The organism is Xanthobacter sp. NM-59, assembly GCF_021401125.1.
Classification (GTDB): Bacteria; Pseudomonadota; Alphaproteobacteria; order Rhizobiales; family Xanthobacteraceae; genus Xanthobacter.
On the sequence record NZ_JACBFQ010000002.1, the window covers coordinates 399,263 to 455,283 of the forward strand.

Here is a 56,021-nt window from a genome sequence, read left to right on the forward strand (position 1 = left end):
GCCTCCACCAAAATAAACCTAAAAGTGTATCAGCACGGCAGCGCCATTTACCAATCCGCGATGACGGATGGCTCTCCCCTTCCCCGCCGTGATTTGCGGCTCTTTCCGTCACAATTTTCGTGCTATCTCGCCGCCGCAAACACGGCCGTACAACCCGGCGGCCCATCGGGGCCCCATCAGCCGCGTGGAGAAGCGTCGCATGTTTCCCGTTCCCAAGCCCGTCTTGACGCCCAACACCTACGCCTACGAGTCCGAGCCCATGGTGAAGCCCACCGGCTTCCGGGAATATGACGCGCGCTGGCTGTTCCAGAAGGAAATCAACCTGATGGGCGTGCAGGCGCTGGGCCTCGGCCTCGGCACGCTGATGCACGAAATGGGTGTGCGCCCGGAGATCGTCACCGGCCACGACTTCCGCAGCTATTCCTCCTCCATCAAGCTGGCGCTGGTCAGCGGGCTGATGGCGGCGGGCATCAAGGTGCACGATATTGGCCTTGCCCTCTCGCCCATGGCCTATTTCGGCCAGTTCGCTCTCGACGTGCCGGCGGTGGCGATGGTGACCGCCTCCCACAACGACAATGGCTGGACGGGCGTGAAGATGGGCGTCAACCGGCCCCTCACCTTCGGGCCGGACGAGATGACGCGGCTCAAGGAGATCGTTCTTGCCGCCAAGTTCGACGCCCGCGGCGGCGGCGCCTATCATTTCGTGCAGAATTTCCCCGACACCTACATCAAGGACCTCACCGACCGGCCGAAGCTCTCGCGCAAGCTGAAGGTGGTGGTGGCCTGCGGCAACGGCACGGCCGGCGCCTTCGCACCCAAGGTGATCGAGGCGCTCGGGGCCGAGGTGATCCCGCTCGACTGCGAGCTCGACCACTCCTTCCCGAAGTACAATCCAAACCCGGAAGACATGGAGATGCTCCATGCCATGCGCGACGCCGTGCTGGAGCACAAAGCGGACCTCGCGCTCGGCTTCGACGGCGACGGTGACCGCTGCGGCGTGGTGGACAATACGGGCGAGGAGATCTTCGCCGATAAGATGGGCGTGCTGCTGGCCCGCGACCTCGCCAAGCTGCATCACGGCGCCACTTTCGTGGTGGACGTGAAGTCCACCGGACTGTTCGCCACCGATCCCGAGCTCATCAAGCTGGGCGTGAAGGCCGATTACTGGAAGACCGGTCACTCTTACATGAAGCGCCGGGTGAACGAGACCGGCGCCCTGGTCGGCTTCGAGAAGAGCGGCCACTATTTCTTCAACAAGCCGGTGGGCCGCGGCTATGACGATGGCCTCGTCTCCGCCATCGCCGTGCTCGACATGCTGGACCGCGCGCCGGGCAAGAGCCTTGCCGAGCTGCGCGAAGGCCTGCCCAAGACCTGGTCCTCCCCCACCATGTCGCCCCACTGCGCGGACGAGGCCAAGTATGGCATCGTCGACGCCGTGGTGAGGCACTATCAGGACCTCGCCGCCAAGGGCGCCCTGGTGACCGGCCAGAAGATCCGCGATCTGGTGACGGTGAACGGCGTGCGCGTCACCTGCGAGGACGGCTCCTGGGGCCTGGTGCGCGCCTCCTCCAACAAGCCCGAACTGGTGGTGGTGGTGGAAAGCCCCGTCTCCGAAGCCCGCATGCGCGAAATGTTCGCCGAGGTCGACGGCGTGCTGCGCACCCACCCGGAAGTGGGCGAGTACAACCAGAAGATCTGATCCCGCCACGAGCTGGAATACGCCACGGGGACCGGCACGCCGGTCCCCGTTTCATTTTAGGGCCCACTCCGACCGCAGCCCTTTTGCATGGTTACACCGCAGCGGTCTTTCCTGTGTCCTGACCCGGCGCCTTGAGGCGAACCGCGTGCCCCCTTCCGAACCGCTCAGGCGATGGTGTCCACCACGCCGCCATCCACGCGCAAGGCGGCGCCAGTGGTGGCGGAGGCCTGCTTCGAACAGGCGTAGACCACCATGTTCGCCACCTCCTCCGGCGTCGCCGCGCGCTGGATGATGGAGCTCGGGCGATGCGCCTTCACGAAGGCCACTGCTGCCGCCTCGACGCTGATGCCCGCCTTCTCCGCATCCGCCTTCAGCATCTCCGCCACCCCTTCGCTCAGCGTGGGGCCGGGCAGCACCGCATTCACCGTCACCCCCGTTCCTGCCATCCGCTTGGCAAGTCCGCGCGCCACCGCAAGATTGGCGGTCTTGGAGAAGCCGTAATGGATCATGTCGGCGGGAATGTTGAGAGCCGATTCCGAAGAGAGGAACACCACGCGCCCCCAGCCCTGCGCGGCCATCGCCGGCAGATAGGCGCGCGAAAGACGCACGCCGGACATGACATTCACATCGAAATAGGTCTGCCACACCTCGTCATCGGTCTCGAAGAAGTCGCCGGGGCCGTAAATGCCCACATTGTTCACCAGAATGTCCGCGTGCGGCACGGCCTTCACCAGCGCCGTGCAGCCCTCGGCCGTGCCGAGATCGGCCACGACACCGCTTACGGTTCCCGTGGCCTGCAGCGCCTTCACGGCAGCGTCCACCGCCGCGGCCTTACGGCCATTCACGATCACCTCGGCGCCCGCGGCCGCCAGCCCCTTGGCAATGGCGAAGCCGATGCCGAGCGTGGAGCCGGTGACGATGGCGCGCTTGCCCTGAAGGTCGATGTTCATGGGATCATCTCCTTGAAATACTCTTGACCTGGGAACCCGGCCATGGCGGCGGAGCTCCGCCCGCCCGGCTTATGACGGCCCGCGGGGCGGGAGGGCTCAGGCACCCTCCTCGGCGCATGCCAGGGTGCCGGCCTCTTCGCCTGCTGCGTCCGTGTTGCCGCGCCGCTCAGAAAGATAGGCCGTAAGGATGGCGCCAATCGGCACGAGACCGGCCACCAGCGGCACCGCCCACAGGCCCGGTCCGCCATCGATCACCCAGCCCCCCAGCGCCGCGCCGATAGCATTGCCCAGGTTGAAGGCGGCGATGTTGAAGGAGGAAGCCAGGCTCTGGCCCGCGCCCCTGGCCTTCTGCAGCACCCACATCTGCAGCGGCGCCACCGTGGCGAAGCCCGCCGCGCCTAGAAGCGCCACCGCCACCACCGCTGTCAGCTTGTCGTCGAGGGCGAGCGTCAGCCCCATTAGCACCAAAGCCAGCACGATGAGGCTGCCATAGACGGTCGCCACCAGCCGGCGGTCCGCTAGGCGCCCGCCCAGCAGATTGCCCACCACCAGCCCGCCGCCGAACACCAGCAGGATGGGCGACACCGCCGCGTCAGAGAAGCCGGTGATGCGGGTCAGCATGGGCGCGATATAGGTGAAGGCCGCGAACACGCCCACCCAGCTCAGCACCGTGGTCGCAAGGCCATAGAGCAGAGCCGGCCGGCGCAGCACCTTCAGATCATCCGCAAGGCGGGTGGTGGAGGGCGCGCCATGGTCCTTCGGCACCAGCAGCGCGATGATGGCGAAGGCCACCACGCCCACCCCCGTCACCGCCACGAAGGTGGAACGCCACCCCGCCAGCTGGCCGAGCCAGGTGCCGAACGGTACGCCCAGAATGTTCGCCACCGTGAGGCCGGTAAACATGATGGCAATGGCGGAGGCCTTCTTGTTGGCGGGCACGAGATCGGTCGCCACCACCGAACCGACACCGAAGAAGGTGGCGTGGGCGAAGGATGTGAGCACCCGCGCCGCCATCAGCCATCCATAATCGGGCGCCAGCGCACAGGCGAGATTGCCCACCGTGAACACGGCCATGAGGCCGAGCAGCACCTTCTTGCGCGGCCAGCGGGCGGTGAGCGCGGTCAGCAGCGGGGCACCCACCACCACTCCCAGCGCATAGCCGGAAATGAGCAGGCCGGCGGCGGAGATGGACACGCCGAGATCGGCGCTCACCTGCAGCAGCAGGCCCATGATGACGAATTCGGTGACGCCGATGCCGAAGGCTCCGGCCGCGAGCGCATAAAGTGCGACAGGCATGGTGCACGCCTTTTGGAAACAGGGGGGCTCCCGGCTCACCCGGAGCGGATGCAGCGCAACATGGACCCATGGCCGCTGGTGAACTAGCATGCGCCAGGTCACAACATTCATGACGTGGGTTCACAAATGGCCATGGAGGCGCCCCGCGACGCCAATCGGTTCGCCGAGATGGAGGTGTTTACCCGCGTGGTGGAGCAAGGCGGCTTTTCCGCCGCCGCCCGCGCCTCCAATCTCACGCCCTCAGCGGTGAGCAAGCTGGTGGCGCGTCTGGAGCGGCGGTTGGGCGTGCGGCTTCTGGTGCGCACCACCCGCAAGCTCCAGCTCACGCCAGAAGGGGCGGCCTTCTACGAGCGCTGCGCCCGCATCCTGGACGAGATCGCGACCGCGGAGCAGGAAGCGGCTGCCGGCGCCGCCCCGCGCGGACGGCTCCGGGTGAACGCGTCCGTGCACTTCGCCATGGTTCACCTGCTGCCGCTGGTGCCAGCCTTCCTCGCCATCCATCCGCAAATGAGCATCGAGGTGACCGTTACCGACCGGGTGGTGGACCTGCTGGAGGAGCGCGCGGATGTGGCGATCCGTGTCGGCCCCATGCGTGATTCGCGGCTTGTTGCCCGCAAGATCGCCAAAGGCGGCGCCATGGTGGTGGCGTCCCCCGCTTATATCGAGCGGGCCGGCACGCCACGAACACCCGAGGACCTCGCCCGCCACAACATGCTGGGCTTCACCTTCACCCGCATCGTCGAAGGCTGGCCGTTCCTGGACGGCAAGGGCGGCATCGTTTCGGTGCCCCCGCGTGGCAATGCGCAGGTGAGCGATGGCGAGGCCATGCACACGCTGGCATTGGCCGGCCTGGGCCTCGCCCGGCTGGCCGAGTTCCAGGTGCGGGCGGATGTGGCGGCCGGCCGGCTGGTGCCGGTGCTGGAGCATCTCAATCCCGGCGACGCCATCGATGTGCACGCCGTCTATGTGGGTGGTTCCGGGCCGCTTTCCGCCCGCATCCGCGCCTTCGTGGACTTCCTCGCCGCGCAGGTGCGCATCTGAAAGCCCCCCTTCCCTGGCGAGAGAGCATTAACCGTCTCCCCAGCCAGACGCGATGAGAGGTATTTTAGTAGACCGCCTTTACCTCCCCTCAAGGGGGGCCGCCTAGCTTTCCCCCTGCGGCCCACGGGCCGCGACCTGTCCGCCACCGGGATCGCCTGTGACCCGGGACCGTTTCGGAAAGCGCCCATGAAGCTCTTGATGTCCCGCTTCATCCACGAGGAGCATGGCTCCACGGCCCTGGAATACGGCCTCATCGCCGCCGGGCTGTCCATTGCCATCATCACGGTGCTGGCGCAGATCGCCACCACCTTCTCGCGCCTGAAGACCACCGCCGCGATCGCGGGCAACTGACGCGCGACACCGCGCCCAAGATGCCGACGGACCCCGCCGACGGGCCCCGCCGGGAAAGAAAAGCCGGAGGATGGCCATGGACCGGATGCACCTGTTGAACCTGCTGCTGCTGGGCCTCTACCCGGCCCTGCTGTGCCTGGCCATCGGCACCGACCTGTCCCGGCGCATCATTCCCAATGCCGTGGTGGTGACCCTGGCGGCCGCGTTCGCGGCGGTGGCCTTTCTCTCTCCGCTCGCCGATCTCTCGCTGCGGCTGATGGTGGCTGGGGCGGTGACGGCTGCCGGCTTCAGCCTGTTCGCCCAGGACATCATCGGCGCCGGCGATGCCAAGCTCGCGGGTGCCCTGGCCCTGTGGCTTGATCCGGCCCAGGTGCCGCTGTTCCTCATCGTCTGCGGCCTGATCGGCGCGGCGCTCACCCTGGCCGTCACCTGGGGCGCGCGCGCCCGTCGGCTGTCGGCGCCCCTGTCCCGCCCGGCGGCTCTCATCGCCCGCACCGGCGAAACCCTGCCCTATGGCGTCGCCCTGGCGGGGGCCGGCCTGCTGTTGCACCCCTATTCGAGCCTGATGGCGCTGACCTGAGCCGCACTGGAGCTGCTGTCCGACGCCCGCCGCAGTCCAGACCTGCGCTCGGCGGCTGCGGATCGCTCTTCTAGGATTGCGGCCGGGCGTGCTACCTCCTGAAGGGAGGAGTTCAACATGCTCGATTGCTTCGCCCCCTCTTCCGAACAGAGCCTGCCGGTGTGGTGCGTGCGCGCCACCGACCTCGATCCCGCTTCCGAAGCCAGCCCCCTGCCCGCCGCCGTGCGCGCCTTCGCCGCTTCCGCCGGCTTCAAGGCCGAGGCGGGCAAGCTTTTGCCCGTGCCCGGCGCCAGCGGCCTGCTGGCCGGCGCCCTCTTCGGCATGGCCGCGCCGGAGAAGGCCGATGCCTTTGCCTGCGGCGCGCTGGCCACCCTTCTGCCCCCCGGCATCTGGCACCTGGAGGGAGAGCCCGGCGACCGCGCGCTGGCCGCCCTCGCCTTCGCACTCGGCACCTACCGTTTCACGCGCTACCGCAAGGCGCCCGCGCGCGCCGTGCGCCTCGCTCTGCCCGAGGGCGTGGACGAGGCCGACCTCACGCGCAAGGTAGAGGCCATTACCCTCACCCGTGATCTGGTGAACACCCCCGCCAACGATCTCGGCCCGGCCGAGCTGGAGGACGCCGCCCGCGCGCTGGCCGCCCGCCATGGGGCGCAGTTCCGCTCCATCGTCGGCGAAGCCCTGCTGCAGGAAAATTTCCCCCTGGTCCATGCCGTGGGCCGTGCCGCCGCGCGGGCGCCCCGCCTCATCGAGATCACCGCCGGCGACCCCGATGCGCCCAAGGTGACGCTGGTGGGCAAGGGCGTGTGCTTCGACACCGGCGGGCTGGACCTGAAGCCCTCCGCCGCCATGCTGCTGATGAAGAAGGACATGGGCGGCGCCGCCAATGCGCTGGGCCTTGCCCATCTGCTGCTGGCGCGCGGCGCCAAGGTGCGGCTGAAGGTGCTCATTCCGGCGGTGGAGAATTCCGTTGCCGGCAACGCCTTCCGCCCCGGCGACATCTTCCCCAGCCGCAAGGGCCTTTCGGTGGAGATCGGCAATACCGATGCCGAAGGCCGGCTGGTGCTGGCCGACGCCTTGGCGCTGGCGGACGAAGAAGCCCCAGATGTGCTGATCGATTTCGCCACCCTCACCGGCGCCGCCCGCGTGGCCCTGGGCCCGCAGTTGCCGGCCGCCTTCACCGACGACGACACCTTCGCCACCGAACTGGCCGCGGCCGCCACCGCCGAATCGGATCCGCTGTGGCGCCTGCCCTTGTGGCGGCCCTATGCGGGCATGCTCGACTCAAAGGTGGCGGACACCAACAACGTCTCCTCCGGGCCCTTCGCCGGGGCGATCACGGCCGCCCTGTTCCTGGACAAGTTCGTGAGCGCGGCCAAGACCTGGCTGCATCTCGACCTGTTCGCCTGGAACCCGTCCACCCGCCCCGGCCGCCCGGAGGGTGGCGAGGCGCAGACCATCCGCGCCCTCGACGCGCTGCTCGCCGCCCGCTACGGCTGACGCCATGGCCCTGCCCCAAGGCTTTGACCCGCGCCTGACGCCCGCGCGCGAGGATCTCGCCGCCGCCCATCTGAAGGGCCTCATCGACGCCCCCCGCTATGTGGAGGGCGCCGAGCGCGAGGTGGCGGAGTCGGTGGCCCCCGTGCGCCGCCGCCCCTCGGGCGATGCCCCCCTCGACACCGAGGCGCTCCATGGCGAGCGCCTCACCGTCTATGCCGATGACGGCGAAGGCTGGGCCTTCGTCCAGCTCGCGCGTGACGGCTATGTGGGCTACGTGCCCTCGGATGCCCTGCGCCCTCCGGCCGCGGCGCCCACCCACAAGGTGGCGGCGCCGCGCACCTTCCTGTTCCCCGGCCCCGACATCAAGATGCCGCCCCGCGGCGCGCTCTGCTTCGGCAGCGAAGTGGTGGTGCGCGAGGAAAAGGGCGCTTTCGCCGCCACCCGCGACGGCTTCATCTTCATGCGCCATCTCGCGCCCCTCGCCGCGCGGGAGACGGATTTCGTGGAGGTGGCCACCCGCTTTCTCGGCGTGCCCTATCTGTGGGGCGGACGCTCGGCGCTGGGGCTCGACTGCTCCGGGCTGGTGCAGACCGCCCTTTCCGCCTGCGGCATTCAGGCCCCGCGCGACAGCGACATGCAGGAAAAAGCGCTCGGCCGCCCCGTTGCGCTCGACGCTCCGCTTCAGCGTGGCGACCTTCTGTTCTGGCCTGGCCATGTGGCCATGGTGGAGACGAGCGACCTGCTGCTGCATGCCAATGCCTTCCACATGATGGTGGCGCGCGAGCCCCTCGCCCCCGCATTGGCGCGCATCGCCGCCGGCGGCGCGGTGCTGCGCGCCGTGCGCCGCCTCGACCCTCCGGAGATTGCGTGATGACCGAAGCCACCCACCATCTTGCGGAGGTGCGCGCCGCCATCGCCAAGGCCTGCCGCGAATTCGACCGGCGCGCGGAGGACGTGACCCTGGTCGCGGTGTCCAAGACCTTTCCCGCCGAGGCCGTTCGCCCGGTCCTTGAGGCCGGGCAAAGGGTGTTCGGCGAGAACCGCGTGCAGGAAGCGCAGGGCAAGTGGCCGGCGCTGCGCGAGGCTTTCCCCGATGCGCGCCTCCACCTCATCGGCCCCCTGCAATCCAACAAGGCGCGGGAGGCTGTGGCCCTGTTCGACGCCATCCACACGGTGGACCGCCCCAAGATCGCTGCCGCGATCGCCGCCGAGCAGGCGCGCACCGGCAAGGCCCTTGAGCTGTTCGTCCAGGTGAACACCGGTGCCGAGCCGCAAAAGGCGGGTGTTCTGCCCGAAGCCGCAGACGCCTTCATCTCCGAGTGCCGGGACGTACACGGGCTCACCCTCGCCGGCCTCATGTGCATTCCCCCGGCCGATGCGGTGCCCGATCCGCATTTCGCCCTTCTGGCGGAGATCGCGGCCCGCAACGGGCTGAAGGGCCTCTCCATGGGCATGAGCGGCGATTTTCCCGCCGCCATCCGCCAGGGCGCGACCCATGTGCGCGTCGGCAGCGCCATCTTCGGCCACCGCCCACCGATCGCCTGACCCCACCCTGTGGAAAATTCCCCACCACCGCGAGGCAAGGCTTGCGGCCCTCCGGGAAGGCGGCTATAGAGACGGCCTTCCCGCGACGCTCCCATCGTCTAGCGGTCTAGGACGTCGCCCTCTCACGGCGAAAACAGGGGTTCGAGTCCCCTTGGGAGCGCCATTCTTTTCGAAGGCTTAGCCCCGCGCACAGCGAGACTTTTGTGTTCCCGGGAAAGAATTTGGGGAGTATGCGTCGGTGAACGTAGGCGGATTTCTGCGGGTTTGAGCGCACACCGCGCGGGCTGACGGAGCTTCGGACACATTGTCAACCGCACTTTGGCGACACGACACCAAACTAGGCTCCCAATCGCTGCTCAAGAGGTGATGCGGCGCCGAAGGTGCACCAACAGCAGGCCGCTACGGCGCTTTCCTTTTGTCTCCAGTTGACCCATCTCTGCCGCTCTGAAGAAGGGCTATTTCGCCTATGCCGAGCGGAATGTGGAGCGCTTGAACTCCCAGAGGGGCCGCGCAGCAAGCAGATGCTGGCTGCCGACCAGATCTTCGCGGCCGGCACCAGATCCAGCGATTCCGTGGCGCTAGAGCCTTTCCGTTCGCATTAGCTCACGTCAAATGCTCTAGCTTATTGTCTTGACGCGCTTTCTTCACGCGAGCCGGCATCCACTTCTCTCGAACATGCTCTCACCATGGCGGGCAAGGCCTCCTTTCTGGTCTACTCGCCCGAATGTCGGCCCTGCGCTTGCCAATATCGTGGCCAGCAAGGCCGCCTATGAGGCAGTGGTGCGCAGCATGAAGGACCTCGCCGGCCGCAAGATGGGTGTCACCCGATCCCAGTCGCTCACCTGGCTTCTGGGTGTCGCCATCACCGAGGCCGCAGGCCTTGAGGGCAAGGTGGAGTGCCGGCCCCCGGGCGATTGCACCACCATGCTCGGCGCGGTGAAGGCGGGCTCGGCGGAATGATTGCATCGCCTATTTTTCTATACTCAGGGCTACCGAGAGCGAGGGCCGGGGCGCGCCCATTTTTCGCCTCTTATGATGACGATGACTGGAATTCCGCCTTCAAGGGCGCCCTGCCCGGCATTGGCGTCGATGTGTTGAAGGAGAACCTGAACGCCAAGCGGGCCGAGTTGCAGATGCTGGTGGATGGCCTAGTGAAGGGCACCGACTTCATCAAGCACGTCTCCCTGGAAGAGATCGCCGAGCTGACGAAGGCGGACTTCCAGCCCTCGACACCGCTTCCGGCCTTGGTGAGCGCCGCCAAAAAGTTCAAGGCGACCTGAAACTTCGACAATCTCTACACACCCAAGGCCTATGCCGACCTTATCAGCGTGATGGGCGCGACGGACGCATGTATTCCACCGCTGAGCCCGCCGCCAAGGCCAAGTTCGAGGACATCGTGGACAATTCCTTCGCGCTCAAGGCACGCGGAAAAGCATGAGGCCAGCCATGATCCGGATCGAAGCGGCCAGCAAAACCCATAGCTCCAAGGCCACACGGCCATCGGCAATGTCTCCCTTACTATTGAGCAGGGTGAATTCGTCTGCATGGTGGGCCCGGGCGCGTGCGGCAAGAACACCCTGCTCAAGATGATTGTGGGCTTCCAGACGGTCTTGACCAGCGAGATCACCGTGGATGGCGCCATTGTGCGCCCACAAGGTATCGAAGCACCTCAGCCAACTGTTCCAGAGGGACACCGTGCTGCCCGGCACACGGTGGAGCGGAATGTGGGCCTCGGCCTGCGCCTTGCCGGGTGACGGCGGCGCGCATCACCATGGAGCCCCTCAGCACCATGGTGTTCGGCCTGGGCCTGCTGGCGAAGGTCGCCACGGCCTGTGTTCGTGCTCTTCTTCATAAGCCTATTCAATACATTGAATAACCCATCGCCGAGGGAGCGACACCCTCTGCAATTCTGCCAATCCCTGGGCGCCTCGCCGCGGCAGATCTTGTAGAAGGTGCGGGTGCCGACCGCGCTCGCCTGGACCTTCGCGGCCCTGCCCAATGCCATCTCCTTCTCGCTGGCGGCGATGGTCATCGCCGGGTTCGTCGGCACCACCACGGGCACGGGCTACCTGATCGTCTTCGCCCTCTCCAAGCTGAACGCCAACGAAATGCTCGCCGCCATCACGGTGCTGGCGTTCGCGGGCATCGCCCTCGTCGCGCTGGCCGAGCGAGTGTACCGCCGGCTGCTGCGCTGGCCCCCGCAATTCAACAAACGCTGCTGCATCGGGAGAGGGCCGCCATGAGCGACACCAAAACAGAAGCCATCGACTGCTTTTTCTGCACGAACTCCGACTGGGCCTATTTCGGCAATCCGCCCGTGAAAGCCATGGGCGAGCGCTACGGCCCTCCCGTTGATGATTACCCGGTCGATATCGGCTCGGTCTATGCCCGCACCGGGGGCATCAAGCTGCCGTTGCGATCGAAGGAGCGGCGCCACTATCGCTTCCTGGGGATGCGCCGCTTCCGCGGCATTCTCAGCAGGCCCATCAACCCTCCAGGCCAAAGACATGAGGCCGTCGGCGGAGATCCCGGCGTGCTTCGCCATCGCCGCCATCCAGCTCAGCCTTGATGGGGAGCCCGTCATCCACGTCATCATGACGGCGTTGTGGGTGGAAGGGCGCGATATCGAGAACACCGCCCCCCTCATCGCCACCGCCGCAGCCCTGGGGATGGATGGAGACGCGATCCTGGAAAATACGACAAGAATAGGGACAACACCGTGTCGCACGGTGTGTTCTGCGCACCATCCTACTTCTTTCGCGATGAAGGTTTCCGGGGCCAGGAGCGGCTCGACATGCTGGACGCCACCATCGCCCTGGCATTGAACAAGCCCGCCATTCTCCCCACCCTGAAGGTCGCATCATGATCCGCCGCACCGCCCCCGGCCCACGCCTTTCGGCCGCTACCGTCCATGGTGGGGCTCGTCCACCTGTCGGGCCAGGTGCCGGATGGTCGGTCCAACCCGGTGGAGGACCAGGGCACGGCAGGTTCTGGCGAGGATCGACGCCATCCAGGCTGAGGCCGGCACCGACAAAAGCCGGATCCTGACTGCCACCGTCTGGCTGCCGGCCATCGCCGATTTGGCGGCCTTCAACACGGTGCGGGATGCCTGGGTGCCGGCGGATGAGGCGCCGGCGAGGGCCGGCCTGGAAATCTGCCTCGCCGACCCCGCCATCAAGGTGAAGATCGGCTGCATCGCGGCCCTGCCCCGACGCCTGCGCGCGGGCCGCCCGAAGACCGCTCCCGCCTCCGGGAGCGGTGATGACCACGCTTTGCCCCACACAGGGCGCGGGAGACGGTGCTGCGCCCTCCCGCTCATTTGGAGACACATGGTGCGCCCTTGGGAGCGACCCTGCACATGACCGCCGACGCGCCCCTCGACACGCGCCTGAGCCCGATGGATCCGCGCGCAGCAGGAGCAGCCTCCATCGCCTTTCATGGCCTGGTGCGCCTTCCGCACATCACGCCGAGGGCCTTCCTGCCCATGCGCGCCATGCCGGAAATCACCCTGGTGGCGGGACGGGGCATAGAAGGCGACCGCGACACGATCGGCCGCGAGGAAGCCTTCTATTCCGACCCAGCCGAGTACGGCCGCCGGACCAGCCTGCTCGAGATCGAGACGCTGGAAGCGCTGCAGCGCGACGCCGGCATCATCCCGGGCTCCAAGGAGCACCGGCGCAATGTGAGGGTGGAGGGCGTGCTGCTCAACCATCTGGTGGGCCGCCGCTGCCTGCTCGGGGAAACATGGCCGGAGGCGACCCGCCTTTCCATTCCCTGCCGCCATATCGAAGAGATGACCGGCAAGGCGATTTTCGACCCGCCCATCAATCGCGTGGACGTCAATTGCCACATTCTGGAAGGAGGCGTGGTGCGCATGGGCGATGTGGTGAGGAGTCTCTGATGCCGCCCCCGCCGCATTCGCGCCGCCATCACCGCACGCGGCACCGAGTGCGATATGGTGCATCTGGTGCTGCAGGATCCGGATCACCGGCCCCTCCCGATTCCACCAGACCGGCGCCCACATCGACCTCTATCTGCACAACGGGATAACGCGCACCTATTGACCCTGAACGATCCCGTCTTTGGCGACCGCTACGAGATCGCCGTGAAGCGCGAGGCCGCCGAGCGCGGCGGCTTTACGATCACCTGCAGGTGGGGACGAAGTCGGCGTGGGTCTCCCCGGGGCGCCGCTCCGCTTGGCCCCGCGCCACAGCTCTTCACCGCTGGCGGCATCGGCGTCTCCCCATTCCTCTCCGCCTGCGCGGCCCTGCGGCGGGCGGCCCGCAGTGATTTTCACCTGCACATCATGGCACGCGGCGCGCCCCCGCTCGGTGCGGCCCTCAACGGGTTGATCTCGGCAGGCCCTGCCACCATGCGCGACACCGCCAGCGTGCCGCGCGCCCGACGTAGCGCCACGACGTAGCGCCACGACATGGCGAGGCGACTGGCCGCCCATGACGGGGACGCCGCCTGCCGCGGACCCGAGCCGATGCTCGAGGCCTTCGCAAACGCCACTGCGGGCTGGGCCTGCGCGCGGGTACACCTTGGGCGCTTCTGCGCGCCACCGCCGAAAATGCCGCCCGACGCCCAGCCCAACGCATGGGTGCTGGCGGGGGCCCGCATGCTTGAGGCACTGACCGGGAGCGGCATCGATGTGCCCCATTCCTGCTGCTGCGGCCTGTGCCGGGTGACGTGGACCGAGGGCGAGCCCATCCACCGTGACCGCGCGCTGAAACCGGCCGAGCGCGAACACACGCGGCCCGCCTACATCCCCCTTTCCGCCGGCCCGCGCCTGGTGGTAGATCTCTAGCCGCGCTCCACTGTGCCCCACAGATCCAGATGGCGCACAGACTCGACATCCGCCGCACCCTTTGGCGTGACCGCATAAGCTTGCGCATGGGGCCGAAAATCACGCGAACCGCGCGGTTATCTCGACAGTATTTTCATTTGCGCGCTGCGATGCCGCACGATTTCACAACCGCGACGCGGACATGACATATTATTATTTCACCACACCATCGCTGAAACGGACTGAAACACTGTCATCGGGACAATAGAGTCGTTTGCTAGATCAGCGCCTTAGGGGGCCGCGTGCCGCGGTCCTGCAAGGAAAGGCGGGGTCAGGGCAATGAACTCGTCGGATGTCACAGTTCGCAATGTGGCGGCGCGCGCGGGATGCTCCGCCGCCACCGTCAGCAGGGTCATCACTGGCAACGGGCCAGTCAGCGAGGATATGCGCGGCCGCGTGGTGCGGGCGGCTCTGGAACTTGGTTTTCCTATTGCCCGGGCGTTTCCGGAAACCCGGCCCATCATCAGCATCCTCATTCCCAGCCTCACCAATCCGGTGTTCGCCGCAGCCGTGGATGGCATCGAGCGCCGCGCGCGCGCCCATGGGCTCTCCACCATCCTGGGCCAGTCCAAGTACGACCCCGCCCAGGAAGAGGCGGTGGTCGCCGCGCTGATCGGCGAGAGGCCCATCGGCATGGTGATGACGGTGTGCGACCCCGTCACCAGCGTGGCGCTGCGGCGCGCCAGCAGCGCCGGGCTGCCGGTGGTCACCATCTATAATGAAGGCACGCCCAAGGGCATCGCCGCCGTCTGCGTGGATAATCGCGGCGCCGTGCATCGCATGACCGATGAGCTGATCGTCATGGGTCACCGGCGCATCGTGTTCGTGGGCGGCAACTTCTTCTCATCCGACCGCTCAGCCCGTCGCTATGAGGGATATCGCGACGCACTGAACCTTGCGGGGCTCACGCCCCTGCCACCGATCGAGGTGGATTTCATCGATGCGGCCAAGGATATCGACCTGACCGACGTGGTCGCGACCGTCCGCCCCACCGCCATCATCGCCTCCAACGACCTGTTGGCGGTCACCGTCATCGGCTCGCTCCGCCGCGCCGGCCTTTCGGTGCCGGAGGATATTTCCGTGGTGGGGTTCGATGGGATCGATTTTGCCCGCCACATCGCGCCGCGCCTGTCCACCATCATGCAGCCCTCGCAGGCCATGGGGGTGATGGCCGCGGCGCTGCTGCTCGACATGGCCGCCGGCCACAAGCCGCCCCAGCAGCTCCAGCCCGACGTGGTGATGCTACCGGGGGAGACCATCGCTCCCCCGCGCTCCCATGCCGTTCCCTCCTCCTCCCCCCGCCCGTCAGCCAGAAAGATTTCCCCATGAAAGCTAAACTCCTAGCCCTCGGCTTTGCCGCCGCCATCGGGCTCATGTCCGCCACCGTGCCCCAGGCGCGCGCGGCCGATGCCATCTGCTACAATTGCCCGCCGGAATGGGCCAATTGGGGTGAGATGCTGAAGAAGATCCATGCCAAGCTCGGCATCGAGATTCCCGGCGACAACAAGAATTCCGGCCAGGCCGTCGCCCAGATCATCGCGGAACGGCAGAGCCCGGTGGCCGATATCGCCTATCTGGGCATCAATGCCGGCATTTCCGCCGCCAAGCAGGATTTGGTGGAGGCCTGGAAGCCGGCGCGCTTCGCCGAGATCCCCGCCGGCCTGAAGGATCCCGAGGGGCGTTGGTGGGCGGTCCATCAGGGCACGCTCGGCTTCTTCGTGAATGTGGACGCGCTGAACGGCGCCCCGGTGCCCGCCTGCTGGGCGGACCTGAAGAAGCCGGAATATCGCGGCCTCGTGGGCTATCTGGACCCCACTTCCGCAGCCGTGGGCTATGTCTCCGCCGTGGCCATCAACACCGCGCTCGGCGGCAGCTTCGAGAACTTCACGCCGGCGGTGGAGTATCTCAAGGCCCTCTCGGCCAATGATGCGATCACCACCAAGCAGACTTCTTATGCCCGCGTGGTCTCCGGCGAGATCCCGATCCTGCTGGATTACGACTTCAACGCCTATCGGGCCAAATATACAGAAAAGGGCAAGTTCGCGTTCGTGCTGCCGTGCGAGGGCTCCGTCTCCTTTCCTTATGTGATGACCCTGGTGAAGGGCGCGCCGCACGCGGAAAACGCGAAGAAGGTGCTGGATTATCTGCTTTCCGACGAAGGGCAGCTGTTCTGGAGCACCGCGTATCTGCGCCCGGCTCTGCCGGTGGCGATGCCGGAGCAGATCGCCGAGAAGTTCCTGCCGGCGAGCGAGTATGAGCGCGCCAAGGCCGTGGACTGGGCCGCCGCGCAGGCCGCGCAGGCCGATTTCTCCAAGCGCTACCTCAACGAAGTGCGCTGAGCCCCAGGTGCATCCGCCTGCGGGGTGATGAACCACCCCGCAGGCCCCTTCCCCCCAAACGCAGGAGCTATCGGTGCGCAGCAGATCCTTCGATGTCCTGCTCATCCTGCCCGCGGCCATCTTCACTTTGGCCTTCCTCATTCTCCCCCTGGCACGGCTGACCGTGGAGGCCGGCACGGGACCAAGCGGCTTTGCCGGCTTCTTCGCCATTCTCACCGAGGCGCGCTATCGCAACAGCCTTCTGGTGACCCTGGCGCTGTCCATCGTCACCACCCTCGCCACCCTCGCGCTTGCCACCATCGCGGCGCAGACCCTGGCCCACCGGAAGTTCCCCGGGCGCGGCCTGCTGCTCTCGCTCATGACCTTTCCGCTGGCCTTTCCCGGCGTGGTGGTGGGCTTCATGATCATCCTGTTCGGCGGCCGGCTGGGCCTCGTGAACAGTCTCAGCATGGCGGCCTTCGGCACCCGCGCCATCTTCGCTTATTCTTTGTTCGGCCTGTTCCTGGGCTATGTCTACTTCTCGGTGCCGCGTGTGCTGCTGACGCTGTTAGCTGCGGCCGAAAAGCTCGACCCCTCGCTGGTGGAAGCCGCCCGGTCCCTGGGCGCGGGGCCGCTCGCCATTCAGCGTGATGTGGTGCTGCCCGCTTTGTTTCCGGCCATGTACACGGGCGGCGCGCTCTGCTTTGCCACCGCCATGGGCGCCTTCGGCACCGCCTTCACGCTCGCCACATCCATCGATGTGGTGCCCATGCTGATCTACACGGAATTCACCCTGGCCACCAATGCGGGCATGGCGGCCTCCATCTCCATCGCGCTCGGCGCCATCACCTGGGCCGCGCTCGCCTTGGCCCGCAGCCGCGCCATGCGCGACACCAAGGGAGGCTGACATGGGGTTGCGCTGGACCACCCTCGCCGGCTTTGCCATCACCGCCCTCATCGCCCTGTTCCTGGTGGTGCCGGTTCTGCTCTCCGTCTATGCGGGGCTGAGCGTGAATTATGCGCGCGGCATCTCCGCCGGCTTCACGCTGGATTGGGTGCGCCAGGTCTGGAGTTTGTATTCGGACACGGTGTGGCGCAGCCTGATCGTCGCGCTCATGACCTTGGCGCTGACGCTGCTGATCGGCGTGCCGGGAGCCTATGCCCTGGTGCGCCGGGGCGGTCGCTTCGCCCGCATCGTCGAGGAACTGGTGACGCTGCCGGTGGCCATTCCGGGGCTGGCGCTGGCGCTGGCGCTGATCCTGGCCTATGGCGGCTTCGGTGCCTTCCGCCAATCCACGTTGTTCGTGGTGGTGGGCCATGTGCTGTTCACCCTGCCGTTCATGATGCGAGCGGTGATCGCCATCCTGGAAACCATAGACTGGCGGACGCTGGATGAGGGCGCGGCGAGCCTCGGTTCGCCGGCCTGGCTGCGCTTCTTCGATGTGATCCTGCCCAATGTGCGGCCGGGCATCGTGGCCGGCGCGCTCACGGTCGTCACTCTCTCCATCGGCGAATTCAACCTGACCTGGATGCTGCACACGCCGATGACGAAGACGCTGCCCGTGGGCCTCGCCGATGCCTATGCCTCCATGCGCCTGGAAGTAGCCTCCGCCTACACGCTGGTCTTCCTTATCATGGTCATTCCGCTGCTCATCGGCCTGCAGCTGGCGGCGGACCTCACCGAGAAAAGGACGAAATCATGAATGCCCGCGCCGAGGCCTTCACCCGCTGCGGGTCGGCCATCACCACCAACGCCCTCACCAAGACCTTCCACGGCCATACCGTGCTTCAGCCGACCCATCTGGAGATCGCCTCGGGTGAGATCCTGGTTCTGCTCGGCCCCTCCGGCTGCGGCAAGACCACGCTGCTGCGCCTAATCGCCGGGCTGGAGCAGCCCGATGGCCCGAACATGATCCGCTTCGATGGCGAGGATGTCAGCGCCCTGCCCATCGAGAAGCGCAATGTGGGCATGGTGTTCCAGTCTTACGCCCTGTTTCCCAACATGACCGTGGCCGAGAATGTGGGTTATGGGCTGAAGGTAAAGGGCATCCGCCGCAAGCAACGGGAAAGTGAAACCAAGCGCCTTCTTGCTTTGGTGGGGCTTGAGGACTATGCCGATCGTCGCATCACCACGGTTAGCGGCGGCCAACGCCAGCGCACCGCGCTCGCGCGCGCGCTCGCTATCAAGCCCCGCGTGCTGCTCCTGGATGAGCCCCTCGCGGCGCTCGATGCGGTGCTGCGCGAACGGCTGCGGGTGGAAATCGGCCTGCTGCTGCGCGAGTTCGGCATCACCGCCGTCTATGTCACCCACGATCAGGCGGAAGCGATGGCCATTGGCGATCGCATCGCCGTGATGCAGCGCGGGCGGATCGAGCAAATCGGCGCGCCAAAAGCCATTTATCATCGCCCTGCCAATGATTTCGTGGCTGATTTCGTCGGCACCATGAACCGGCTTGAGGGCCGCGTCAGCGACGGCATCCTTGCGGTGGATGCCGAGCACACCCAGGCTCGACTGAGGGTCGGCGGCGGCGATCGCTCGGCCGTGGTCTGCTTCCGGCCCGAGGTCGCGCGCCTCACCGCCGGCCCCGGCGCCATTCGCGCCCGGGTGATCGCGACCACCTTCTTCGGCGCCACCCAGCGGCTGGTGGCCGAGGTGGCCCCTGGCCGCCAGCTGCAGCTGGATCTGGCCTCCAGCCTGCATTTCGCCCCCGGCCAAATCGTTGCCTTCGACGCCGACCCCCAAGCTATTATCGAATTTGAGAAAGACGCCTGAGCTATGCTCATCGCCCAGATTTCCGACCTGCACATCCGCCCCCGGGGTCAGCTGGCTTACGGGGTCTCCGAGACCAACCTGTTCGCGGAACACGCCATTCACGCGTTGCTGCGGCTCGATCCCCAGCCTGATTGCGTGCTCGTGACCGGCGATGTCACCGATTGCGGGCTGGAAGAGGAATATGCCATCGCCGCCGAGCTGTTCTCGCGGCTGCCCTTTCCCGCCTATGCCGTGCCCGGCAACCATGATCTGCGCGAGCCCTTCCGTCGCGCCTTCGCGAGCGGCGATTACCTGCCTGCGAGAGGCCCGCTGAACTATGCCGTGTGGTGCGGCCCCATGCGCATTATCGGCCTAGACAGCGTGGTGGCCGGCGCCAGCCATGGGGAGCTGCCGCCCGAAACCCTCGCCTGGCTCGACGCCACCCTCGCAACGGATCGCCATGACCCGACCCTGGTGATGCTGCACCACCCGCCCTTCGACACTGGCATCGGCCACATGGATGCCGCGCGGCTGTTCAAGGGCGCCGAGGGACTGGAACGCGTGGTGGCCGCCCACCCGCAGATTCAGCGCGTGCTCTGCGGCCACGTCCACCGCTCCATCCAGCAATTGTTCGGCAACACGTTGTGCCAGATCGCCCCCTCGGTCGGGCATCAGGTGGCCCTCGATCTGCATGCGGACGCCGCCTCCTGCTTCGTGCTGGAAGCACCGGAATTCCTGGTGCATCACATCAATCAGGGCCGGGTCGTCACCCACGTGGCGAAGGTGGATCGGGCTCCGGGCCCCTTCCCCTTTATCCTGCCGAAAGAATATCCCGGACGCGCCGGCGCTTCTGCCCGCGCGGCGACCGGCGAGCAGCTCGCCGTCCATTCCTGACTCCGCCGACAGACCTTTCCGCGCGCCCCTGCGGAAAGGTCGTTCCCGGAGCGCTTTTCTGCCGCTCAAAAGTAATAACGTCACTGGAACACGTTTCAGCTGGCGTCATTCGGCCGGCATCGAGACCAGAAATGATGATTCCGCCACACCATGGCACACCCATTTCGGGAAGGATGCGCGTCATGTCCAATGAACCCACGTCCATGGCCCGCCCTCAGGGGCGCTCATCGACTAAAAAACAGCCTATGAGCGGCCATTGAAAGATGTCAGTGCACTTGAACATGTCGTCGTGATCATGTTCGAGAACCGCTCTTTCGACAATATATTCGGATACCTGCACCCTCCAGCAACCTGCCGGAGGGACAGAAATTTGAAGGCCTCACGGGCGGCACATACTGGCCCCTGTGACCAGATGGCGAGACACTCTATGCCCACATCTACCAGGGCGACTATAATCAAGCGCTAAAAAGCCCCGACCCGGATGCGGGTGAGGAATATCAGCACGTCAATACCCAGCTGTTCGGCACCATCAACCCCACTGAAAACGCCGAATTGACAGCCCAGAAGATGCTTCCCCCCTACAATGTGCCGACCAACGGCACCATCGACATGAGTGGGTTCGTTCTCGATTATTTCTACAACATCAAAATCATCCTCAAGGATAAGGAACAGGCCCACGCCAAGTGCGGCCAGATCATGGGGTCATTTGACCCTGAGATGCTTCCGGTGCTCTCCACCCTTGCCCGCAATTTTGCGGTCTATGATCACTGGTTCAGCGCCATGCCGTCGCAGACCTTCTGCAACCGCGCCCTCTTCCATGCCTCCACCTCATCCGGCTTTGTCACCAATTCCGGTGCCCCCGGCTACAAGAAATGGTTCGAGCTCAATCCAGCGACCACGATTTTCAACCAGCTGGAAGAGGCAGGTCTGCCATGGGCCGTCTATTTTGATGAGAGCCAGCTTGTCTCCATCACCGGCCTCATCAATCTCCATGCCCTCGCGCCCTTCTGGCACACGCACTTTCGTTCCATGACCGACTTCTACAACGATGTGAAAGCCGGCACGCTTCCCGCATATTCTTTCATCGAACCTCGCCAATTTTTTTGCCACAACGACATGCACCCGCCCCTCACCTTCACCATAGCAGGCATCACCATCGATCCGATTTATGACACTCGGGCTGGCGAAGTGCTGTTGCATGATGTCTATTCAGCCATTCGCGACAGCGAGAGCCCGACAGGATCGAATGCCATGAACACCACGCTGCTGGTGACCTTCGACGAGCATGGCGGCACTTACGATCACGTGCCCCCGCCGGCCGCCGTGCCGCCCCAGAACCTTGGCGACACCGAATGCGGCTTCGCCTTCGATCGCCTGGGTGTGCGGGTGCCGACCATAGCCATTTCCGCCTATACGCGCGCCGGAACGGTCATCAATGAAGAAATGCACCACGGTGCCGTCATCGCCACCTTGTGCCGCAAGCACGGGCTGGCGCCGCTGACGGCCCGCGATGAAGGCGCCCGGGATATCGCCAACGCCTTCAATCTCAAAGACCCACGGCCCGCGTCCCAATGGCCGCAGACCCAGCCGGCGGCGGTGCCTGCCGAGCCGCAGGCCGGCCAGTTCACCGGCGCGCTCGCCCAAACTCCGCTGACACCCCCCGGGCGCTCGATGATGGGCCTGTTGGTGGAGGCCTATGGCGCCCCCGGCGAGCAACCGCCCGAGACCAATGGCGCCGCCTATGAAACGGTTCAACGCCTGGCCAAGGGGCTGTTCCGGATAGCCCGCAGCGGCAGTAGCCGGCACAATACGCGGCAAGAAGGGGAGCAAACACCTTTTCTTCCCGCACAAAATGCGGATACATCGCGCCACAGACGCCTCTTTATACCATATCAGGGAAAGCCGTCAGCTCAGATCGTCTTTCCATAGAAGGCGATTTTCGATCACGCAGGATGAATGATCCTGAGAGCGGCGGCGTTCACGGGGAACGTATCATATCCCTACATCAAGAACACGATCCCGCGCGCCAATGCCCACGCACTTTCGAGTGGGGTAAGGACTTGTCACGCATGGCGGAGGGGCATGAAGCTCTTGATCAAGGCCCAACTGCGGATCCTTCTCGGATTTTCACGCTGATCCTCCTCACCATCGCCATGTGGTGGGAATTGAACATGGCGCCCACCCGGCAAGATGATGGCGCTGCAGCCGCGCGGCGCGCGCAGGATGCGACGGGTGCAGCCAATATCGGCCCCACGCTCCATCGCATCGTCGCAGATGGCGAGACCAACCTGACCCTCGAAGAAACCCGCAACGATTGGGCTGAAACCCTCGCCAGGCAACGTGAGATCGCGCGGCGAGTGTACTAGCCCCCCCCAGCTCCGCAAGCCGACGAGTTTTGGAGCGGAACACGATGCCCAGCATTTCCCGAGGTCATGTACAGATGGCTGTCGCTTCCCGTTCCAACGCTTCGACCAGCAACGGCAGCGCATTAACCACCAGTGGCCAGCCCAATCTTCATAAAGCTCACCTTCCGCGACGAAGAGCGACAGGGTGCAGGAGGTCCTTGGGGTGACAGAGGCGGCGTGTGTGCCCGCCGCACGATGAAGCGTCGGCGACAGGGTGAGGCCGAGGGGCGAGTGCTCCTGGATGACATCATGGGGGCTACCGAGGATTACTGTCTTCCACGTTTCTGCAGTTCGGTTCGCTTGCGATCAGCGCTGAGGTCTCAGGAGGTTCCATATTCAGCTCAGACACGGATATGGAGCCTCTGTTTCGTTTTTATGTTGCGAACTGTCCAAGAAGTGAATGTTTACCAGCGTTTTATGGGGTATCGCAGTGGCTTAAGCGCGATTTTTGGGGTGAGCGGTCTTGCCGAGGGCCAATAGGCGCGCCAGCAGGGTGGTTAGGCCGCGATCGGTCTCGGCGGCGGGGGCCGCCATCCCGGATGGTCGTGCCCCGGCCAGGATAGAAATTCCATTCGTCGATCTTGAGTTGGTAGGCGGTCTTGCGCTCGAAGCAGATGCAGAGGGCATTCAGGCGATTGATGGCATGCACCATCCGGGGCGGGCCATTGGGCCACGGGCCGTCGCTGGGAAAAGCTTCTGCTCAACTTGGTTTTCTCCTCCCGCGGCCGCCGAGGTGGTGGCAGAGAGCACCAGCGCATGGGCAATCTGGGGGAGAGGGAGAAGACGGCAGGGGGATTGTCATCACAGGGGTGTATTGCGAATATGATGCGTGAGACCGCGTGTGAATATCGATGACCAGCGTCTCGCGTGCTTCAGACCTACCCCGCCTTCCGCGATTTCTATCGCGGCACCAAGGAGGGCAATGGGGAGAGCGAAGGCGCGGGATTTCGTCCGCCACCTCACCCAGCGCGTCATTCTCATCGACGGCCAGCAGCTCGGTGATCTGATGACCGGGCACAATGTGGGTGTCCGCCTCGCCCGCGCGGTGGAGTTCAAGCGCCTCGACGAGGACATCTTCGCCGACGAGGAGTGATGTCCGGCCGGGCGCGGGATGCGCGGCGTCATGCAGCTGGTGCAAGGGCGGCGCGCTCCATGGCCAACCACGGCCCTTTCGTTTATGGTGCCGCGCTTTCCAGCCGGATCGTCTCCCCGTGACCCCCGCCACCCGCCTGCAAGACACCCTCGATCTGTTGAATGAAATCGATAGCCTTCCGCGCCCCGCGGATGCTGTCGTTTCCGCGTGGTTTCGGGCGCACCGCTATATCGGCGATGCGGATCGCGGCGCCATTTCCGATCTGCTCTATGCGCTCCTGCGCCACCATGCGCGCCTGGGCTGGTGGCTCGCGCGGCATGGCCGGCCCGATGTGGCGCGCAACCGGCTTCTGGCCTGGCTCGCGCTCGACGGCGGCATGACGGTGAAGCAGGTGCAGGGCCTTTTCACGGGCGAAAAGTTCGCGCCGGCGGTGCTGACCGATCACGAGCGCGCGCTGCTCATCAAATTGCAGGGCAGCCCCCTCACCCATTCCGCCATGCCGGACGAAGTGCGCTTTGAATGCCCGCCTTGGGCGCTGGAGCCGTTGCGGCGCCGGTTCCAGGACACTCTGGCGCACGAGATGGCGGCGCTGCTGACGCCGGCCCCGCTCGACCTGCGCGTCAATCCCATCAAGTCCACCCGCCAAGACATGCTGCGCGCCTTGCAGGACCTCGGCCTGCGGGCCGAAGCCTCCGCCATGGCGCCCTATGGCATCCGCGTGCATGAGCGCCGCTCATTGGCCGGTCTGCCCATGCTGAAAAGCGGCGAGGTGGAGATTCAGGACGAAGGCTCCCAGCTGGTCGCCATGCTGGTGGACGCCCGGCCGGGCGAGCGCGTGGTGGACTTCTGCGCCGGCGCCGGCGGCAAGACATTGGCCATCGCCGCGCAGATGGCCAATAAGGGCCACGTCATCGCCTGCGATGTTCTGGAAGGGCGGCTGAAGCGCGCCGCCGAGCGTTTCCGGCGGGCGGGCCTGCACAATATCGAAACCCGCCCCCTCGCCAGCGAAACGGATCGCTGGGTGAAACGCCACAAGGGCATGTTCGATCGGGTGCTGGTGGATGCGCCCTGCAGCGGCACCGGCACATGGCGGCGCAATCCCGATGCCCGCTGGCGCGAGCTGGGGGCGGGCCTTGAAAACCTCCTGCCCCTCCAAGCCCGCATTCTCGCGAGCGCCGCGCGGCTGGTGAAGCCGGGCGGGCGGCTGGTCTATGCCACCTGCTCCATGCTGCCCGAGGAGAACGAGGCCCAGGTGGCCGCGTTCCTGGCGGCTTTTCCCGCCTTTCATGTGGTGCCGCTGTGCGAGGCCGCGCCGCAGCTGACCTGTTCGGCCCACCCCGACTATCTTTCGCTGACGCCCGCGCGCCACGATACCGACGGCTTTTTCGCCGCGGTCATGCAGCGCGAAGCCGCGCCCGCTGCCCCGCCGCCCGTGGCAGAGGCATAGAGCGCTGGCGAGCGAGGCGGATAACGGTTCGCGCGAACGACACGCTTGAGAACAAGACAGTCCAGGATCGATCGACATTCAAGCGAGACGATCCGCAAGTGACAGGATTTGCCGGGGCTCGCTCCCTCGCCCGCTTGCTGGGGAAGTGAGGGAGGGAGCCGGATCGCCTTCGCCTGGACCGCCACAGTGGCGCGGAAGGTGGAGATTCAAGACACTTTTGGGATTTTCGAGGCGTTGCCCTTCGCCCGGCGGCCAGGGCTCGCGTTTCCAACGTTTGCCCCCTCCTCGGCAAGCGGGAGAGGGCGGAGCGCCATGTGGAACAGGTTGGCGATGGAACATAAGCCCCGCCGCGTGCGCTGAATATCGATTGATCCCAGCGGAGCGCGGGTGGGCCCTCACTTGCTCGGCAGGCGAACGCCCTTGGTGGTGAAACGCTGTGTGCCGCTGGGGCGGCGCACCGGGCGCGGCGTGCCGGCCGCTTTGCCGGTGCCGGGCGGCTGGTGGGCCGGCACCAGCTGGTCGGGCCGCGAGCCGATGAGATCGGCGCGACCCATCCGCTTCAGCGCCTCCCGCAGCAGCGGCCAGTTTTCCGGATCGTGGTAGCGCAGGAACGCCTTGTGCAGGCGGCGCTGCCGGAGGCCCGTCACGGTCGCCACCTGCTCGCTGCCCCCATGCCGCACCGCCCGCAGCGGATTGACGCCGGTATGGTACATGGCGGTCGCCGTGGCCATGGGCGAGGGCAGGAAGGTCTGCACCTGATCGGCGCGATAACGGTTCTTCTTGAGCCAGAGCGCGAGGTTCATCATGTCCTCGTCGGTCGTGCCCGGATGCGCGGCGATGAAATAGGGGATGAGATAGTATTTCTTGCCGGCCTTCTTCACCGCCGCGTCGAACATCTCCTTGAAGCGGTCATAGGTGCCGATGCCCGGCTTCATCATCTTGTCGAGCGGGCCGCGCTCGGTGTGCTCGGGCGCGATCTTCAGGTAGCCGCCCACATGGTGGGTCACGAGCTCCTTGATATATTCCGGGCTCTTCACCGCCAGGTCATAGCGCACGCCGGAGGCCACCATCACCTTCTTGACGCCCTCGACCTCGCGCACCTTGCGATAGAGGCGGATCAGGTCGTCGTGGGAGGTGTTCAGGTTCGGGCAGATGTCGGGGAAGACGCAGGAGGGCCGCCGGCAGGCCGCCTCTATCTTCGGATCCTTGCAGGCCATGCGGTACATGTTGGCGGTGGGCCCGCCAATGTCCGAGATCACGCCGGTGAAACCCGGCGTCTTGTCCCGGATCAGCTCGATCTCGCGCAGGATCGAGCCTTCCGAACGGTTCTGAATGATGCGCCCCTCATGCTCCGTGATGGAACAGAAGGTGCAGCCGCCGAAGCAGCCGCGCATGATGGTCACCGAGAACTTGATCATGTCCCAGGCGGGGATCTTCGCATCGCCATAGGCGGGATGCGGCGCGCGGGCGTAGGGCAGATCGTAGACGGAATCCATCTCCGCGCTGGTCAGCGGAATGGGTGGCGGGTTCAGCCACAGGTCGCGGTCGCCGTGGCGCTGCACCAGCGGGCGCGCATTGCCGGGATTGCTTTCCCGGTGCAGTACCCGCGAGGCGCGGGCATAGGCCTCCCGGTCGTTCTCCACCTGCTCAAAGGAAGGCAGGCGGATCACGGTGTCGCCGGGGCGGCGCGCGGCGCCCTCATCGGCGCTGTCGAGGTCGTCGGCATGCAGCTCCGTATAGGTGTCCGGCACCCGGCGGAACAGGGCCACGCCCCGGATGGAGTCGAGATCGCGCGGCGCCTCGCCGGCGGCCATGCGGTTGGCCACCTCGATGATGGCGCGCTCCGCATTGCCGTAGACGAGCAGATCCGCCTTGGAGTCCGCCAGGATGGAGCGGCGCACCTTGTCGGACCAGTAGTCATAATGGGCGATGCGGCGCAGCGAGGATTCGATGCCGCCGAGCACAATCGGCACATCCTTGAACGCCTCGCGGCAACGCTGGGTGTAGACGATGACCGAGCGATCCGGCCGCCGGCCGCCTTCCCCGTTGGGGGTATAGGCATCGTCGTGGCGCAGCCGGCGGTCCGCCGTGTAGCGGTTGACCATGGAGTCCAGGTTGCCGCCGGTGACACCGAAGAACAGCCTGGGCTTGCCCAGCACCTTGAACGGCTCGGCCGACTGCCAATCGGGCTGCGAGATGATGCCGACCCGGAAGCCCTGGGCCTCCAGCAGCCGGCCGATAATGGCCATGCCGAAGCTGGGATGGTCCACATAGGCGTCGCCCGTCACCAGCACGATGTCGCAGGCGTCCCAGCCCAGCGCTTCCATCTCGGCGCGGCTCATGGGCAGGAACGGTGCCGCCTTGCCGTCATGCGGACGGAGGCACGGCAAGGACTTCGCGGGATTTTCGGGGGCTTGGGGATCCATGCGCCCACGCATAAGGCCCCACAGCGGCGAATTCAACTCACGCTATCGCGGCTCACAGCCAAGCTCCCGCAAGCGGCCGGAGGCTTGGCCGCGATCACCCCGCCGCGCGCGCCCTGTCCGCATCGTTCGCGAACAAAGCGATCAGCGTCGCCACATCCACCGCGTCCTGCTGCTCGTCCTTCAGGTAGCGCGCGGCGTATTCGGCCCACAGGCCGCTTTCCAGGAAATAACGGAAGGACTCCGGGTCGAGGTGCCCCTCCTTGCACATGAAGGCCATGATGCGCAGGGACTGGGACAGCGTCTTGGCGGGCTTGTAGGGGCGATCCGATGCGGTGAGCGCCTCGAAGACGTCCGCTAGCGCCATCACCCGCTCTTCCGTCGAAAGGTCGGCCGCCGACAGGCGCCGTGGATAGCCCTTGCCATCCATGCGCTCATGGTGGGTGGCGGCAATCTCCGGCACCCGGGACAGGTGCGCCGGCCAGGGCAGGCTTTTCAGCATCACATAGGTCTGCACCACATGGTCGTTGATGGCGAAGCGGTCCTCCGCGGTCAGCGTGCCGCGGCCGATGGAGAGGTTGTAGACCTCGCCCTTATTGGCGCGATGTTCGGGACAGGCCATGTCGAAGCCATAGGCGTTGGCCGGGTCGCCCTTCCCAAACGTCGGGCGACGGTGGCCCCAGGGCACCACATGCTCGGGGCGGTCCGCCAACAGCGTTTCCTGCGCCGGCAGCGGGCACGCGGCGGTGCCGTCGAGCTGCCGCAGCTCTTCCACCGAGAGGCCCAGGCGGTCGTCGAAATGGCGCAGCCAGATGCGCCCCGCAATGGTCCGGAGGCGCGCGATCGCCTCCTCGCTCATGAACTCGCCGCCCACATTGCTGGCGGCGACGAAGGCAAAGTCCTCCCGCAGCACGGCCTGGGCCGCATCCCGCATGGCTTTTGAGCCCTCAGGCGCGGCACCGGCAAGGAGGCGCTGGAGGTGGGCGATCTCCTCATCCCGCCAGAGCACTTCGAACCGGGTGCGGACTTCATGAATGCGGTTGTGGACGGCTTCGAGCTTGGTCGCCTTGTCGATGATGTGCTCCGGGCTCGTCACCTTTCCGCAATCGTGCAGCCACGCGCCAAGATGGAACTCGTAGCGCTGCGCCTCATTGAAATGAAAATCCCTGTAGGGCCCTTCCGTCTCGTCGGACATGCGGTCGACGATCATGGTTGCGAGCTCGGGCACGCGCCGGCAATGGCCGCCCGTATAGGGGCTCTTGGCGTCGATGGCGTCGGCGATGAGAAGCACGAACCCGTCCAGCAGGTTCTTCTGTGCCTCAAAAAGCTGCCGCATCTCGATCGCCGCCGACAACGCCCCCGAAAGCCGCTCCGCGAAAGCACGAAAATCCTCCCCAACGCGCACGTCCCCCGCTGGACGCTCAAGCAGCAGCAGGCCGACGGGCTCGTTCTGCCGGCTGCGCAGAGGCTGGGCGTATGGGCGCTGCTCAGCCGCCATCATGGGGGGGGCATCCCCCGCCTGGTCCGCGAGAATCGCCAGAGGCAGCTCTCGCGAAAAATGCCCTTGGGTCATTTCCATGTCGGGCCCCACCGCCACGGCAGCCCGCGCCAAGCTGTTGCCCGCCGCATTGACGAGATACACGGCGCCGGCGGTGGAGCCGGTCGCGGCGACCGTCTGCTCGAGCACCTTTTCGAGCATGCGATCAAGGCCCGGCTCGCTGCCCATCGTCTCCGCCGTGGCCAGGAACGTCTCGATGGTCCGGCAGGCCTTGCCCAGAGCCGCGTCCAGCTGACGGACTTCCGAAATCCAGCTGTCGGAAGCGGGCGATGCGCTGAAGTCGAAGCGCGTCAACCGCTCCGCCTGGTGCGTCAGGCCAGTCAGTGAGCGGCCGAGCCACCGCCCCACCAGCCAGCCGATCGCCAGCAAGGCAGCCATGAGGCCGAGCGCCACCCAAAGCTGGCGCGCGAGGGCGGAGCGGGCTGCGGCGAGCAGGTCGGTATCCGGCACCGCCACGAGAAGGGCTAGGCCCCGCCCCTCGAACAGCCCGAGGGGCACGCGCACCCCGAACCATGATGCGCCGTCAGCCTCGAAGCTCACCGTTTGCCGGGGCGCGGCACCGCTCGCGGCCAGCGCCGCCAGCGCCGGGGCGTCGAGATCCGCGACCGACGTGGGGGCCGCCCCCTCCCCCGACGGGCCAGGATTTCGGCCGTAATCCATATAGCCGTAAAGGCTGCCATCATCGCCCACCACCGCGAGTTCGGTGCGCGGGGTCAGGCGCAGGCTGGCGAGGGTGAGGGCCAGGTCCGAAAGACTCTGCTCCAGTGCCACCACCGCATCGTGCCCTGGCGTCGCGAGGCTCTGCGTAAGGCCGATTTCCCTCGTGGTGAAGAAGCGATACGGGCTGGTGAGATATTGCCCGCTGCTCTCCATCGCCCCCTTGTACCACGGGCGCGTGCGCGGATCGTAGCCGGACGGCGCCTGCGCGCGCGTCTCCACCAAGCGCAAATCCCCGTCGAAGAAGAGCCAGCTTTCCGTCGCCTCGCCCCCGGCCTCCCGCGTGATGCTCTGGACCAGATAGGCCGCGTTGGCGGGAGCTGCGAACGCCGACGCCTCCTGCGGCGAGCGAAAGGGCCGCACCAAGAAGAAATCGCCATCCGCATAACCGATGAGAACGGCGGCGGCAGCGGGCAAATTCGTCAACAGCTCCGCGAGCATCGGCAATCGCGCCAGCCGCTCCTCAAGGGAGGTTGCCGCCACGAGCGGGCCGCGCGCGAGGTGGCGCAGGCTGATGCGCCCCGGGTTGAGGCGGCGCTCGAGCCTCTCTTCAATGCGTTCGCCAATGGCCAGGGTCCTGTCGTGGGCGGCGTCAACCAGCGCCGTGCGGGCGGCGGACCACCCCTGCCACATGAGGGCGCCACCCAGCGTGCTCATGGAAACAACAACGACCGCCGCGACAAGAACCGGCAGGGAGAAGCTCACTCGCATCGGAAAAACCCTGGGAGGTTAAGAGAGCCGCGCACATCCAACATATGGTCGACCGGCGAATTTCCGATCCGCCGGGCTGGTGCAACGAGCGCACCCGCCACGGGAGATATAAACACGCCCCGCCCGGCGCCAAAAGTACCTTCGTTCAGCTGCCGCCCGGGGGCCGAGCCATCGCCGGCGATGGGAGGGCTGGCGCAGCATCAAAAATCAGATTACTTCCAATCGGGCTTCGATTTACTTTGGCTCCGAGGGAATAGCCATGGGTCTCGTTCTGGCGATCGCCGAGGTCAGCGTGGTGGGGTTCGGGCTTATTCTCCTCGTGGCCCAGATCATCGCCCACGGTATCGGCTTCTGGATCGGCAAGCGGGATGTGGCCCGGCAGACGAACCCGGAGACGGTGGGTGTCGTGGTGGGCGGCATGCTCGGCCTGCTGGCGTTCGTGCTGGCCCTTACCCTGTCCTTCGCCAACAACCGCTTCAGCGAGCACCGGCAGGGGAGCCTCGCGGAGGCCAACGCCATCGGCACGGCCTGGCTCCGGGCCGCGGCCATCGGAGGCCCGCGCGGAGAGGCGATTGCCCGCCTGATCGAAGACTATGCGCAGGTCCGCGCCGGCTTCGTCCGGGCCGGCCGCGATCAGGCGACCATAGACACTCTCAACCAGCGCACCGGCATGCTTCAGTCCCAGATATGGGGGCATGTCTCCGCCATTGTCCGCGAGCAGCCGAGCCCGGTGTCCAGCGCCGTGATGGTGGCAATGAACGAGATGTTCGATGCCGGAACAAAGGAGCGCTTCGCCTATCACATCACGTTGCCGGCACAGTTGTTCTGGCTCCTCATCGGCATGACGCTGCTGAGCATGGGCTGCCTTGGCTACCAGTTCGGCCTCAAGAAGCGCTCATCGCCTGTCCTTGTCCTCCTTCTCACCTTCATGTGGACGTGGGTGATCGTGGAAATCCTGGATCTCGCCTCCGCACGGCTCGGCACCATCCGCACCGACACCGCCGTCTATGAATGGACCATCCAGAGCTTCAAGAGCGGCGTCACGATCCCTGAGCTGCCGCAGTGATTGATGCTCCGGTCGGCCTCCGAAAGGGGACGCGCCCATGAGCTTGGCCTATCGTCCCATGGCGAGCGGGAAGGTCACGGCGGCAAATCCCGCCATTCCCTGCAGGCGCTTGACCACATCAATCTCGCGATAACCCCTGACGCGGGCGTTCCCGCGAGCTGGAAATTATAGGCCAGCACCCCACCCAAAGCTGTGACACGCCCCTCGAGATCACCCAGCCGCGCGCCGCTGCCCCCGTGATCTGATCGTAGTAATAGCCCACGACCCCCGGCAAGAACTCTTTGGTGATTGCCTTCATTACCGCCCACACCACATGACACTCGGTGCCAGTGGTGTAATCGGTCACGTCATCGGTGCCGTTGAAGGTGGCGCCCGCGGCCACGGCTGCCACCCGCTGGCAGGATCGAGCCGGGTCACCGCCGTCGAGAGGTCCGTCGCCACGCGATGAAACGCAAGCTTTGCGATCTCGCCCTCGTAGTAGTCGCCCGACGGAACCTTGAGAAGCGCGGCGACGTTCTAATGCCAGTTGCCGGAATGCCATCCCAGCGCCATGGAGGCGACGGGATTACCCGTGTCGAACGCGCTATCGCTCGCCCGGCGCCCGATGGGGCTCACCACGGTCGGGTGCGCGACCAGTTCCGCGTTCACCCGGGGCCGGCCGAGCGGCACGATCAGCCCTAACGCAAGGCTGCCACCAGCAACCTCCGCCGGTAGAACCCAGGTTCCCGTCACCAGATCCGCAACGATATCCGCGCGCACATCGGCGATGATACTCCCGCCCGGGCGGCGATTCCCAGCTGCGGCACGTAGGCCGCCTTGGGCTCGCGTCCGTTGAGTCATAGCTTTCGAAGGGATCCATGCGGATATTGAACACGAGAGGCGCCGTACGCGGAAAACGTTCGCGTAGTCGGTTTCCTTTGTCGCGAAGTTGAAACTCCACGGATCCATGCAGGTCGCCATGAGGCGCGATTCATAGTACCAAAAAATATGATCGCGCGCGGAGTGCCCGCTCTTCGCCGTCCAGTACGTCTGGTTATTTACCCCGTCGATATATTGCCTTTTCTGACCCATCAGCTTCTGCGCGACAGTGTCCACGCCCGCCGCCGCGAGGCTGGTGAACATGTCCTGGTGCCCCTGAATGCCATTGAGCGTCCGGCCCGGCTTGATCGCACCCGACCACTTGATCATGGAGATCACGCACACGCAGCGTTCATAGGTGGTCATCTTCTCACCGCGGATGCGCGTCGTGGCACCGTGAGGCCGGGAGGAACACTCCGCAGCGTTGTCGGTCGAGTACCAAACGATGGTATTGCCATCGAGGCCATTCTGCTTGAGAAACTCAAGGACCAAGCCGATGTCATGGTCGTGCTGAAGCATGCCCGCGCCATGAAGATCCGCTTTCGATGTGTATTTTTCCGCTGCGTACGGCCATTTAGGGTCGAGACTCGATCAGAGCCAGAAGGCGACGGCAGTGGCGAGCGCTACAGCGGAGAAGCAGTTGGCCGCGAGCTTATCGTAGCGGGTATGAACGCGCCGGAAGTCCTTGAGACGGCAGAAGGCGTTCTCGATGAGATGTCGGCTTCGGTAGCGCTGCTCGTCATAGCGGATGGTGCGTTTGCGATTTCGGCGACCCGGTATCACGGGGGTGCCCCCACGTCGCGTGCCAGGCGGCGTAGCCGCTCGGCATGGTAGCCCTTATCGCCCAGCAGGTAGCGCATGGTGCCGGCCCGTTCGGGAAGCTCGGGGGCGGCCTTCATGTCGCTGACGTTGCCGGGTGTCAGCATCAGCGCGTAGGGACGGCCGATGACGTCGGTGAGCGCGTGGACCTTGGTTGTCCAGCCGCCACGCGAGTAGCCGATTGCCTGCGCCGCGCGCCCCCTTTTGCCCCGAACGCCACCCGCTGCGCCTTGATATAGGTGCTGTCGATCGCTGTGCTCTTCGTAACCGCGCCGGCATCCACCAGCGCGTCGAGCAGCTTGAGCCAGAAGCTCCGGCGAGACCACCGGTTGAACCGATTGTAGATCGTCGTTGAAGGCCCGTAGTCGGCAGCGCAATCACACCAGCGACAGCCCACCTTGAGCACGTGTAGGATGCCGGAGATCACCCGCCGGTCATCAACACGACGAGCGCCGGGTTGGTTCTTCGGCAGATGCGCCTCAATCGCTGCCGATGCCCCATCCGACAACTAGAACAACGCCATATCCCATCCCCCGTGATCCACTCCTCCCGCGAATCACGAAAACCAACCCTGCTCAACCCGCTGATTGGCTTTTGACCCTAGAAGCCTCACCATCCACGAGTTCGCCAGCAAACTCGGAACAAGAAAACATGCTATTTTCACCTGAGATACAATCCATTAAACACAGATAAGGAAAGAGTGTTCGATGGACACACGATGACCCTTCCATCAGCACGCTAAGCTAAGCCGATATACTGATGACCACGCATTTTATTGCCGACGCGTGAAGATCGAGAATACGCCAGCCTACGCATCCCGCAGGGCCTCGGCCTCTTCAGCGGCGGACATGATGGCCGTGGCACATCACCAAAACATACCAGATAGACGGTATGTTTTTGGTCTGCTATGAGGGCACGCCATGTCACAGCTCCAGCATCTGAAGGTGATGAAGGTGCCCTTCCTTCCCTCCGCGGTCCGCCTGCCCCTGGCCGCCTCCGTTTTCGCCATGCTCGGGATCGCCGGCTGCGGCGAAAGCAATGACGCCATCGCCACGGCGGCTCCGCCGCCGGCGTCCGTCGCGGTGGTGACCGTCGTGCCGGAGACGCTGCCCATCACCAACGAGTTGCCCGGCCGCATCGCGCCGACGCGGATTGCCGAGGTGCGACCGCGCGTCTCCGGCATCCTCGTCGCGCGGGTGTTCGAGCAGGGCAGCGTGGTGAAGGAGGGGGACGTGCTCTACCGGATCGATCCGGCCCCGTTCCGGGTGAAGGTGGACAGTGCCAAGGCCACGCTGGCGCGGGCGGAAGCCACGCGCACCCTTGCCAAGCAGAAAGAGGACCGGCAGGCCCAATTGAAGAGCCGGCAGATCACCTCAGATCAGAGCTATGACATCGCCGTGGCGGAGCTTTCCCAAGCCGACGCCGACGTCGCCGCGGCGAAGGCCGGGCTCGACGCCGCCGAGCTGGACCTGCAATACACCGAGGTGCGTGCACCCATCGGCGGGCGGATCGGGCGGGCGCTGGTGACGGAGGGCGCACTTGTTGGCACCACCGATGCGCAGAGCCTGGCCACCATCCAGCAGCTCGATCCCATCTATGCCGACTTCACCCAGTCGGCGAACCAGTTGCTTGCGCTGAGGCGCACCGCGGAGGCGGAGGCCCGCGCCGCCGGCTCCGACGCGAGCCGCGCGCACGTCGTCCTGAATTTCGACGACGGCACCCCCTACGCCCACATGGGCCGCTTCCTGTTCTCGGAGGCGGCGGTGGATGCCAGCACCGGGCAGATCATCCTGCGCGGCGAGTTTCCCAATCCGGCTGGGGACCTCCTGCCGGGCATGTATGTGCGCGTGCAGATCGTTCAGGGCGAGCAGGCCGATGCGCTTGCCGTGCCCGAGCGCGCAGTGCAGCGCGATGCCGGCGGTGCGGCCCAGGTCTTCGTCGTCGGTCCGGACAATAAGGCGGAGCTGCGCAAGGTCACGGCGGGGCGGATTGTCAACAACCGCTGGGTCATCGATCGCGGGCTGAAGCCCGGCGACAAGGTGGTGGTGGAAGGCTTCCAGACCCTCGCCCCCGGCGCGCCCGTCGATCCGCAGCCCTGGCAGCCCGGCGCTTCCGGCGCCGGCCCCGCCACCGAACGCTGAGGCGAGCCGATGCCTAATTTCTTCATCGACCGGCCGATCTTCGCCTGGGTGGTCGCCATCTTCATCATGATCGGCGGCGCCATCGCCATCCCGCTGCTGCCGGTCTCCCAATATCCCAACATCGCCCCGCCGCAGATCGCGGTCTCCACCTCCTATCCCGGCGCCTCGCCGGAGGAGCTCTATCAGGGCGTGACCCGGCTGATCGAGGAGGAACTGAACGGCGTCAACGGGCTCATGTATTTCGAGTCCACATCGGATACCTCCGGCGCGGTGCAGATCACCGCCACCTTCGCGCCCGGCACCTCGGTGGAGCAGGCCTCGGTGGATGTGCAGAACCGCATCCGGCGGGTGGAAGCGCGCCTGCCGCGGCCGGTGGTGCAGCAGGGCATCACCGTGGAGGAGGCGGCAAGCTCGTTCCTGCTCGTGGTCGCCCTCACCTCCACCGACGGCAGGACCGACGAGCTCGCGCTCGGTGACTACGCGACGCGCAACGTGCTGAGCGAGCTGCGGCGCATCGGGGGCGTCGGCAAGGCCCAGCTCTTCTCCACCCAGCGGGCGATGCGGGTGTGGGTGGACCCCGACAGGATGCTCGGCCTCAGGCTCACCGCCGACGACATCACTCAGGCGATCCAGGCGCAGAACGCCCAGGTGGCCGCCGGCCGCATCGGCGCGCTGCCCAACCCCGTCAGCCAGGAGACCTCGGCGCCGGTGCTGGTGAAGGGCCAGCTCGGCACGCCGGAGGAATTCGGCGCCATCGTGCTGCGCGCCAATCCGGATGGCTCCATGGTGCGCCTGCGCGACGTAGCGCGCATCGAAGTAGGCGGGGAGGACTACAACTTCACCAGCCGCCTGAACGGCCAGCCCAGCGCGTCGGTGGGCATCCAGCTCTCTGCCACCGGCAATGCGCTCGCCACCTCCCAGGCCGTCAAGGCGAAGATGGCAGAGCTGGAGCGCTTCTTCCCGCCGGGCATCCGGCAGTCCATCCCCTACAACACGACGCCCTTCGTCGAGATCTCCATCAAGAAGGTGCTCCAGACCCTCGCCGAAGCGGTGGCGCTGGTGTTTGTCGTGATGTTCGTGTTCCTGCAGAACGTGCGCTACACCCTCATCCCCACGGTGGTGGTGCCGGTGGCGCTGCTCGGCACCTGCGCGGTGATGCTGGCCGCGGGTTTCTCCATCAACGTGCTCACCATGTTCGCCATGGTGCTGGCCATCGGCATCCTGGTGGACGACGCCATCGTGGTGGTGGAGAATGTCGAGCGCCTGATGGCGGATGAGGGCCTTTCCCCGCGCGAGGCGACCCGAAAGGCCATGGGGCAGATCGGCGGCGCCATCGTCGGGATCACCCTGGTGCTCACTGCGGTGTTCGTTCCCATGGCGTTTTTTCCCGGCGCCACCGGCATCATCTATCGCCAGTTCAGCCTGACAATGGTGGTCTCCATCCTGTTCTCGGGCTTCCTGGCGCTCTCCCTCACGCCGGCCATGTGCGCCACCTTCCTGAAGCCCGTCCCGCAGGGCCATCACGAGAAGCGCGGCCTGTTCGGGGCGTTCAACCGCGGCTTTGCGCGCACCGCGCACGGCTATCGCGGGCTCGTCGGCTGGGCCGTCGACCGCGCCGGGCGGATGATGCTGGTCTATCTCGCGCTGCTGATCGGCCTTGGCTGGGCGTTCATGCGCCTGCCTGCGGCCTTCCTGCCCACCGAGGACCAGGGCTACCTGATCGTCGACATCCAGACCCCGCCAGAAGCCACCGGCACCCGCACGCTGGAGACGGTGAAGAAGGTGGAGGCCATCTTCATGAAGGAGAAGGCGGTTGCCGACGTCTTTGCGATCCAGGGCTTCAGCTTTTCCGGCAACGGCCAGAACGCGGCCATCGCCTTCGTGGTGCTGAAGGACTGGAGCCAGCGCGGCCCCGAGGACAGCGCGGAGGCCATCGCCGGGCGCGCGAACATGGAGTTGTCCGGCATCCGCGATGCCATGACCTTCGCCCTTTCGCCGCCGCCCATCGAGGGGCTCGGCACCTCCGCCGGCTTCACCTTCCGGCTTCAGGACCGCTCCGGGCGCGGCCATGCCGCCCTTGACGCGGCCGGCGGCCAGCTGCTCGCCGCCGCCGGCGCGAGCCCGGTGCTGGCGGGACCGCGCATCGAGGGCCTCGCCAATGCGGCGCAGCTGCAGCTCGTCATCGACCGGGAGAAGGCCAACGCCTTTGGCGTCGCGTTCGCCGACATCAACTCGACCATCTCGGCCAATCTGGGCTCATCGTATGTCAACGATTTCCCCAATGCCGGGCGCATGCAGCGGGTGACCGTGCAGGCCGATGCGCCGCGCCGGATGCAGGCGGCGGACCTCCTGAAGCTCAACGTCCGCAATGCTTCCGGCGGCATGGTGCCGCTCTCGGCGGTGGCGCATCTGGAATGGTCGAAGGGGCCGACCCAGATCGTCGGCTTCAACGGCTACCCGGCGATCCGCTTGGCGGGCGAAGCCGCACCCGGCAGGTCCTCGGGCGAAGCCATCTCGCAGATGGAGCGCCTCGCGGGCCGGTTGCCGGCCGGCTTCGGCTTCGAGTGGTCCGGCCAATCGCTGCAGGAAATCCAGTCCGGCACCCAGGCGCCGTTCCTGCTCGCTCTCTGCGTGCTGTTCGTGTTCCTGCTGCTGGCTGCGCTCTACGAGAGCTGGTCCATCCCGCTTTCGGTGATGCTGGTGGTGCCGCTCGGCGTCATCGGCTCGGTGGTCGCGGTGATGCTGCGTGACATGCCCAACGACATCTATTTCAAGGTCGGGCTCATCGCCATCATCGGCCTCTCGGCGAAGAACGCCATTCTGATCGTGGAGTTCGCCAAGGATCTGCACGCGGAAGGGCGATCGATCCGCGAGGCGGCGCTGGAGGCGGCATTCCTGCGTTTCCGGCCCATCGTCATGACCTCGCTTGCCTTCATCCTCGGCGTCACCCCGCTGGCGATCGCGGTGGGTGCAAGCGCTGGCAGCCAGAATGCCATCGGCACCGGCGTGCTCGGCGGCATGCTCTCGGCCACCCTGCTCGCGGTGGTGTTCGTGCCGGTATTCTACGTGGTCGTGTCGCGCCTGTTCGCGCGGCGCCGGCCGACGCAGGACGCCGGTGCAGCGGATGCAGAGAAAGGTCCGGCATGAGTGAAGCTCATCGCCGCAAGAAACAGCCCCAGGTGGTGCGCAGCCAGCTTCTGGAAGTGGCCGCCCGGCTGTGCCTGGAAAACGGCTTGCACACGCTGACACTGGATGCGGTGGCGCGCGCGGCAGACGTCAGCAAAGGGGGATTGCTGCATCATTTCCCAACCAAGCGGGACCTGCTGGAAGCCTTGCACGAAGAGCTTCTCGGCAGTTTCGAAAAAAGGCTGGAAGAACTGATGGCGCAGGACGTGGACCCGTACGGCCGCTTTACCAGAGCCTACCTTCTCGCCAATCTCGACGGCCCGGACCATGAAAATGCGGAGCGCTGGAACGGCCTTGCCGTACTGCTGCTGGCTGAAGCCACCATGCGAGAGCGTTGGGCGGAGTGGATGAGCTGCCGGCTCTCAGCCCTTGGCCCCGAGGAGAAGACTGTCGCCATGCAGATCGTGCGCGCGGCCGCGGATGGCGTGTGGCTCGCCGATCTGACACATGTCGGCACCTCCTCCGAACACGATCGCGAGGAGATGATCGAAGCGCTTCTGGCCATGACACGGATCCCGCGATCCGGCGCCAACTGAGGGGGCCGATCTGGCGTCCTTCAGCTGAATGGCAAGGGGGCCCAGCCGTCGAAGGCGCAGGCCTACGGATGTTGCGCGAAAGCATGGGCATTGACGCGTGAGACGTGTGACGAGCGCACAGCGCCGATCACACGTCGTCATGTCCGCAGCCAAGCCGGTTTGGTGTTTTCGGACAAGGCTGTCAGGCGGGCGCGTCAGGCGCGGTCGGGGATCGCCGCGGTGATGATGACTTCGACCTTGTAGTCCGGAGTGGCAAGTTTCACTTCGCCCGTGGCGCGGGCGGGGGCCCCGTGGCCTGCGACCCATGCGTCCCAAACGGCGTTCATTTCCGCGAAGTCCGACATGTCCGCGAGCCAGATGGTGGCGGTGAGCAGGTGGTCGCGATCGCTGCCGGCCTCCGCAAGCAGGGCATCCACCTGTGCGAGGACCGTCTGGGTCTGCGTGGTCACGCTCTCTCCCGGCGCGCCGACCTGCCCGGCGAGATAGGCGGTCTTGCCGTGCACCACGGCCTGACTCATGCGGGGACCCTGGTGAAGACGGGTGATGGTCACTATTCAGCTCCTCTACTGATAACGGAACATGTTGAGATCATCGACGCGGATCGTCGGGCTCCTGCCGCTGACGAGATCCGCGAGCAGCGCCGCCGAGCCGCAGGCCATGTTCCAGCCCAGCGTGCCGTGGCCTGCATTGAGATAGAGATTCGAATAGCGGGTTGCACCAATAATCGGTGTGCCATCCGGCGTCATGGGGCGCAGGCCGGTCCAGAAAGAGGCCTGAGCCTCGTCGCCCGCGCCGCCGAACAAATCCTCCACCGAATGACGCAGCGTGCGATAGCGCGCGTCGGGAAGGTCATGGTTGAAGCCCGCGGCCTCGGCCATGCCGCCGACCCGGATCCGTGTGCCGAGACGGGTAATGGCAACCTTGTAGGTCTCGTCCATGACGGTGGATACCGGAGCGCGCGTCTTGTTCACGATAGGAAGAGTGATGGAGTAGCCTTTGACGGGCGAGATGGGCAGCCTGAGGCCGAGGGGACGAAGCAGCGCCGACGTAAGCTGCCCAGCGCGGCGACGAACAGATCGCCCGCGATGTCGCCGCTAGAGGTCTTTATGGCGGTCACACGCCCGCGGTCTTCCTTACGGGCGGAGATGTTCACGCCGTGGCGGAAGGACCCGCCAAGGCGCTCGCCCTGCTGTGACAGCGCGTTGGTGAACTTGTAGCGATCGCCGGTTTCGTCTCCAGGCAGGCGAAGCCCACCGATGATCTTGTCCTGTGCAGGTGCCAGCCCCGGCTCCGCAGCAACGCAGCCTTTCCGGTCGAGCACCTCGAAGGGCACGCCGTCATCCCGGAGCACTTCGATGTCCTGCGCGATGCTGTCGAGCTGCTTCTGGCTGCGAAAGACCTGGAGTGTGCCCTGTGTGCGCGCGTCATAAGTTATTCCCGTATCGGCGCGCAGAGCGAGGCGGCAGCCGCGGCTGTACTCGGCCACGCGCACCATCCGTCCCTTATTTTCCATATATCGCTCGGGCGTGCAGTTGCGCAGCATGGCGAGGAGGCAGCGCGAGTCCGCGAGAGCTGCCATCGGTCGGATGACAAGCGCGGCGTTCTTCATGAACACCCACTTGAGTGCCTTCATGGGAATGCCGGGTGCAGCCCAGGGACAGGCATAGCCTGATGAGATTTCTCCGGCATTGGCGAAGCTGGTCTCCAGGCAGGCGACTGCTGGCGCTCGACGACTGCGACCTGACGGCCGCTCTTGGCAAGCTACGGCTTGCTGATCGCCACATGCTCAGCGGAATTATCTTCGTCAATCGTAAGGGGCTGCGCCGGCGGGATGCACCAAGGGAATATCGGCCGCCAAAAACGTTATATGGCCGCTGGTAGCGGTCGAGCGAGATGGGCGCGGGCGGTCGGACTCGAACCGACATATCCGTAAGGAGGGCGGATTTTGAATGCGTTGAAGGGTGGTGCGGATGGTCGGACTCGAACCGACAAGCCCTTTCGGGCGCGGCATTTTGAGTGCCGTGCGTCTACCAATTTCGCCACATCCGCATGTGGCCGACGCTGCGAGCGACAGGCGCCGAGCGTCAGGTGCGGGCTCCTATACGACACCTGTGCGTGAACCGCCAGAGCCTTTTCAAGCGGCTCTCCCCCGGCCCGCGAAGCGAAAAGGCGGCCGCACGAGAGATGAAGGACCGGCCGGGGGAGAGCCACGCACGGGCCCGGTCCAGCCGCTCCATCGACAGCAAGCGGGCTGAACAGCGCCAGCCCGTCATCGTTCGCATCCCGCCGGAGGGCGATGCCCGAGCCTATTCGGACAGGCGATGGATGTCGTGGACCACGATCCCGATATCATCGGGCTTCTTCAGCCATTCGCCGCGCTGCAAGGTCTTCACAGTGTCCTCATAGCCAGTCTGCCAATGGTCGTTCATGGACGCGTACGAAAACTCGTAGTCCTTCGATTCCCGCTCGTAGCTCTTTTCCTGATAGATCAGGTGACAGATATTGACGGGACCCGACGATGCGTAATCGTCAATGAGCGCCTGATCCTCGTCCGAGCGCAGCTGCTCGGGAATACGCTGCAGCGTTTCGTAGAGCTTCTGTCGCAGCTCCTGCACCCGGCGGAACACATCGGTGGTGTAGCGCGTGCGGCTGGAATAGCCGATATCCTTCTGGCGCTCGCTGACATCATACATGTCGCGCGGCAGCGGGCCGCGCGCGCTGAAGAGGTCCACCTGGAACACCAGGGCGCTGGGATGGTCCGGCTGGTCGAGCAGGAATTGCAGCGGCGTGTTGGAGACGACACCGCCGTCCCAGTAGTATTCGCCATCGATCTTCACGGCCGGAAAACCGGGGGGCAGCGCGCCCGAGGCCATGATGTGCTCGGGAGCGATCACCGTTTCCTTGTTGTCGAAATAGATGAAGTTGCCGGTGCGCACGTTCACCGCCCCCACGGAGAAGCGCTTGACGCCGGAATTGATGAGGTCGAAGTCCACCAGCCTCAGCAGCGTGTCGCGCAGGGGCGAGGTGTCGTAGAAGGAGGTGGCGCCAGTGGCCCCCGCCGGCAGCAGCCAGGGATTGGGCACGCGGGGGCGGAAGAAGCCCGGCTGGCCGCGCAGGATGGTGAGCGTGGCGCTCATCTGGTTGCGCATCTGGCGGAAGATGTCACCCTCAGGCGCCCAATACGGGGCCTTGTGGCCGGAAATGGTCTCCCAGAACTCACGCAGCCGCGGCACCCGGTTTTCCGGCGTGTTGCCGGCGATGATGGCCGAGTTGATGGCGCCGATGGACACGCCCGAAATCCAGTTGGGCTCACAGCCCACCTCGGCCAGCGCCTCATAGACGCCCGCCTGGTAGGCGCCCAGCGCGCCACCGCCCTGGAACACGAGGGCGATGCGGTCATATTGATTGACGGTGTCACACAGATCGGGCGGCAGAATTTTCTTGGGGCGCGAGCTGTCGGTCATGGCCTTGGGTCCTGGCATCACGATTAAGCCGCGCTCCGGACGGAGCGGCAAGCGCCGTCCGGCCCGTGCGGCATGGTCACGAAGGGGAATGCGCCGGCCCGCTTTCGAGGTGCCGGCGCCGGTTCACTTCGCCGGTTCGGCGAGATAGTCGTAGATCACCGTGCCCATGCCAAGGGTCAGGTCCGCTTTCAGGTGCACGGCGGAGAGAACCTCCAGCACCGGAAGCTGCGCCACCGTGCACAAAGCGTGCGGATAGAGGCCGAGGGCCGAAGGGCCAACCCAGCATTCCTTCAGCGTCACGTCTTCCAGGAAGTAGCGCACCAGCTCGCAGACGCGCGCCGTGCCGTCCACGTGGGGAATGATCTTCAGCATGTAATTGGGCGCGAGGAGGGAGGCGAGCACCTTCTCCTTGTCGGCGGCCACATGCTTGTAGCCCATGGTGGCCTGGGCGCACAGCACGCTGCCGTAATGCAGGGTGCCGACCAGGGTATCCTTCTCCACCTTCAGCTTGGGGTGGGCATATTTCTTGGGGAAGCCCCACAGCTCGCGTCCGCCGGCGATGGGGGATTCATCGTCCAGGTACATGCCGTGGACATAGCCGCCCTCGACGCCGTTGAACTTCACCGGGATGACCTGTCCCGTCTCGGTATAGTCGCCGAAGCCGGTGGAATCCGGCATGCGGATGAACTCATACTTGACGATGGGCTCGACGATCTCGAGCGGCTCGGGAACCACCTTGGCCAGCGCCGCGGGATCGGTGCGGTAGGTGATGGTCATGAATTCCCGGTCGATGAACCGGTAGGGCCCCTTGGGATAAGAGGGGCTGGTGAGCGGCATCGAATAGGCGGTGCGGCGGACGTCGTCGATCTTCATCGGCGGAAATCTCCGGCTGCGCGGATCTCGCGGATGCGAGAGGAGCATGACACGTTAGCGAATAAAGCTGCGCCGTGACACCCCCGCGACGGTAATTCCGTAATCCGGCCAAATCTTTCCCCAAACCTAGAATGCGAGCAATCCGCCATTGCCCGCGGCGGTGCCGAACACCAGGGCACCACCGGCCGGATGCCAGGCCATGGCGCTCACGCCATCGCCGCCGGCGGTATTGGTGGGGGCCCGCAGCAGGATCTCGGCACCGTCGGTGATGCGCGCCATCATCACCATGCCATCCTCATAGCCAAGCGCCAGCACCGGGTCGCTGGGATGCGGGGCCACGACCGTGACGCGCGAGCCGGCCGAAGGGGCGAGCATGGTCGGCTGCTTGCCCATGGGCCCGTCCTTCGCCTGGAACGGCCACAGGATCGCCTCGCCCGAGCCGGAGGTGGCCAGCCACTTGCCATCGGCGGTGAAGGCGAAGGATTTTACCCGCGAGGGATAGCCGGTCATGCGCATATGGGCACCGTCCACCACGCGCCAGCCGTGCAGCGCCGGCTCCTGCATGGTGGTCACCACGAAGCGGCCATCGGGAGAAAAGGCGACGCCCAGATGCGAGCCCTTCCAGCCCAGAACCTCGGGCTTTGCCCCCGCCGCATTGGGAAACCAAAGCGTGACGCCGCCGTAATGGGCGATGGCCAGCCGCAGCCCCTTGGGCGCGAAGGCGAGCCCGCCCACGGTGGAGGGCGCCTCAAAGGTGCGCACCTCGCCCTTGGCGTTCAGCACATAAGCGGTCTTGCCGGCAGAATAGGCCACCGCGCCGTCGGGCCCCAGGGCCACGCGGTCGATCCAGCGTCCCTTGTGTTCCGCCAGCACGCGGGTGGCGCCACCCGCGGTGGTCTCGACCACACGTCCGTCATCGCCACCGGTGACGAGCCGCGTGCCATCACCCACGGCCGCGAGGACGGCGCCATCATGGGCGTCCACCGTCGCCGGCGCGCTGCCGGCGAGCACGATGCCGCTGGTGGCGGTCACCAGGGCCGGCACCAGGCCGAGGAAGGCGGCGGCGATGACCTCGCCCTCCACGCTGAAGGGCTGAACCTTGTCGGTGAGGCTGGAGGGGGCGGACGACATGAGGCGGGACTCCCGGACGCGGACGCCTCCCTTTAGGCGCACCCCGTCACCGACCGCAAGGAGAGTTCGCATCCCCGCCCCCGGCCGCTTCGCCGGACCGGAGGACTGGCCGGCGGTTCGCAGGCTTTGCCATCATCCTGGCCTTTGGCCTATGAGCGGGGCGTGATGTTCTCCCCTCCCCTTCCCATCGATGCGGTGCTCGGCGCGCTCGCCGCCACCCTGGCCAAGTCCCCCTGCGCCGTCCTGGTGGCGCCCCCCGGCGCCGGCAAGACCACTCGGGTGCCCCTGGCGCTGCTCGAAGAACCCTGGGTGAAAAGCGGGCGCATCCTGATGCTGGAGCCCCGCCGCCTCGCCGCCCGCGCCGCCGCGGCCCGCATGGCACAGACCCTGGGGGAAAAGGTGGGGGAAACGGTGGGCTATCGCGTCCGCCTGAAGGCGGAAGTGTCCCGCCGCACCCGCATCGAAGTGGTCACCGAGGGCGTGTTCACCCGCATGGTGCTGGACGACCCGGAGCTGGCGGGCGTTGCCGCCGTGCTGTTCGACGAATTCCACGAGCGCAGCCTGGATGCGGACCTGGGGCTCGCCCTCGCCTTGGACAGCCAGCGCTCCCTGCGCGACGACCTGCGTCTTCTCGCCATGTCCGCCACCCTGGACGGCGCCCGCGTGGCAGGGCTGATGGGCGATGGCGACACCCCCGCCCCGGTGATCGAGAGCGAGGGTCGCGCCTTTCCGGTGGACACGCGCTACCTGGGCCGCGACGCCCGCACGCCCATTGACCGCCAGATGGCCGACGCGATCCTTCAGGCCCTCTCCCGCGAGCGTGGCTCGGTGCTGGCCTTCCTGCCCGGCGCCGCCGAGATCCGCCGCACCGAAGGGCTGCTGCGCGAGCGCGTGCGGGACCCCGACACGGACGTTGTCGCCCTGTTCGGCGCCCTCGACGCGGCGGAGCAGGACCGCGCCGTGCTGCCGGCTCCGGCGGGCAAGCGCAAGGTGGTGCTCGCCACCTCCATCGCCGAGACGTCGCTCACCATTGAGGGGGTGCGGGTGGTGGTGGATAGCGGGCTGTCCCGCGTGCCCCGCTTCGAGCCCGATGTGGGCCTCACCCGGCTCGAAACCGTGCGCGTCTCGCGCGCCAGCGCCGACCAGAGGCGCGGCCGCGCCGGTCGCACCGAGCCCGGCATCTGCTATCGCCTGTGGGGCGAGGGTGAAACCTCCGCTTTGCCCGCTTTCGCCACGCCGGAAATCCTGGCCGCCGACCTCACGGGGCTGGTGCTCGACCTCGCCCGGGTGGGGGTGCGCGATCCGGCGAGCCTGCCCTTCCTCGATCCGCCGCCCGCCCCCGCCGTGAGCGAGGCGAAGGCCCTGCTGCGCCTGCTCGGCGCCCTCGATGAAACCGACGCGGTGACAGCGCTGGGCCAGCGCATGGCGCGGCTGCCTTTGCCACCGCGCCTCGCCCACATGGTGGTGATGGGCGCCGACCGGGGCGCCGGGCAACTCGCGGCCGATATCGCCGCCTTGGTCTCCGAGCGGGGCCTTGGCGGCGATAGCGTGGACCTTCTCCACCGGCTGGAGGATTTTCACCGCGACCGCTCCCGCCGGGCGGAAGACGCCCGCCGCCTCGCCGGGCGCTGGGCCGAGCTCGCCATGGCGGGCGCGGAGCGGCAGAAGGCCGAGCCCCCTTCCCCCGCCGCGCTGCTGGCCCTTGCCTATCCCGACCGGGTGGCGAAGGCGCGGGGCGACGGCACGCGCTTCCTTCTCGCCAACGGCCGCGGCGCCGTGATGGACCCCGCGACCAGCCTCGCCCGCGCGCCTTTTCTCGCCGTGGCCGAGGTGGGGGGACGGGCGGAAGCCGCCCGCATCACCCTGGCCGCCGCCCTGAGCGCGGAGGATGTGGAGGCCCAGTTCGCCGACACCATCACCGAGCAGACGGAGGTGGCTTTCGATGCCGGCTCCGGCGCCGTGCGGGCGCGGCGGGCGCGCCGGCTCGGCGCGCTCGTGCTCGCGGATGCGCCACAGCCCGTGCCGGCCGACGGCGTCACCGCCCGCATTCTGGCGGCGGGGTTGGCCGCAGACGACCTTTCACGCCTGCCCATGAGCGCGGCCTTGAAGCAATGGCGCGCCCGCATCGCCTTCCTGCGCGCGGCCGAGGGCGAGGACTGGCCGGATCTCTCCGATGCCGCCCTCGCTGCCACCGCCACGGACTGGCTCGCGCCGTTCCTCGATGGCCGCACCGGCCGTTCCGATGTGGGGGCCGATCTGGTGTCGAACGCGCTCCACGCCCTGCTGCCTTATGGGCTGACGGCGCGCCTGGAGGCCGAGGCGCCGACCCATTTCACCGCTCCCACCGGCTCGCGCCTGCCTATCGATTATGGCGCGGAAAGCGGGCCGCAGGTGGAAGTGCGGGTGCAGGAATTGTTCGGCCTGAAGACGCACCCGGCCATTGCCTGCGGGCGCGTGCCGCTCACGCTGGCGCTGCTTTCGCCCGCCCACAGGCCGATCCAGGTGACGAAAGACCTGCCGCAATTCTGGCGCGGCTCCTGGCGCGATGTGCGCGCCGAGATGCGCGGGCGCTATCCCAAGCATCCCTGGCCCGAGGACCCGGCGGAGGCGCCCCCCACCACCCGCGCCAAGCCACGCGGCACCTGACCCGGGCACCGGCGCCGAGGCTCATTCCCCTCCGGGGCAAGCCCCGGCTTGCCCGGCGGCCGAGGCCGGCCGGGCCGCGATGCTCACTCCTCCGGCGGCAGCGCGCGCGGACGACCGTCCTTGTCGATGGCGACGAAGGTGAACACGGCCTCGGTGACCTTGGTGGTCTCCTCGCTCTCGCGGGCGCGGCGCCAGGCCTCCACCTCGATGCGCATGGAGGTGCGCCCCGCCTTCGCCAGGCGGCCGAACAGGCTCACCTCGTCACCCACCAGCACCGGCGAAAGAAAGCTCATGGCCTCCACCGCCACCGTCGCGGCACGGCCGCGCGAGCGACGGGCCGCCACGTTGCCGGCGGCAAGGTCCATCTGAGACATCAGCCAGCCGCCGAAGATATCCCCGCTCGGATTGGTATCGGCCGGCATGGCGATGGTGCGAATGACCGGAATGCCGTCGGGCATCTTCGACTCTTTATCGTACATCCTCGTTTCTCCAACGGCCCGGGCCGGTCATGCCGCGACCGCCCCGGCGCCCGCCCCCGCTTAGACAAAAACTGCGGTCCACACACCCAAATTTGATCCAGCTCAGAGAATCGATGCGGGATCTGTGGTTCCTTGCACTTGTCCATGTCTTTTCGGGGCAGACAGGGCATGGATCACCGGCTCCGCCCGGCTGTGTGGGCGGAGCCGGTATCTTCTCTTTTCATCATTCTCTCTCAAGCTCGATTATTGCATATCTGCGTACCGTTCCATGCCGGACCGGGGCGCTGCCCGGTCGTGCTTGCCAGGAGAGTCCCGCCATGCGGCCGTCCCCCAAAGCTCTTCATCTCCGTAAAGCTGCGCGCCGCGCTCTGGTCGCGCGCGCCCGGCACGCCACCGCGCGGGTGGCCGCCGGCATCGGCCTTTCCCTGGCGGCGCTCGGCACGCTGGCCCCAGTCGTTGCGCAGGCCTGCACGCGCGCGGTCTATCTGGGCGGTGAAGGGGTCGTGATCACCGGCCGCAACATGGACTGGTCGGAGGACATGCGCTCCAATCTGTGGGCGTTCCCGGCCGGCATTGAGCGCAATGGCGCGGCGGGCGCCAACACGCCCAAATGGGTGTCCAAATACGGCAGCATCACCGCCTCGGGCTATGATGTGGGCACTGCCGACGGCATGAACGAAAAGGGGCTTGCGGCCAATCTGCTGTATCTGGCCGAGTCCGAATACGCCAAGCCCGATGGCCGCCCGGCGCTCTCCATCAGCCTGTGGGCGCAATATGTGCTCGACAATTTCGCCACCGTGAATGAGGCGGTGGAGGCGCTTTCCAAGGAACCGTTCGTGGTGGTCACCGCTGTGCTGCCCAATGGCCGGGCGGCACAGCTCCACCTCGCCATTTCCGACGCCTCCGGCGACAGCGCCATCTTCGAGTATCTAGGCGGCAAGCTGGTGATCCACCACGGGCGCCAGTATCAGGTGATGACCAATTCACCGTCCTACGACCAGCAGCTCGCCCTCAATGCCTATTGGGAAGAGATCGGCGGCACGGTGTTCCTGCCCGGCACCTTCAGGGCCGCCGACCGCTTCGCCCGCGCGAGCTTCCTCATCAAGGCCCTGCCCACCAAGGCGGAGCCGGCCATCATCACCGCCGTGCCGGACCACTCTTATGCCAATCAGGCGGTGGGCAGCGTCGCCAGCGTGATGCGCGCGGTAAGCGTGCCGCTGGGCTTTATCGAGCCCGGCTCGCCCAACATCGCCTCAACCATCTGGCGCACGGTGGCCGATCAGAAGAATCGCGTCTATTTCTTCGATTCCGCGACCAGCCCTAACACCTTCTGGGTGCCCATCGAGGATCTGGACCTGAAGCCCGGAGCGCCCGTCCGCAAGCTGCCGCTGACCGGTGGCAGGTTCTATTCCGGCAATGCGGCCAAGGCTTTCGAGCCGGCCACCTCATTCACCTTCCTGCCGGTGGATGTGAAATAGCAGCGCCAGCGCGCGGTACCTTCAGAAAACGGCGGCGGCGCATTGACTTTCGCGCGCCGCCTCCTTATCGAAACGCCTTCGCGTGGGCGATTGCGCCCGCACTCCGAAACCGACCGAAAGAAGCCCACCCTCCGGGTTCACTGGAGAGGCGCGGCTGAACACGAAAGCGAGACAGAATGTTCGCGGTCATCAAGGCAAACGGCAAGCAGTATCGCGTTGCCGCCGCCGATGAAATCACCATCGATCACCTCGAGGCCGAGGTGGGTGCCGTCTTCACCTTCCCCGTGCTGATGCTGGGTGGCAAGGTCACCGCCGTGGGCAAGCCCCACGTGGATGGCGCCATGGTCACCGGCGAGGTGGTCGAGCACACCCGCGGTGACAAGGTCATCGCCTTTAAGAAGCGCCGCCGGCAGAACTCCCGTCGCAAGCGCGGCTTCCGCGCCGACCTGACCGTGGTGCGCATCACCGAGATTTCCGGCCTGGGCGAGAGCGTCAAGGCCGAGGCCAAAACCGCAGGCGCGCCGGCCCCCGAGGCCGCCGCTGGCGCCTGATCTGAACGAGGAGAGCAACAATGGCTCATAAAAAGGCAGGCGGCTCGTCCCGTAACGGTCGCGATTCAGAGAGCAAGCGCCTTGGCGTGAAGAAGTTCGGTGGCCAGGCGGTCATTCCGGGCAACATCATCGTGCGCCAGCGCGGCACCAAATGGCATCCCGGCACCAATGTGGGTATCGGCAAGGACCATACCCTGTTCGCCCTTGTGCCCGGCAAGGTCGAGTTCCGCACCAAAGCCAACGACCGAACCTATGTATCGGTCGTTCCCGCCGCCGCCGAGGCGGCTGAGTAAGCCGGCGAGACCGCATAAATGCAGGATCCCGCCGGTCTCGTCGAACCGGTGGGAGTCTCTGTCAGGCCCCTGAAGCGCCAAAGCTGATCGAAAGATCCGGCGCCTCACGGACTGGGCTCCGAACGAACCGGGGAGACGGGACGTCTTCCCGGTTTTCGTTTGTCCAGCCGACAGGAGCCCGCCATGACCATCGTCGAGCCGCCCCACGAGAGACCTCTCGCGGAGTCCAGTATCCCCGTCCTCGAAACCGATCGGCTGGTGCTCCGCGCGCCGCGCATCGAGGACGCATATGCCGTCGCGGAGCTCGCCAACAATCGCAAGATCGCGGAAATGACCGCGAACCTGCCCTTTCCCTATCGCGCCTCCGATGCCCACGCCTTCGTTGAGAGCCTCGGCGCCACGCCCCATGCGGCCACCTTCGCACTGCTGCTGAAGCGCGAGGGACATCTGGAATTTGCCGGCATGTGCGGGTTCGGGCGCCGACCCGGCGAGACCCTTCCGGAGCTCGGCTACTGGGTCGGCGAGCCCTTCTGGGGGCTCGGCATCGCCACCGAGGCGGCACGCGCGGTCATTGACTACGTCTTCTCCCAGACCGATATCGAAGCCCTTTCCGGCGCCGCGCGCGTGGTCAACCCCGCTTCGCGGCGGGTGCTGGAGAAGTGCGGCTTTCAGTGGTGCGGGGTCGGCCTGTGCCAGGTGCGCGCGCTGGGCGCCTCCGTGCCCGTGGACCGCTTCCAGCTCGACCGGCGCACCTGGGCCTCTTTGCGGGCCTGGGGCTCCACCCTCCTGCCGCACCTGCGCGCCGCCACCCATTGAGAGCTGGAGCCCGTGAGCTTGCCTCACGGGCTTGCCTCATCGGAGCGCCTCATGGGGTTGCCTCAGGTCCGCGCGGGACTTGGCCGGCCCGGCCGTCCCCGGTCGATGACTAGGGCCGCTGCTCCGGATTGAAGTGGCCGCACCGCTCCCGGAAAGGCCTGCCGCGATCGTCCGCGCGGGTTCGCCGGATCGCATTCTTCCCCTACGGCAGAGCTTGCCTTGCGGCGCCGCAAGCGCCATCACACGGCGAACCGATCGCAGGGGCCGCCGCCATGAGCAAGCACCACCATCACGACCTTCCCTATCGCCCATGCGTGGGCCTGTGCGTTTTCAACGGGGCCGGCAAGGTCTTCGTCGGCCGCCGCCTCGGCGGGCCGGAGCATGTGGACGCCACCCACTCCTGGCAGTTGCCCCAAGGCGGGATCGACAAGGGCGAGGACCCCTTCGACGCCGCCTTGCGTGAGCTCTATGAGGAAACCTCCATGCGCTCCGTGCTGAAGCTGGGCGAGGTGGAGGACTGGTTGTCCTATGACCTGCCGGGCCGCATTGCCGGTGAGGCCTGGAAAGGCAAGTATCGCGGGCAGACCCAGAAGTGGTTTGCGCTGCGCTTCACGGGTGTGGACGGGGAAATCAACATCTCCACCCCCGGTGGCGGCGTGCACAAGCCGGAATTCATGGACTGGCGCTGGGAGGATCTCGACCAGATCACCGATCTCGTCATCCCGTTCAAGCGGCCGGTCTATGAAGAGGTGGTGAAGAACTTCCGCCGCTTTGCGAGCCTCTAAAGCCTCCGCGCGGCGGCCCCGGCGGGGCGGCTCTAGGGCACCCCCGCCGCCTTCAGCTCCGCCACCTTTTGCGCCACGAAGTCGAGCCGGTCCTGGCCGAAATAAAGCTCGCCATCCACCACATAGGACGGCGAGCCGAACACGCCGGCCTCGATGGCGGCGGCAGTGTTGCGCTCCACCTGCTCCGCCGCTTCCACCGTATCGGACAAGGTCGCGAGCCGCGGCCCGTCGAGCCCGACTTCTTGAGCCAAGGCGATGAGATTGTCGCGTTCGGAGATCTGCATGTCACGCGCCCACACCGCTGACAGGCAGGCGCCTATGAAATCCGCCGGATCCATGCCGGCCTTCTGCGCGGCGGCGATGAAGCGGCACGCCGGCAACGTATCCGTGGGCCAGAAGGCGGGATCGGTGTTGATGGGAATGGCAGCGCGCTTGGCCCAGCGCACGATGTCCAGCTTGCGATAGGCATTGCGCTGGGGTGACTGCTTGGCCGGTGCGGTCGAGCCGCCGGCCGCGAACACCTTCAAAATGTCCACCGGCCGCCAGAGGATGCTGGCGGCCGCCGTCCGCGCGATGTCCCTCAGCCGCGCGTGCCCCAGATAGGCATAGCCGGATTGCGGGCTGAAATAGCAGATGATCTCGGGCACGAGCGGATTCCTTTTTGCAGCATCGGGCGCGGGCGTTCGAGCGGGCCCGAACGGACCCCGCCAGCCTCGCGCGAAATGCCGCCGCGCTCAAGAATCGGCTTCGCCCAAGACCTCTTCGGCGGCAAAGCCATAGGTGCGGCCGCAGAATTCGCAGGTCACGGTGACCCGGCCATCATCCTGCACCATGCCGCGCCGCTCCTCATCGGTGAAGGAGGCGAGCACCCCGGCCACGCGCTCGCGCGAGCAGGAGCAATGGGCACCGATGGCCAGGGGCTCGAACACCCGCACTCCGCGCTCATGGAACAAACGGTAGAGCAGACGCTCGGTGGAGAGCTCCTTATCGAGCAGCTCCACGTCCTCCAAGGTCCCCATCAGCGAGCGCGCCTCGACCCAGGCATCGTCCTCGTCGAGGGTGTGCGGCGCAGTGCCCTCGGGCGCGTCACCGGGCGGCATGTCGGCCATGCGGGCGCGGGAGGCATCGTCGGGCAGGAACTGAGCCAGGAGCCCGCCCGCCCGCCAGGACGAGGCCTGGCCGCCGGGGCGCAGCTCCTCGCCCACGGCCAGGCGCACCTGCGTGGGGATCTGCTCCGACTGCCGGAAATATTCGTGGGCCGCCGCCTCCAGCCCCTCGCCGTCCAGCGCCACTACGCCCTGATAGCGGTTGGCGGAGATGCCCTGATCGATGGTCATGGCCAGATGGCCGCGCCCCAGCAGGGCAGCCGGAGAGGTGTCGTTGCGCTTTTCCGCCTCGGCCAGGGCATCCTTGTCGTAGCGGGCATAGGCGCGGATCTTGTCGGGGCTGACGAAGTCGGCCACCACCATGTCCACCGGGCCGTCGGTCTGGGTCTGCAGGATGAAGCGGCCCTCGAACTTCAGGGACGAGCCCAGCAGCACCGCCAGCGCCACCGCCTCACCCACCACACGCTTCACCGCGGCGGGGTAATCGTGGTGCACCAGCAGCGCATCAAGGGTGGAGCCCAGCCGCACGGCACGGCCGCGCAGGTCCAGCGCGTCCACCTGAAAGGCGGTGACGATGTCATCCTGCGCCTCCTGGCGGGCGCTGCGCGAGCGCTCGGAACTCATGCGCTCCTCCTCATCGTGGTTCGGCGTCTTCCAGCGATACGCGATACCGGGTCGCACGAAGGCTGCATCGACGCAAGGAGCCGGCAAGCCGGGTGACCCCGGCAAGCCTTGTTGAACACCGACGGCTCCGATACCGGCCGCGCGCACCCTATCACGGGCGCCCGACGGCCGGCCACCGGGCCGCCTAAGGCATCATCCGGCGGTGTGGAAGCACCAGGCCAGAATACCCTTCTGGGCGTGCAGGCGATTTTCCGCCTCGTCGAACACCACGGACTGCGGGCCGTCCATCACCTCGCTGGTCACCTCCTCCCCGCGATGAGCGGGCAGGCAGTGCATGAAGATGGCGTCCTTGTGGGCGCGGGCCATCAGCGAGCCATTGACCTGGTACGGCTTCAGCAGATTGTGGCGGCGCTCAGCCTCCTTATCGCCCATGGAAACCCAGGTGTCGGTGAGCACGCAATCCGCGCCCTCCACCGCCTCTTCCGGGTCACGCATGAAGGTGACCTTGGCCTTGGTGCGCTTCACGAAGTCCTTCAGCGCCTGGCGCGGGCCCAGCTCCTTCGGCGTCGCCACCTTCATGGTGAAGTCGAAGCGCTCGGCCGCGTGGACCCAGGACGCCAGCACGTTGTTGGCGTCACCGGTCCAGGCCACCTGGCTGCCCTGGATGGAGCCGCGATGCTCCTCGAAGGTCATCACGTCCGCCATCACCTGGCAGGGATGGGAAATGCGCGTGAGGCCATTGATGACCGGCACGGTGGCATAATCGGCCAGCTCCATGAGGTCATCATGATCCAGGATCCGGATCATGATGGCGTCCACGAAGCGGGAGAGCACACGCGCCGTGTCGGCGATGGTCTCGCCACGCCCGAGCTGCATCTCGTGGCCGGTGAGCATGATGGTCTCGCCGCCGAGCTGGCGCATGGCCAGGTCGAACGAGACGCGGGTGCGGGTGGAGGGCTTGTCGAACACCATGGCCAGCGACTTGCCGACGAGGGGACGATCTTCCGCCCCCGCCTTGCGCTTGGCCTTCAGGTCCTTGGACAATTCCAGCACCTTGCGCAGCTCGTCCGCCGGGATTTCCGACAAATCGAGGAAATGGCGCACACCGTTCTCCGTCATTCCGCTGCCCCCTTGGCCGGAGCGGGCGCGAGAGCCTGCTCCAGCCGCACACATGCGGCCTCGATCTTTTCCACTGCCAGGTCCGCCTCTTCCGCCGAAACGATGAGAGGCGGCAGGAGCCGCACCACATTGTCGGAGGCGCCGGGGGCCAGGAGTCCCTCTTCCCGCAGCGCCACCACCAGATCGCCGGCCGGCACCTGGGCCTTCACGCCCAGGAGCAGCCCCTTGCCACGCACTTCCGCGAGCACGCGCGGATGACGCGCCACCAACTGCCCCAGCTTCTCCTTGAGCCGGGCGGAGATGGTGTTCACATGGTCGAAGAACCCTTCGGCCAGAACAAGATCGAGCACCGCATTGCCCACCGCCATGGCGAGCGGGTTGCCGCCATAGGTGGACCCGTGGGTGCCGAGCGTCATGCCCTTGGCGGCCGCCTCGGTGGCCAGGCACGCACCCATGGGGAAACCGCCGCCGATGCCCTTCGCCACCGCCATGATGTCCGGCGTGATGCCTTCCCACTCATGGGCGAAGAGCTTGCCGGTGCGGCCCACGCCGCACTGCACCTCATCGAGGACCAGCAGCAGGCCCTTTTCATCGCACAAGGCGCGCAGGCCCTTCAGGAATCCCTCGGGCGGAACGCGCACGCCGCCCTCGCCCTGCACCGGTTCCAGCAGCACGGCACCGGTATAGGGGGTCACGGCCGCGCGCACGGCATCGAGGTCCCCGAACGGCACCTGATCGAAGCCCGGCAGAGCCGGCTCGAAACCTTCCAGATACTTGGCGTTGCCGCCCGCGGCGATGGTCGCCAGGGTGCGGCCATGGAACGCGCCCTGGAAGGTGATGATGCGGTTCTTCTCCGGATTGCCGTTCGCGAACTGGTATTTGCGCGCCATCTTAATGGCGCACTCCAGCGCTTCCGCACCCGAATTGGTGAAGAACATGGTGTCCGCGAAGGTCGCGGCGGAAAGGCGCGAAGCCAGCTTCTCGCCGCCGGGAATGCGGAACAGGTTCGAGGTGTGCCAGAGCTTCTTCGCCTGCCCGGCCAATGCCTCGACCAGATAGGGATGGGCGTGGCCCAGCACGTTCACCGCGATGCCGGCGGTAAAATCGAGAAAACGTCGCCCGTCCGTCGTGACGAGCCAGCAGCCCTCTCCCCGTTCGAAATCGAGGTCGATGCGCGCATAGGTCGGCAGAACGGCGGTGATCACGTGATCCTCCTGAGAACGAGCCTTGATCCGGCAACATTACCGGCCAAAGACGACGTCTCCGTTGCTGGTTGCGAGCCAAAATCCAACGCGAAAGCACTTTTCGCGCGGGAGATCAGCCGGTGAATGCTCCGGAAGATGGAGCGAACGCAGGCTTGAGCCGTGGAAGCGCCGCAATGACGGACCAGAAGAACCGCCATCGCCTTCGCGGCGCAGGCCCCGGACAAGCGAGAATTAAAAAGGGCCGCCCCAGCGGGGGAGCGGCCCGACACCCGTGAATACTAATGATCGCGCGCGCGAGGTCAACATTTCTCCACGCATCTTCCGCCGAGCAGGCGCTCACGGCGCGCAGCGGCGGGCGGACGCCAAGGAACTGGGGAAAACGGCGTCAGAACGTTAACCGACTCTGTCGCTCGCGCAGGGTATATTGTAGCGTGCTGACCGTCGCCTACGAGATCTCGTGCGACTGAGCTTCCTGGGACCCATAGGTTGTTAACCTTCTGCATGCGGAGCGCATGTGGGGCCGAGGAGGGAGTCCGAGTCGTCTCCGGCAGCATGGCGGTGCTGCCGCCACGGCGGAAATAGGGTGCCGCGTATCCGGCGCCGAGAAGATGCGGCAGATGGAGAAGAGCGATGAGCTGGAATGACGAGCGCGTCGAACTCTTGAAGAAGCTCTGGAGCGAAGGCCTCTCCGCGAGCCAGATTGCCAATGAGCTGGGTGA

The 56,021-nt window shown here is 66.3% G+C and carries 54 protein-coding genes, 2 tRNA genes and 4 pseudogenes (1 of these 60 cut by a window edge); 41 read left to right on the forward strand and 19 right to left on the reverse strand.

From position 1 onward, the window contains the following. Positions 1-199 precede the first annotated feature (199 nt). The gene (locus L0966_RS07115; RefSeq protein ID WP_234051156.1) at positions 200-1,699 is read left to right on the forward strand and encodes a phosphomannomutase/phosphoglucomutase; all 1,500 of its coding nucleotides are present in this window, start codon (positions 200-202) and stop codon (positions 1,697-1,699) included. A gap of 164 nt (positions 1,700-1,863) precedes the next feature. Here L0966_RS07115 and L0966_RS07120 read toward each other — a convergent pair whose 3' ends face one another. Together L0966_RS07120 and L0966_RS07125 are read right to left on the reverse strand one after the other, a co-directional pair. Then, on the reverse strand, positions 1,864-2,649 hold the full coding sequence (locus L0966_RS07120) for an SDR family NAD(P)-dependent oxidoreductase (RefSeq protein ID WP_234051157.1): 786 nt from the start codon (positions 2,647-2,649) through the stop codon (positions 1,864-1,866). Positions 2,650-2,745: 96 nt separating this feature from the next. Beyond that, positions 2,746-3,945 carry an MFS transporter gene (locus L0966_RS07125; protein WP_234051158.1) on the reverse strand — a complete coding sequence of 400 codons (1,200 nt, stop codon included), beginning with the start codon at positions 3,943-3,945 and terminating at the stop codon, positions 2,746-2,748. A 126-nt stretch (positions 3,946-4,071) separates the two neighbouring features. Between L0966_RS07125 and L0966_RS07130 the strand changes: the two genes are divergently transcribed. The 28 genes from L0966_RS07130 (at position 4,072) to L0966_RS07260 (ending at position 24,717) form a co-directional block, all read left to right on the forward strand. Then, a complete protein-coding gene (locus L0966_RS07130; protein ID WP_370640649.1) occupies positions 4,072-4,986 on the forward strand; it encodes a LysR family transcriptional regulator in 915 nt (304 codons plus the stop codon). A 186-nt stretch (positions 4,987-5,172) separates the two neighbouring features. Further along, a complete protein-coding gene (locus L0966_RS07135; protein WP_234051159.1) occupies positions 5,173-5,337 on the forward strand; it encodes a Flp family type IVb pilin in 165 nt (54 codons plus the stop codon). Between the two features lie 76 nt (positions 5,338-5,413). Further along, the gene (locus L0966_RS07140; RefSeq protein WP_234051160.1) at positions 5,414-5,917 is read left to right on the forward strand and encodes a prepilin peptidase; all 504 of its coding nucleotides are present in this window, start codon (positions 5,414-5,416) and stop codon (positions 5,915-5,917) included. Between the two features lie 117 nt (positions 5,918-6,034). Continuing rightward, positions 6,035-7,414 (forward strand): M17 family metallopeptidase, encoded by a 1,380-nt coding sequence (locus tag L0966_RS07145; RefSeq protein WP_234051161.1) that lies wholly within the window; start codon positions 6,035-6,037, stop codon positions 7,412-7,414. A gap of 4 nt (positions 7,415-7,418) precedes the next feature. After that, positions 7,419-8,285 (forward strand): C40 family peptidase, encoded by an 867-nt coding sequence (locus tag L0966_RS07150; RefSeq protein WP_234051162.1) that lies wholly within the window; start codon positions 7,419-7,421, stop codon positions 8,283-8,285. Further along, the gene (locus L0966_RS07155; RefSeq protein ID WP_234051163.1) at positions 8,285-8,959 is read left to right on the forward strand and encodes a YggS family pyridoxal phosphate-dependent enzyme; all 675 of its coding nucleotides are present in this window, start codon (positions 8,285-8,287) and stop codon (positions 8,957-8,959) included. Before L0966_RS07150 ends, L0966_RS07155 begins: the two co-directional genes overlap by 1 nt. Before the next feature lie 87 nt (positions 8,960-9,046). After that, positions 9,047-9,122, forward strand: a tRNA-Glu gene (locus L0966_RS07160). 587 nt (positions 9,123-9,709) lie between these two features. Further along, complete coding sequence (locus tag L0966_RS07165; RefSeq protein WP_234051164.1) at positions 9,710-9,919, forward strand: hypothetical protein; 210 nt, start codon at positions 9,710-9,712, stop codon at positions 9,917-9,919. Continuing rightward, entirely contained in the window at positions 9,916-10,239 is a 324-nt protein-coding gene (locus tag L0966_RS07170; protein ID WP_234051165.1) for a hypothetical protein, read from the forward strand. Before L0966_RS07165 ends, L0966_RS07170 begins: the two co-directional genes overlap by 4 nt. A gap of 264 nt (positions 10,240-10,503) precedes the next feature. Continuing rightward, positions 10,504-10,713 (forward strand): hypothetical protein, encoded by a 210-nt coding sequence (locus tag L0966_RS07175; protein WP_234051166.1) that lies wholly within the window; start codon positions 10,504-10,506, stop codon positions 10,711-10,713. 204 nt (positions 10,714-10,917) lie between these two features. Beyond that, entirely contained in the window at positions 10,918-11,202 is a 285-nt protein-coding gene (locus tag L0966_RS07180; RefSeq protein WP_234051167.1) for a hypothetical protein, read from the forward strand. Beyond that, positions 11,199-11,528 (forward strand): hypothetical protein, encoded by a 330-nt coding sequence (locus tag L0966_RS07185; protein WP_234051168.1) that lies wholly within the window; start codon positions 11,199-11,201, stop codon positions 11,526-11,528. The genes L0966_RS07180 and L0966_RS07185 overlap by 4 nt, the downstream gene beginning before the upstream one ends. Positions 11,529-11,678: 150 nt before the next feature. Next, positions 11,679-11,825 carry a hypothetical protein gene (locus L0966_RS07190; RefSeq protein WP_234051169.1) on the forward strand — a complete coding sequence of 49 codons (147 nt, stop codon included), beginning with the start codon at positions 11,679-11,681 and terminating at the stop codon, positions 11,823-11,825. A gap of 82 nt (positions 11,826-11,907) precedes the next feature. Continuing rightward, positions 11,908-12,321 (forward strand): Rid family hydrolase, encoded by a 414-nt coding sequence (locus tag L0966_RS22460; protein ID WP_370640648.1) that lies wholly within the window; start codon positions 11,908-11,910, stop codon positions 12,319-12,321. After that, entirely contained in the window at positions 12,318-12,860 is a 543-nt protein-coding gene (locus L0966_RS07200) for an MOSC domain-containing protein (RefSeq protein WP_234051170.1), read from the forward strand. Before L0966_RS22460 ends, L0966_RS07200 begins: the two co-directional genes overlap by 4 nt. A 159-nt stretch (positions 12,861-13,019) precedes the next feature. Next, positions 13,020-13,382, forward strand: coding sequence for a hypothetical protein (locus L0966_RS07205; RefSeq protein WP_234051171.1), 363 nt, complete (start codon positions 13,020-13,022; stop codon positions 13,380-13,382). 198 nt (positions 13,383-13,580) lie between these two features. After that, positions 13,581-13,769: a 2Fe-2S iron-sulfur cluster binding domain-containing protein gene (locus L0966_RS07210; RefSeq protein ID WP_234051172.1), complete on the forward strand. Its 189-nt coding sequence runs from the start codon at positions 13,581-13,583 to the stop codon at positions 13,767-13,769. Positions 13,770-14,087: 318 nt separating this feature from the next. Next, the gene (locus tag L0966_RS07215) at positions 14,088-15,137 is read left to right on the forward strand and encodes a substrate-binding domain-containing protein (protein WP_234051173.1); all 1,050 of its coding nucleotides are present in this window, start codon (positions 14,088-14,090) and stop codon (positions 15,135-15,137) included. Beyond that, entirely contained in the window at positions 15,134-16,147 is a 1,014-nt protein-coding gene (locus L0966_RS07220) for an extracellular solute-binding protein (protein WP_370640647.1), read from the forward strand. The genes L0966_RS07215 and L0966_RS07220 overlap by 4 nt, the downstream gene beginning before the upstream one ends. A gap of 73 nt (positions 16,148-16,220) precedes the next feature. Then, positions 16,221-17,033 carry an ABC transporter permease subunit gene (locus L0966_RS07225; protein ID WP_234051174.1) on the forward strand — a complete coding sequence of 271 codons (813 nt, stop codon included), beginning with the start codon at positions 16,221-16,223 and terminating at the stop codon, positions 17,031-17,033. A 1-nt stretch (position 17,034) separates the two neighbouring features. Beyond that, positions 17,035-17,829: an ABC transporter permease gene (locus tag L0966_RS07230; protein ID WP_234051175.1), complete on the forward strand. Its 795-nt coding sequence runs from the start codon at positions 17,035-17,037 to the stop codon at positions 17,827-17,829. Continuing rightward, positions 17,826-18,899 (forward strand): ABC transporter ATP-binding protein, encoded by a 1,074-nt coding sequence (locus tag L0966_RS07235; protein ID WP_234051176.1) that lies wholly within the window; start codon positions 17,826-17,828, stop codon positions 18,897-18,899. The genes L0966_RS07230 and L0966_RS07235 overlap by 4 nt, the downstream gene beginning before the upstream one ends. A 3-nt stretch (positions 18,900-18,902) precedes the next feature. Continuing rightward, positions 18,903-19,772: a phosphodiesterase gene (locus tag L0966_RS07240; RefSeq protein ID WP_234051177.1), complete on the forward strand. Its 870-nt coding sequence runs from the start codon at positions 18,903-18,905 to the stop codon at positions 19,770-19,772. Between the two features lie 256 nt (positions 19,773-20,028). Further along, entirely contained in the window at positions 20,029-20,238 is a 210-nt protein-coding gene (locus L0966_RS22465; RefSeq protein ID WP_370640646.1) for an alkaline phosphatase family protein, read from the forward strand. Positions 20,239-20,324: 86 nt separating this feature from the next. Next, positions 20,325-21,701, forward strand: coding sequence for an alkaline phosphatase family protein (locus L0966_RS07245; RefSeq protein ID WP_234051178.1), 1,377 nt, complete (start codon positions 20,325-20,327; stop codon positions 21,699-21,701). A gap of 140 nt (positions 21,702-21,841) precedes the next feature. Further along, positions 21,842-22,138, forward strand: a complete 297-nt coding sequence (locus L0966_RS07250; RefSeq protein ID WP_234051179.1) for a hypothetical protein — start codon at positions 21,842-21,844, stop codon at positions 22,136-22,138. Positions 22,139-23,099: 961 nt separating this feature from the next. Then, entirely contained in the window at positions 23,100-23,270 is a 171-nt protein-coding gene (locus L0966_RS07255; RefSeq protein WP_234051180.1) for a hypothetical protein, read from the forward strand. Positions 23,271-23,388: 118 nt separating this feature from the next. Further along, positions 23,389-24,717: an RsmB/NOP family class I SAM-dependent RNA methyltransferase gene (locus L0966_RS07260; RefSeq protein ID WP_234051181.1), complete on the forward strand. Its 1,329-nt coding sequence runs from the start codon at positions 23,389-23,391 to the stop codon at positions 24,715-24,717. Between the two features lie 395 nt (positions 24,718-25,112). Here L0966_RS07260 and L0966_RS07265 read toward each other — a convergent pair whose 3' ends face one another. Next, on the reverse strand, positions 25,113-27,059 hold the full coding sequence (locus tag L0966_RS07265) for a YgiQ family radical SAM protein (RefSeq protein ID WP_234051322.1): 1,947 nt from the start codon (positions 27,057-27,059) through the stop codon (positions 25,113-25,115). A gap of 178 nt (positions 27,060-27,237) precedes the next feature. Beyond that, positions 27,238-30,126, reverse strand: coding sequence for an HD domain-containing phosphohydrolase (locus L0966_RS07270; protein ID WP_234051182.1), 2,889 nt, complete (start codon positions 30,124-30,126; stop codon positions 27,238-27,240). A gap of 259 nt (positions 30,127-30,385) precedes the next feature. Here L0966_RS07270 and L0966_RS07275 point away from each other — a divergent pair, with 259 nt between their 5' ends. Next, complete coding sequence (locus L0966_RS07275; RefSeq protein WP_234051183.1) at positions 30,386-31,192, forward strand: hypothetical protein; 807 nt, start codon at positions 30,386-30,388, stop codon at positions 31,190-31,192. Positions 31,193-31,310: 118 nt separating this feature from the next. Here the strand turns inward: L0966_RS07275 and L0966_RS22470 are convergent, their stop codons facing one another. The 4 genes and pseudogenes from L0966_RS22470 to L0966_RS07285 all read right to left on the reverse strand — a co-directional run bounded on the left by L0966_RS22470 (position 31,311) and on the right by L0966_RS07285 (position 33,377). Next, positions 31,311-31,733 (reverse strand): transporter, encoded by a 423-nt coding sequence (locus tag L0966_RS22470; protein ID WP_370640645.1) that lies wholly within the window; start codon positions 31,731-31,733, stop codon positions 31,311-31,313. Continuing rightward, positions 31,709-32,314, reverse strand: coding sequence for a transporter (locus L0966_RS22475; RefSeq protein WP_370640973.1), 606 nt, complete (start codon positions 32,312-32,314; stop codon positions 31,709-31,711). Before L0966_RS22475 ends, L0966_RS22470 begins: the two co-directional genes overlap by 25 nt. Next, positions 32,306-32,593: pseudogene (locus tag L0966_RS22215) on the reverse strand (arylsulfatase); the annotation flags it as partial. The pseudogene L0966_RS22215 and the gene L0966_RS22475, both read right to left, overlap by 9 nt. A gap of 48 nt (positions 32,594-32,641) precedes the next feature. Further along, positions 32,642-33,377 (reverse strand): annotated as a pseudogene (locus tag L0966_RS07285) (IS5 family transposase). Positions 33,378-33,816: 439 nt separating this feature from the next. Between L0966_RS07285 and L0966_RS07290 the strand changes: the two are divergent. From L0966_RS07290 to L0966_RS07300, 3 genes are read left to right on the forward strand one after another with little or no spacing between them, the layout of a single operon-like run. After that, entirely contained in the window at positions 33,817-35,010 is a 1,194-nt protein-coding gene (locus L0966_RS07290) for an efflux RND transporter periplasmic adaptor subunit (RefSeq protein WP_234051323.1), read from the forward strand. A 9-nt stretch (positions 35,011-35,019) separates the two neighbouring features. Then, positions 35,020-38,157, forward strand: coding sequence for an efflux RND transporter permease subunit (locus tag L0966_RS07295; protein ID WP_234051184.1), 3,138 nt, complete (start codon positions 35,020-35,022; stop codon positions 38,155-38,157). Next, positions 38,154-38,732, forward strand: a complete 579-nt coding sequence (locus L0966_RS07300; RefSeq protein WP_234051185.1) for a TetR/AcrR family transcriptional regulator — start codon at positions 38,154-38,156, stop codon at positions 38,730-38,732. The genes L0966_RS07295 and L0966_RS07300 overlap by 4 nt, the downstream gene beginning before the upstream one ends. Before the next feature lie 194 nt (positions 38,733-38,926). On the opposite strand, the gene L0966_RS07305 is transcribed toward L0966_RS07300, so the two are convergent. Both L0966_RS07305 and L0966_RS07310 read right to left on the reverse strand, forming a co-directional pair. Then, positions 38,927-39,250: a RidA family protein gene (locus L0966_RS07305; protein WP_255684099.1), complete on the reverse strand. Its 324-nt coding sequence runs from the start codon at positions 39,248-39,250 to the stop codon at positions 38,927-38,929. 45 nt (positions 39,251-39,295) lie between these two features. Further along, positions 39,296-40,493 (reverse strand): annotated as a pseudogene (locus tag L0966_RS07310) (D-amino acid dehydrogenase); the annotation flags it as partial. Here L0966_RS07310 and L0966_RS07315 point away from each other — a divergent pair. Continuing rightward, positions 40,488-40,610, forward strand: a pseudogene (locus L0966_RS07315) (IS5/IS1182 family transposase); the annotation flags it as partial. The pseudogenes L0966_RS07310 and L0966_RS07315 sit on opposite strands and share 6 nt — an antisense overlap. 84 nt (positions 40,611-40,694) lie before the next feature. Here L0966_RS07315 and L0966_RS07320 read toward each other — a convergent pair. From L0966_RS07320 to L0966_RS07335, 4 genes are all read right to left on the reverse strand, one after another. Then, a tRNA-Leu gene (locus L0966_RS07320) sits at positions 40,695-40,781 on the reverse strand. Between the two features lie 257 nt (positions 40,782-41,038). Next, on the reverse strand, positions 41,039-42,196 hold the full coding sequence (locus L0966_RS07325; RefSeq protein ID WP_234051187.1) for a patatin-like phospholipase family protein: 1,158 nt from the start codon (positions 42,194-42,196) through the stop codon (positions 41,039-41,041). A 123-nt stretch (positions 42,197-42,319) separates the two neighbouring features. After that, positions 42,320-43,069, reverse strand: coding sequence for an acetoacetate decarboxylase (locus L0966_RS07330; RefSeq protein ID WP_234051188.1), 750 nt, complete (start codon positions 43,067-43,069; stop codon positions 42,320-42,322). Between the two features lie 126 nt (positions 43,070-43,195). Further along, a complete protein-coding gene (locus tag L0966_RS07335; RefSeq protein ID WP_234051189.1) occupies positions 43,196-44,200 on the reverse strand; it encodes a WD40 repeat domain-containing protein in 1,005 nt (334 codons plus the stop codon). A gap of 165 nt (positions 44,201-44,365) precedes the next feature. On the opposite strand from L0966_RS07335, the gene hrpB reads away from it, so the two are divergent. Then, positions 44,366-46,846 (forward strand): ATP-dependent helicase HrpB, encoded by a 2,481-nt coding sequence (gene hrpB, locus L0966_RS07340; protein WP_234051190.1) that lies wholly within the window; start codon positions 44,366-44,368, stop codon positions 46,844-46,846. 83 nt (positions 46,847-46,929) lie between these two features. Here hrpB and L0966_RS07345 read toward each other — a convergent pair whose 3' ends face one another. Next, positions 46,930-47,325 carry an acyl-CoA thioesterase gene (locus L0966_RS07345; RefSeq protein ID WP_234051191.1) on the reverse strand — a complete coding sequence of 132 codons (396 nt, stop codon included), beginning with the start codon at positions 47,323-47,325 and terminating at the stop codon, positions 46,930-46,932. Positions 47,326-47,642: 317 nt separating this feature from the next. On the opposite strand from L0966_RS07345, the gene L0966_RS07350 reads away from it, so the two are divergent. The 5 genes from L0966_RS07350 (at position 47,643) to L0966_RS07370 (ending at position 51,248) form a co-directional block, all read left to right on the forward strand. Then, entirely contained in the window at positions 47,643-48,803 is a 1,161-nt protein-coding gene (locus L0966_RS07350) for a linear amide C-N hydrolase (RefSeq protein ID WP_234051192.1), read from the forward strand. Between the two features lie 176 nt (positions 48,804-48,979). Next, positions 48,980-49,354 (forward strand): 50S ribosomal protein L21, encoded by a 375-nt coding sequence (rplU, locus tag L0966_RS07355; protein WP_234051193.1) that lies wholly within the window; start codon positions 48,980-48,982, stop codon positions 49,352-49,354. A gap of 20 nt (positions 49,355-49,374) precedes the next feature. Next, the gene (gene rpmA, locus L0966_RS07360) at positions 49,375-49,647 is read left to right on the forward strand and encodes a 50S ribosomal protein L27 (RefSeq protein ID WP_234051194.1); all 273 of its coding nucleotides are present in this window, start codon (positions 49,375-49,377) and stop codon (positions 49,645-49,647) included. 183 nt (positions 49,648-49,830) lie between these two features. Then, positions 49,831-50,463 (forward strand): GNAT family N-acetyltransferase, encoded by a 633-nt coding sequence (locus tag L0966_RS07365; RefSeq protein WP_234051195.1) that lies wholly within the window; start codon positions 49,831-49,833, stop codon positions 50,461-50,463. A 272-nt stretch (positions 50,464-50,735) separates the two neighbouring features. Then, positions 50,736-51,248 (forward strand): RNA pyrophosphohydrolase, encoded by a 513-nt coding sequence (locus L0966_RS07370; protein ID WP_234051196.1) that lies wholly within the window; start codon positions 50,736-50,738, stop codon positions 51,246-51,248. Between the two features lie 32 nt (positions 51,249-51,280). Here L0966_RS07370 and L0966_RS07375 read toward each other — a convergent pair whose 3' ends face one another. The 4 genes from L0966_RS07375 to L0966_RS07390 all read right to left on the reverse strand — a co-directional run bounded on the left by L0966_RS07375 (position 51,281) and on the right by L0966_RS07390 (position 55,302). After that, on the reverse strand, positions 51,281-51,895 hold the full coding sequence (locus L0966_RS07375) for a 2-hydroxychromene-2-carboxylate isomerase (RefSeq protein ID WP_234051197.1): 615 nt from the start codon (positions 51,893-51,895) through the stop codon (positions 51,281-51,283). Positions 51,896-51,982: 87 nt separating this feature from the next. After that, positions 51,983-52,978 carry an Hsp33 family molecular chaperone gene (locus L0966_RS07380; RefSeq protein WP_234051198.1) on the reverse strand — a complete coding sequence of 332 codons (996 nt, stop codon included), beginning with the start codon at positions 52,976-52,978 and terminating at the stop codon, positions 51,983-51,985. 192 nt (positions 52,979-53,170) lie between these two features. Next, the gene (argF, locus tag L0966_RS07385) at positions 53,171-54,097 is read right to left on the reverse strand and encodes an ornithine carbamoyltransferase (RefSeq protein ID WP_234051199.1); all 927 of its coding nucleotides are present in this window, start codon (positions 54,095-54,097) and stop codon (positions 53,171-53,173) included. After that, positions 54,094-55,302, reverse strand: a complete 1,209-nt coding sequence (locus L0966_RS07390) for an aspartate aminotransferase family protein (protein WP_234051200.1) — start codon at positions 55,300-55,302, stop codon at positions 54,094-54,096. Before L0966_RS07390 ends, argF begins: the two co-directional genes overlap by 4 nt. Positions 55,303-55,932: 630 nt before the next feature. Between L0966_RS07390 and L0966_RS07395 the strand changes: the two genes are divergently transcribed. After that, on the forward strand, positions 55,933-56,021 hold the start of the coding sequence (locus L0966_RS07395) for a GcrA family cell cycle regulator (protein ID WP_234051201.1). It continues 439 nt past the right edge of the window; only the first 89 of its 528 coding nucleotides appear in the window; its start codon is at positions 55,933-55,935; its stop codon lies beyond the right edge, outside the window.

What these genes read in the sequence shown, in the direction of transcription:
- L0966_RS07370 (WP_234051196.1), top strand. Translation starts at nt 50,736, where the DNA reads ATGAGCAAGCACCACCATCACGACCTTCCCTATCGCCCATGCGTGGGC.
- L0966_RS07265 (WP_234051322.1), bottom strand. Translation starts at nt 27,059, where the DNA reads ATGAGCCGCGCCGAGATGGAAGCGCTGGGCTGGGACGCCTGCGACATC.
- L0966_RS07130 (WP_370640649.1), top strand. Translation starts at nt 4,072, where the DNA reads ATGGCCATGGAGGCGCCCCGCGACGCCAATCGGTTCGCCGAGATGGAG.
- L0966_RS07380 (WP_234051198.1), bottom strand. Translation starts at nt 52,978, where the DNA reads ATGAGTTCCGAGCGCTCGCGCAGCGCCCGCCAGGAGGCGCAGGATGAC.
- L0966_RS07230 (WP_234051175.1), top strand. Translation starts at nt 17,035, where the DNA reads ATGGGGTTGCGCTGGACCACCCTCGCCGGCTTTGCCATCACCGCCCTC.
- L0966_RS07210 (WP_234051172.1), top strand. Translation starts at nt 13,581, where the DNA reads ATGCTTGAGGCACTGACCGGGAGCGGCATCGATGTGCCCCATTCCTGC.
- L0966_RS07275 (WP_234051183.1), top strand. Translation starts at nt 30,386, where the DNA reads ATGGGTCTCGTTCTGGCGATCGCCGAGGTCAGCGTGGTGGGGTTCGGG.
- L0966_RS07200 (WP_234051170.1), top strand. Translation starts at nt 12,318, where the DNA reads ATGACCGCCGACGCGCCCCTCGACACGCGCCTGAGCCCGATGGATCCG.
- L0966_RS07120 (WP_234051157.1), bottom strand. Translation starts at nt 2,649, where the DNA reads ATGAACATCGACCTTCAGGGCAAGCGCGCCATCGTCACCGGCTCCACG.
- L0966_RS07295 (WP_234051184.1), top strand. Translation starts at nt 35,020, where the DNA reads ATGCCTAATTTCTTCATCGACCGGCCGATCTTCGCCTGGGTGGTCGCC.
- L0966_RS07330 (WP_234051188.1), bottom strand. Translation starts at nt 43,069, where the DNA reads ATGAAGATCGACGACGTCCGCCGCACCGCCTATTCGATGCCGCTCACC.
- L0966_RS07145 (WP_234051161.1), top strand. Translation starts at nt 6,035, where the DNA reads ATGCTCGATTGCTTCGCCCCCTCTTCCGAACAGAGCCTGCCGGTGTGG.
- L0966_RS07125 (WP_234051158.1), bottom strand. Translation starts at nt 3,945, where the DNA reads ATGCCTGTCGCACTTTATGCGCTCGCGGCCGGAGCCTTCGGCATCGGC.
- L0966_RS07185 (WP_234051168.1), top strand. Translation starts at nt 11,199, where the DNA reads ATGAGCGACACCAAAACAGAAGCCATCGACTGCTTTTTCTGCACGAAC.
- hrpB (WP_234051190.1), top strand. Translation starts at nt 44,366, where the DNA reads ATGTTCTCCCCTCCCCTTCCCATCGATGCGGTGCTCGGCGCGCTCGCC.
- L0966_RS22475 (WP_370640973.1), bottom strand. Translation starts at nt 32,314, where the DNA reads ATGTTCACCAGCCTCGCGGCGGCGGGCGTGGACACTGTCGCGCAGAAG.
- L0966_RS22470 (WP_370640645.1), bottom strand. Translation starts at nt 31,733, where the DNA reads ATGGCATTCCGGCAACTGGCATTAGAACGTCGCCGCGCTTCTCAAGGT.
- L0966_RS07300 (WP_234051185.1), top strand. Translation starts at nt 38,154, where the DNA reads ATGAGTGAAGCTCATCGCCGCAAGAAACAGCCCCAGGTGGTGCGCAGC.
- L0966_RS07220 (WP_370640647.1), top strand. Translation starts at nt 15,134, where the DNA reads ATGAAAGCTAAACTCCTAGCCCTCGGCTTTGCCGCCGCCATCGGGCTC.
- rpmA (WP_234051194.1), top strand. Translation starts at nt 49,375, where the DNA reads ATGGCTCATAAAAAGGCAGGCGGCTCGTCCCGTAACGGTCGCGATTCA.
- L0966_RS07135 (WP_234051159.1), top strand. Translation starts at nt 5,173, where the DNA reads ATGAAGCTCTTGATGTCCCGCTTCATCCACGAGGAGCATGGCTCCACG.
- L0966_RS07170 (WP_234051165.1), top strand. Translation starts at nt 9,916, where the DNA reads ATGATTGCATCGCCTATTTTTCTATACTCAGGGCTACCGAGAGCGAGG.
- L0966_RS07155 (WP_234051163.1), top strand. Translation starts at nt 8,285, where the DNA reads ATGACCGAAGCCACCCACCATCTTGCGGAGGTGCGCGCCGCCATCGCC.
- argF (WP_234051199.1), bottom strand. Translation starts at nt 54,097, where the DNA reads ATGACGGAGAACGGTGTGCGCCATTTCCTCGATTTGTCGGAAATCCCG.
- L0966_RS07350 (WP_234051192.1), top strand. Translation starts at nt 47,643, where the DNA reads ATGCGGCCGTCCCCCAAAGCTCTTCATCTCCGTAAAGCTGCGCGCCGC.
- L0966_RS07365 (WP_234051195.1), top strand. Translation starts at nt 49,831, where the DNA reads ATGACCATCGTCGAGCCGCCCCACGAGAGACCTCTCGCGGAGTCCAGT.
- L0966_RS07255 (WP_234051180.1), top strand. Translation starts at nt 23,100, where the DNA reads ATGGGGAGAGCGAAGGCGCGGGATTTCGTCCGCCACCTCACCCAGCGC.
- L0966_RS07150 (WP_234051162.1), top strand. Translation starts at nt 7,419, where the DNA reads ATGGCCCTGCCCCAAGGCTTTGACCCGCGCCTGACGCCCGCGCGCGAG.
- L0966_RS07140 (WP_234051160.1), top strand. Translation starts at nt 5,414, where the DNA reads ATGGACCGGATGCACCTGTTGAACCTGCTGCTGCTGGGCCTCTACCCG.
- L0966_RS07235 (WP_234051176.1), top strand. Translation starts at nt 17,826, where the DNA reads ATGAATGCCCGCGCCGAGGCCTTCACCCGCTGCGGGTCGGCCATCACC.
- L0966_RS07290 (WP_234051323.1), top strand. Translation starts at nt 33,817, where the DNA reads ATGAAGGTGCCCTTCCTTCCCTCCGCGGTCCGCCTGCCCCTGGCCGCC.
- L0966_RS07250 (WP_234051179.1), top strand. Translation starts at nt 21,842, where the DNA reads ATGGCGGAGGGGCATGAAGCTCTTGATCAAGGCCCAACTGCGGATCCT.
- L0966_RS07215 (WP_234051173.1), top strand. Translation starts at nt 14,088, where the DNA reads ATGAACTCGTCGGATGTCACAGTTCGCAATGTGGCGGCGCGCGCGGGA.
- L0966_RS07305 (WP_255684099.1), bottom strand. Translation starts at nt 39,250, where the DNA reads ATGAGTCAGGCCGTGGTGCACGGCAAGACCGCCTATCTCGCCGGGCAG.
- L0966_RS07240 (WP_234051177.1), top strand. Translation starts at nt 18,903, where the DNA reads ATGCTCATCGCCCAGATTTCCGACCTGCACATCCGCCCCCGGGGTCAG.
- L0966_RS07325 (WP_234051187.1), bottom strand. Translation starts at nt 42,196, where the DNA reads ATGACCGACAGCTCGCGCCCCAAGAAAATTCTGCCGCCCGATCTGTGT.
- L0966_RS07115 (WP_234051156.1), top strand. Translation starts at nt 200, where the DNA reads ATGTTTCCCGTTCCCAAGCCCGTCTTGACGCCCAACACCTACGCCTAC.
- L0966_RS22460 (WP_370640648.1), top strand. Translation starts at nt 11,908, where the DNA reads ATGGTCGGTCCAACCCGGTGGAGGACCAGGGCACGGCAGGTTCTGGCG.
- L0966_RS07345 (WP_234051191.1), bottom strand. Translation starts at nt 47,325, where the DNA reads ATGTACGATAAAGAGTCGAAGATGCCCGACGGCATTCCGGTCATTCGC.
- L0966_RS07270 (WP_234051182.1), bottom strand. Translation starts at nt 30,126, where the DNA reads ATGCGAGTGAGCTTCTCCCTGCCGGTTCTTGTCGCGGCGGTCGTTGTT.
- L0966_RS07175 (WP_234051166.1), top strand. Translation starts at nt 10,504, where the DNA reads ATGGTGGGCCCGGGCGCGTGCGGCAAGAACACCCTGCTCAAGATGATT.
- rplU (WP_234051193.1), top strand. Translation starts at nt 48,980, where the DNA reads ATGTTCGCGGTCATCAAGGCAAACGGCAAGCAGTATCGCGTTGCCGCC.
- L0966_RS07335 (WP_234051189.1), bottom strand. Translation starts at nt 44,200, where the DNA reads ATGTCGTCCGCCCCCTCCAGCCTCACCGACAAGGTTCAGCCCTTCAGC.